General features: G+C 71.8%; 57 protein-coding genes (1 of these 57 running past the window's edge). 34 read left to right on the top strand and 23 right to left on the bottom strand.

From position 1 onward, the window contains the following. Nucleotides 1-78: 78 nt before the first annotated feature. Nucleotides 79-450, bottom strand: a complete 372-nt coding sequence (locus EAD89_RS14280; protein ID WP_121676030.1) for a DUF4267 domain-containing protein — start codon at nt 448-450, stop codon at nt 79-81. Between the two features lie 88 nt (nt 451-538). On the opposite strand from EAD89_RS14280, the gene EAD89_RS14285 reads away from it, so the two are divergent. Beyond that, the gene (locus EAD89_RS14285; protein WP_121676031.1) at nt 539-1,111 is read left to right on the top strand and encodes a TetR/AcrR family transcriptional regulator; all 573 of its coding nucleotides are present in this window, start codon (nt 539-541) and stop codon (nt 1,109-1,111) included. 4 nt (nt 1,112-1,115) lie between these two features. Here the strand turns inward: EAD89_RS14285 and EAD89_RS14290 are convergent, their stop codons facing one another. Beyond that, nucleotides 1,116-1,382 (bottom strand): hypothetical protein, encoded by a 267-nt coding sequence (locus EAD89_RS14290; RefSeq protein ID WP_121676032.1) that lies wholly within the window; start codon nt 1,380-1,382, stop codon nt 1,116-1,118. Between the two features lie 404 nt (nt 1,383-1,786). On the opposite strand from EAD89_RS14290, the gene EAD89_RS14295 reads away from it, so the two are divergent. From EAD89_RS14295 to EAD89_RS14300, 3 genes are all read left to right on the top strand, one after another. Next, nucleotides 1,787-2,011, top strand: a complete 225-nt coding sequence (locus EAD89_RS14295; RefSeq protein ID WP_199733506.1) for a winged helix-turn-helix domain-containing protein — start codon at nt 1,787-1,789, stop codon at nt 2,009-2,011. Between the two features lie 332 nt (nt 2,012-2,343). Beyond that, a complete protein-coding gene (locus EAD89_RS30255) occupies nt 2,344-2,760 on the top strand; it encodes a hypothetical protein (RefSeq protein ID WP_147458801.1) in 417 nt (138 codons plus the stop codon). A 20-nt stretch (nt 2,761-2,780) separates the two neighbouring features. After that, on the top strand, nt 2,781-5,333 hold the full coding sequence (locus EAD89_RS14300) for a tetratricopeptide repeat protein (RefSeq protein ID WP_121676033.1): 2,553 nt from the start codon (nt 2,781-2,783) through the stop codon (nt 5,331-5,333). 181 nt (nt 5,334-5,514) lie between these two features. Here EAD89_RS14300 and EAD89_RS14305 read toward each other — a convergent pair whose 3' ends face one another. Further along, nucleotides 5,515-7,194 (bottom strand): DNA repair helicase XPB, encoded by a 1,680-nt coding sequence (locus tag EAD89_RS14305; protein ID WP_121676034.1) that lies wholly within the window; start codon nt 7,192-7,194, stop codon nt 5,515-5,517. Nucleotides 7,195-7,366: 172 nt separating this feature from the next. Here EAD89_RS14305 and EAD89_RS14310 point away from each other — a divergent pair, with 172 nt between their 5' ends. Both EAD89_RS14310 and EAD89_RS14315 read left to right on the top strand, forming a co-directional pair. Continuing rightward, on the top strand, nt 7,367-8,257 hold the full coding sequence (locus EAD89_RS14310; RefSeq protein WP_121676035.1) for a L,D-transpeptidase family protein: 891 nt from the start codon (nt 7,367-7,369) through the stop codon (nt 8,255-8,257). A gap of 95 nt (nt 8,258-8,352) precedes the next feature. Further along, complete coding sequence (locus tag EAD89_RS14315; protein ID WP_121655791.1) at nt 8,353-8,589, top strand: hypothetical protein; 237 nt, start codon at nt 8,353-8,355, stop codon at nt 8,587-8,589. Nucleotides 8,590-8,626: 37 nt separating this feature from the next. Here EAD89_RS14315 and EAD89_RS14320 read toward each other — a convergent pair whose 3' ends face one another. Continuing rightward, nucleotides 8,627-11,113, bottom strand: a complete 2,487-nt coding sequence (locus EAD89_RS14320; RefSeq protein WP_121676036.1) for a helicase-associated domain-containing protein — start codon at nt 11,111-11,113, stop codon at nt 8,627-8,629. A gap of 83 nt (nt 11,114-11,196) precedes the next feature. Here EAD89_RS14320 and EAD89_RS14325 point away from each other — a divergent pair, with 83 nt between their 5' ends. Continuing rightward, nucleotides 11,197-11,820, top strand: a complete 624-nt coding sequence (locus EAD89_RS14325; protein ID WP_121676037.1) for an HAD family hydrolase — start codon at nt 11,197-11,199, stop codon at nt 11,818-11,820. Nucleotides 11,821-11,847: 27 nt separating this feature from the next. Then, on the top strand, nt 11,848-12,234 hold the full coding sequence (locus tag EAD89_RS14330; RefSeq protein ID WP_088986676.1) for a cold-shock protein: 387 nt from the start codon (nt 11,848-11,850) through the stop codon (nt 12,232-12,234). On the opposite strand, the gene EAD89_RS14335 is transcribed toward EAD89_RS14330, so the two are convergent. From EAD89_RS14335 to EAD89_RS14345, 3 genes are all read right to left on the bottom strand, one after another. After that, a complete protein-coding gene (locus EAD89_RS14335; protein WP_121676038.1) occupies nt 12,195-13,025 on the bottom strand; it encodes a 1,4-dihydroxy-6-naphthoate synthase in 831 nt (276 codons plus the stop codon). The two genes, EAD89_RS14330 and EAD89_RS14335, sit on opposite strands and share 40 nt — an antisense overlap. Before the next feature lie 121 nt (nt 13,026-13,146). Continuing rightward, the gene (locus EAD89_RS14340) at nt 13,147-13,797 is read right to left on the bottom strand and encodes a futalosine hydrolase (RefSeq protein ID WP_121657266.1); all 651 of its coding nucleotides are present in this window, start codon (nt 13,795-13,797) and stop codon (nt 13,147-13,149) included. Further along, nucleotides 13,794-15,398, bottom strand: coding sequence for an MFS transporter (locus EAD89_RS14345; RefSeq protein WP_121676039.1), 1,605 nt, complete (start codon nt 15,396-15,398; stop codon nt 13,794-13,796). Before EAD89_RS14345 ends, EAD89_RS14340 begins: the two co-directional genes overlap by 4 nt. Between EAD89_RS14345 and EAD89_RS14350 the strand changes: the two genes are divergently transcribed. Continuing rightward, the gene (locus EAD89_RS14350; protein ID WP_199733509.1) at nt 15,397-16,326 is read left to right on the top strand and encodes a DUF3027 domain-containing protein; all 930 of its coding nucleotides are present in this window, start codon (nt 15,397-15,399) and stop codon (nt 16,324-16,326) included. The genes EAD89_RS14345 and EAD89_RS14350 overlap by 2 nt on opposite strands. A 36-nt stretch (nt 16,327-16,362) precedes the next feature. Here EAD89_RS14350 and EAD89_RS14355 read toward each other — a convergent pair whose 3' ends face one another. Then, the gene (locus EAD89_RS14355) at nt 16,363-16,608 is read right to left on the bottom strand and encodes a DUF2530 domain-containing protein (protein WP_121676040.1); all 246 of its coding nucleotides are present in this window, start codon (nt 16,606-16,608) and stop codon (nt 16,363-16,365) included. Between the two features lie 88 nt (nt 16,609-16,696). On the opposite strand from EAD89_RS14355, the gene EAD89_RS14360 reads away from it, so the two are divergent. The 5 genes from EAD89_RS14360 to thpR all read left to right on the top strand — a co-directional run bounded on the left by EAD89_RS14360 (nt 16,697) and on the right by thpR (nt 21,354). Continuing rightward, entirely contained in the window at nt 16,697-18,175 is a 1,479-nt protein-coding gene (locus EAD89_RS14360; RefSeq protein WP_121657268.1) for an NCS2 family permease, read from the top strand. A 117-nt stretch (nt 18,176-18,292) separates the two neighbouring features. Continuing rightward, nucleotides 18,293-18,742 (top strand): MarR family winged helix-turn-helix transcriptional regulator, encoded by a 450-nt coding sequence (locus tag EAD89_RS14365; RefSeq protein ID WP_199723616.1) that lies wholly within the window; start codon nt 18,293-18,295, stop codon nt 18,740-18,742. Between the two features lie 72 nt (nt 18,743-18,814). Beyond that, nucleotides 18,815-20,098, top strand: a complete 1,284-nt coding sequence (locus EAD89_RS14370; protein WP_121657263.1) for an MFS transporter — start codon at nt 18,815-18,817, stop codon at nt 20,096-20,098. A gap of 155 nt (nt 20,099-20,253) precedes the next feature. Continuing rightward, nucleotides 20,254-20,763 (top strand): hypothetical protein, encoded by a 510-nt coding sequence (locus EAD89_RS14375; protein ID WP_121657262.1) that lies wholly within the window; start codon nt 20,254-20,256, stop codon nt 20,761-20,763. A 12-nt stretch (nt 20,764-20,775) separates the two neighbouring features. Further along, on the top strand, nt 20,776-21,354 hold the full coding sequence (gene thpR / locus EAD89_RS14380) for an RNA 2',3'-cyclic phosphodiesterase (protein ID WP_121657261.1): 579 nt from the start codon (nt 20,776-20,778) through the stop codon (nt 21,352-21,354). An 82-nt stretch (nt 21,355-21,436) separates the two neighbouring features. Here the strand turns inward: thpR and sepH are convergent, their stop codons facing one another. The 3 genes from sepH to EAD89_RS14395 form a co-directional block, all read right to left on the bottom strand. Next, entirely contained in the window at nt 21,437-22,516 is a 1,080-nt protein-coding gene (gene sepH, locus EAD89_RS14385; RefSeq protein ID WP_121676041.1) for a septation protein SepH, read from the bottom strand. Between the two features lie 185 nt (nt 22,517-22,701). Beyond that, nucleotides 22,702-23,829 carry a phosphoserine transaminase gene (gene serC, locus EAD89_RS14390; RefSeq protein WP_121676042.1) on the bottom strand — a complete coding sequence of 376 codons (1,128 nt, stop codon included), beginning with the start codon at nt 23,827-23,829 and terminating at the stop codon, nt 22,702-22,704. Nucleotides 23,830-24,097: 268 nt separating this feature from the next. Then, a complete protein-coding gene (locus tag EAD89_RS14395) occupies nt 24,098-25,204 on the bottom strand; it encodes a citrate synthase 2 (protein ID WP_121654583.1) in 1,107 nt (368 codons plus the stop codon). Between the two features lie 280 nt (nt 25,205-25,484). Between EAD89_RS14395 and pdxH the strand changes: the two genes are divergently transcribed. The 7 genes from pdxH (at nt 25,485) to EAD89_RS14430 (ending at nt 31,573) form a co-directional block, all read left to right on the top strand. Then, nucleotides 25,485-26,114 (top strand): pyridoxamine 5'-phosphate oxidase, encoded by a 630-nt coding sequence (pdxH, locus tag EAD89_RS14400; RefSeq protein WP_121654587.1) that lies wholly within the window; start codon nt 25,485-25,487, stop codon nt 26,112-26,114. Then, nucleotides 26,111-27,409 carry an MFS transporter gene (locus EAD89_RS14405; protein WP_121654582.1) on the top strand — a complete coding sequence of 433 codons (1,299 nt, stop codon included), beginning with the start codon at nt 26,111-26,113 and terminating at the stop codon, nt 27,407-27,409. Before pdxH ends, EAD89_RS14405 begins: the two co-directional genes overlap by 4 nt. Before the next feature lie 18 nt (nt 27,410-27,427). Continuing rightward, nucleotides 27,428-28,357 carry an aldose 1-epimerase family protein gene (locus tag EAD89_RS14410; RefSeq protein WP_121676043.1) on the top strand — a complete coding sequence of 310 codons (930 nt, stop codon included), beginning with the start codon at nt 27,428-27,430 and terminating at the stop codon, nt 28,355-28,357. Between the two features lie 23 nt (nt 28,358-28,380). Further along, complete coding sequence (locus EAD89_RS14415; protein ID WP_121676044.1) at nt 28,381-28,983, top strand: nitroreductase family protein; 603 nt, start codon at nt 28,381-28,383, stop codon at nt 28,981-28,983. 188 nt (nt 28,984-29,171) lie between these two features. Further along, nucleotides 29,172-29,477 carry a type II toxin-antitoxin system VapB family antitoxin gene (locus tag EAD89_RS14420; protein WP_007454850.1) on the top strand — a complete coding sequence of 102 codons (306 nt, stop codon included), beginning with the start codon at nt 29,172-29,174 and terminating at the stop codon, nt 29,475-29,477. Nucleotides 29,478-29,521: 44 nt separating this feature from the next. After that, a complete protein-coding gene (locus tag EAD89_RS14425; protein ID WP_121654579.1) occupies nt 29,522-30,685 on the top strand; it encodes an acyl-CoA dehydrogenase family protein in 1,164 nt (387 codons plus the stop codon). A gap of 99 nt (nt 30,686-30,784) precedes the next feature. Continuing rightward, complete coding sequence (locus EAD89_RS14430) at nt 30,785-31,573, top strand: DUF4230 domain-containing protein (RefSeq protein WP_121654586.1); 789 nt, start codon at nt 30,785-30,787, stop codon at nt 31,571-31,573. A 203-nt stretch (nt 31,574-31,776) separates the two neighbouring features. Here the strand turns inward: EAD89_RS14430 and EAD89_RS14435 are convergent, their stop codons facing one another. Further along, complete coding sequence (locus EAD89_RS14435; RefSeq protein ID WP_121654578.1) at nt 31,777-31,986, bottom strand: PspC domain-containing protein; 210 nt, start codon at nt 31,984-31,986, stop codon at nt 31,777-31,779. 394 nt (nt 31,987-32,380) lie between these two features. Between EAD89_RS14435 and EAD89_RS14440 the strand changes: the two genes are divergently transcribed. From EAD89_RS14440 to EAD89_RS14485, 10 genes are all read left to right on the top strand, one after another. Next, entirely contained in the window at nt 32,381-33,751 is a 1,371-nt protein-coding gene (locus tag EAD89_RS14440) for an L-serine ammonia-lyase (protein ID WP_121676045.1), read from the top strand. Between the two features lie 71 nt (nt 33,752-33,822). Continuing rightward, nucleotides 33,823-34,650, top strand: a complete 828-nt coding sequence (locus EAD89_RS14445; protein ID WP_121676046.1) for an ABC transporter permease — start codon at nt 33,823-33,825, stop codon at nt 34,648-34,650. A 1-nt stretch (nt 34,651) separates the two neighbouring features. Beyond that, on the top strand, nt 34,652-35,398 hold the full coding sequence (locus tag EAD89_RS14450; RefSeq protein WP_121654575.1) for an ABC transporter ATP-binding protein: 747 nt from the start codon (nt 34,652-34,654) through the stop codon (nt 35,396-35,398). Nucleotides 35,399-35,439: 41 nt separating this feature from the next. Next, nucleotides 35,440-37,455 carry a DUF5941 domain-containing protein gene (locus tag EAD89_RS14455; RefSeq protein ID WP_233578681.1) on the top strand — a complete coding sequence of 672 codons (2,016 nt, stop codon included), beginning with the start codon at nt 35,440-35,442 and terminating at the stop codon, nt 37,453-37,455. Nucleotides 37,456-37,470: 15 nt separating this feature from the next. Beyond that, complete coding sequence (locus EAD89_RS14460; RefSeq protein ID WP_121676048.1) at nt 37,471-39,681, top strand: bifunctional glycosyltransferase family 2 protein/CDP-glycerol:glycerophosphate glycerophosphotransferase; 2,211 nt, start codon at nt 37,471-37,473, stop codon at nt 39,679-39,681. A gap of 135 nt (nt 39,682-39,816) precedes the next feature. After that, on the top strand, nt 39,817-41,112 hold the full coding sequence (locus EAD89_RS14465) for an ABC transporter ATP-binding protein (protein ID WP_121676105.1): 1,296 nt from the start codon (nt 39,817-39,819) through the stop codon (nt 41,110-41,112). A 95-nt stretch (nt 41,113-41,207) separates the two neighbouring features. Then, nucleotides 41,208-42,254, top strand: coding sequence for a hypothetical protein (locus tag EAD89_RS30755; protein WP_199733507.1), 1,047 nt, complete (start codon nt 41,208-41,210; stop codon nt 42,252-42,254). A 62-nt stretch (nt 42,255-42,316) separates the two neighbouring features. Then, nucleotides 42,317-42,781 carry a DUF4442 domain-containing protein gene (locus EAD89_RS14475; RefSeq protein WP_121676049.1) on the top strand — a complete coding sequence of 155 codons (465 nt, stop codon included), beginning with the start codon at nt 42,317-42,319 and terminating at the stop codon, nt 42,779-42,781. Between the two features lie 60 nt (nt 42,782-42,841). Continuing rightward, nucleotides 42,842-43,645 carry an HAD family phosphatase gene (locus EAD89_RS14480; RefSeq protein WP_121676050.1) on the top strand — a complete coding sequence of 268 codons (804 nt, stop codon included), beginning with the start codon at nt 42,842-42,844 and terminating at the stop codon, nt 43,643-43,645. Next, a complete protein-coding gene (locus EAD89_RS14485; protein WP_121676051.1) occupies nt 43,642-46,014 on the top strand; it encodes a glycoside hydrolase family 65 protein in 2,373 nt (790 codons plus the stop codon). Before EAD89_RS14480 ends, EAD89_RS14485 begins: the two co-directional genes overlap by 4 nt. Nucleotides 46,015-46,120: 106 nt before the next feature. On the opposite strand, the gene EAD89_RS14490 is transcribed toward EAD89_RS14485, so the two are convergent. Next, nucleotides 46,121-46,300, bottom strand: coding sequence for a hypothetical protein (locus tag EAD89_RS14490; protein WP_074319115.1), 180 nt, complete (start codon nt 46,298-46,300; stop codon nt 46,121-46,123). A gap of 170 nt (nt 46,301-46,470) precedes the next feature. Between EAD89_RS14490 and EAD89_RS14495 the strand changes: the two genes are divergently transcribed. Beyond that, nucleotides 46,471-47,148: a dienelactone hydrolase family protein gene (locus tag EAD89_RS14495; RefSeq protein ID WP_121676052.1), complete on the top strand. Its 678-nt coding sequence runs from the start codon at nt 46,471-46,473 to the stop codon at nt 47,146-47,148. On the opposite strand, the gene EAD89_RS14500 is transcribed toward EAD89_RS14495, so the two are convergent. Further along, the gene (locus EAD89_RS14500; protein WP_121676053.1) at nt 47,143-48,276 is read right to left on the bottom strand and encodes an AI-2E family transporter; all 1,134 of its coding nucleotides are present in this window, start codon (nt 48,274-48,276) and stop codon (nt 47,143-47,145) included. The two genes, EAD89_RS14495 and EAD89_RS14500, sit on opposite strands and share 6 nt — an antisense overlap. A 201-nt stretch (nt 48,277-48,477) precedes the next feature. Here EAD89_RS14500 and EAD89_RS14505 point away from each other — a divergent pair, with 201 nt between their 5' ends. Further along, nucleotides 48,478-48,660, top strand: coding sequence for an antitoxin (locus EAD89_RS14505; RefSeq protein WP_074316295.1), 183 nt, complete (start codon nt 48,478-48,480; stop codon nt 48,658-48,660). 70 nt (nt 48,661-48,730) lie between these two features. On the opposite strand, the gene EAD89_RS14510 is transcribed toward EAD89_RS14505, so the two are convergent. Further along, nucleotides 48,731-49,336, bottom strand: coding sequence for a hemerythrin domain-containing protein (locus tag EAD89_RS14510; protein ID WP_121652595.1), 606 nt, complete (start codon nt 49,334-49,336; stop codon nt 48,731-48,733). 169 nt (nt 49,337-49,505) lie between these two features. Here EAD89_RS14510 and EAD89_RS14515 point away from each other — a divergent pair, with 169 nt between their 5' ends. Further along, on the top strand, nt 49,506-50,831 hold the full coding sequence (locus EAD89_RS14515; protein WP_121676054.1) for an aromatic acid exporter family protein: 1,326 nt from the start codon (nt 49,506-49,508) through the stop codon (nt 50,829-50,831). A gap of 10 nt (nt 50,832-50,841) precedes the next feature. Here the strand turns inward: EAD89_RS14515 and EAD89_RS14520 are convergent, their stop codons facing one another. The 8 genes from EAD89_RS14520 to eccB all read right to left on the bottom strand — a co-directional run. Beyond that, complete coding sequence (locus EAD89_RS14520; protein ID WP_121676055.1) at nt 50,842-51,504, bottom strand: C39 family peptidase; 663 nt, start codon at nt 51,502-51,504, stop codon at nt 50,842-50,844. Nucleotides 51,505-51,858: 354 nt separating this feature from the next. Then, entirely contained in the window at nt 51,859-52,266 is a 408-nt protein-coding gene (locus tag EAD89_RS14525; protein WP_121676056.1) for a pyridoxamine 5'-phosphate oxidase family protein, read from the bottom strand. Between the two features lie 31 nt (nt 52,267-52,297). Beyond that, nucleotides 52,298-52,639, bottom strand: a complete 342-nt coding sequence (locus EAD89_RS14530; RefSeq protein WP_121652599.1) for a YkvA family protein — start codon at nt 52,637-52,639, stop codon at nt 52,298-52,300. A 125-nt stretch (nt 52,640-52,764) separates the two neighbouring features. Next, on the bottom strand, nt 52,765-53,625 hold the full coding sequence (locus EAD89_RS14535; RefSeq protein ID WP_233578664.1) for a hypothetical protein: 861 nt from the start codon (nt 53,623-53,625) through the stop codon (nt 52,765-52,767). 163 nt (nt 53,626-53,788) lie between these two features. Next, the gene (locus tag EAD89_RS14540) at nt 53,789-54,148 is read right to left on the bottom strand and encodes a hypothetical protein (RefSeq protein WP_121676057.1); all 360 of its coding nucleotides are present in this window, start codon (nt 54,146-54,148) and stop codon (nt 53,789-53,791) included. Between the two features lie 202 nt (nt 54,149-54,350). Beyond that, the gene (locus EAD89_RS14545) at nt 54,351-55,658 is read right to left on the bottom strand and encodes a WXG100 family type VII secretion target (RefSeq protein WP_121676058.1); all 1,308 of its coding nucleotides are present in this window, start codon (nt 55,656-55,658) and stop codon (nt 54,351-54,353) included. Beyond that, nucleotides 55,651-56,019 carry a hypothetical protein gene (locus tag EAD89_RS14550; RefSeq protein ID WP_121656678.1) on the bottom strand — a complete coding sequence of 123 codons (369 nt, stop codon included), beginning with the start codon at nt 56,017-56,019 and terminating at the stop codon, nt 55,651-55,653. Before EAD89_RS14550 ends, EAD89_RS14545 begins: the two co-directional genes overlap by 8 nt. 120 nt (nt 56,020-56,139) lie before the next feature. Then, nucleotides 56,140-56,189: the final stretch of a type VII secretion protein EccB gene (gene eccB, locus EAD89_RS14555; protein ID WP_121676059.1), read on the bottom strand. The gene runs 1,444 nt beyond the window's last position; the window shows 50 of its 1,494 coding nt (coding positions 1,445-1,494); the start codon falls outside the window, past its right edge — the gene reads right to left on this strand; its stop codon occupies nt 56,140-56,142.

Below are 56,189 nucleotides of genomic sequence, written 5' to 3' on the forward strand. Positions count from 1 at the left end.
ACCAAGAGGTTTGCGTCATCGATCGGCCTGTCGGTGACGCAACCCTCTTGGTCAACAACGGTGGGGCGGGAGGGGGTGTTAGAGGACGAACAGCAGGGCGGCGTTCAGGAGGACCACCACGGCGGTGGCGAAGTGGATGCCGAAGGCGACGGCCTTCGTGCCGCCGTTGCGCAGCACAATGAAGGTGTCGCCCAGCGGGACAAGCGCGACGATCAGCATGTACCACGCGACCGCCTCGGCGGTGGTGAAGGCGATCAGGGCGAGGCCGAGCAACCCGAAGGTCACGTCCTTCAGGCCCTTGACCGTCAGGTAGGCGGTGTCGCCGTCCGGCCGGGCCGGAACCCCGTACCCGGCGGCTGCTGCCCGGGGCGCCAGCAGGAACCGCGCCCCGATCAGGACAACGAAGAGGCTGAGCACGACGGCGAGCCCGTAGGCGAGGGTGGTCAACATGTTCCACTCCCTTTGCTAGCGCTGCTAGATGTGAGAGCGACGCTAGCAGAGCCTTGGCAGGAACGCTAGCGGTGCTAGGATTGCTGTCATGTCGACGCAGGCACGCCGAGAGCGCGAGCGGGCGGAACGGGAACGCGCCATCATCGCCGCCGCCCGGGACCTCGCCCTGGCGGAGGGCTGGGACGCGGTGACCACCCGGCGGCTCGCCGCCGAGATCGAATACAGCCAGCCCGTCCTCTACAGCCACTTCAAGGGCAAGGACGCCATCATGGCGGCGGTCGCCGTCGAGGGCTTCGCCGAACTGGCGACCGTGCTGGTTTCGGCCCGGGCCTCCGCTCCCGACCCCCGCCAGGCGGTCGCCGACGTGGCAGCCGCGTACGTCGCGTTCGCCCAGCAGCGGCCCGCGATCTACGACGCGATGTTCACACTCGCCGTGGACCTGCCGTTCGCCAGCCAGGACGTACCGACCGACCTGGCCCGGGGCTTCGCCGAACTGTCCGATACGGTGCGCCCGGTCGCCGGGGACGACGACCTGGAGACGCTGACCGAGACCTTCTGGGCCGGCCTGCACGGCCTGGCCACACTGATGCGCAGCGGCCGGCTCCGCCGGGCCGACCACGGTCGGCGGCTGGCGGTGCTTGTGGATCGCTTTTCCCGCTGAGCCGTCACCGGCGGCTCGGCCTAGGCGTGCGCCGGGCGCAGGGCGCGAGGTGGTCGACCGGCAGGGCGCACCGCGCGCCGCCGGGCAGCGGCCGGTCGCAGAAGACCCAATGTCGTACGCCCTGCTGGTCCTCCGCCGACACGGTCACCCCGCCCGGCTCGACCCGTGCGCTGAGCCGGACCAGCGCCCGGGCGGCGGTACGCGCGAAGATCCGGGCGCGCAGCAGGTCCGGCGCGGTGATCGGCAAGTGGATCACCCACCGCTCGCTCATCGGTGGCTTCCGTGGAATCGGCTCGCCAGCCGACAGATGAGACTGCGCACGGTGACTGCCCTTCGTCGGATGGCATCGACGTGAAGGGGCGGTCTCCGTCGGTTGCGGTCGACGGAGACCGCCCGCCTCTGCGGCCGTTCCGGAGGTACGGCAGCAGGCCGCGCCGGGGGAGCGCGGCGGGTGGGGTCTCGGCGGCGATGCGAGACCGGTACGAGAGGCGCCAACCGACCGCAGCAGCACCGCATCACCGAGAGCGACGCTACCGATACCTGTCACCTCCGTCAACGCTCTCCTACCTGGCAAACCTGCCCGCTCTGGTCGCTGCCGCTTCCCTTCCAGTTATTGCCGCTCTCTCATCTGGTGCTCGATACTGGGCGGGCCAACCGACTGCAAGGGGCCTCTACGTGCCGATTCCGCCGACGATGCGCGAGTTGATCGATGATCTGCTGAGGCGGATCAAGGTGGGTGAGTTCCCGCCCGGGTCGCAGATACCGTCCACCCAGGAGCTGTCCGACCACTACGACGTGTCGGTGTCGACCATCCACCGTGCGGTGGCGACGCTGCGAGGCGAGGGCGTGCTCGTTGGTCGTCCGGGTCGGGGTGTCTTCGTCGCGGAATCCACCCGCTGACGCGGTCGGCTCCAACTTCAGTCGTCACCATTGGTGCCGAATCCGTCAGGGCAGCATATCCCCAGACGGTTGCGCGTGCTGCTACCTGATTCCTGACTTGTATCCTGCGGACCCTCGGTCAAGACATGTCCGGCACGACTCGCCTCGCGACGTTCCCTCCGCTGCGGGTGGCGGTCCGACCGACCGCGGGGCGCGGATGGTTGTGAGCGCCTTTAACGGCCGCAGTGCCTGAGCGCAAGAGTAAATACTTGTCGCAAACTCGTCAGTGCCGACGAGACTGCCGTCCGATTTGGGCTGCCCCCTGACCTTGGTCGGGAGTAACCTCTAGACGTATGGATCCTGCTATTGCGGCGCTGGCGGCTTCAGGGGCTCAAGCGATCGTTGGTCTTATGGCCACCGATGCGTGGGAGCGAGCCAAGGGGCTCGCCGCACGAGTCTTCGCTGGACGGCATCGAGACGCGACAGATCTGATGGTTAGTGACTTGGATGAGTCGCGAAACGAGGTCGCTGGCGCCATTGGGGAAGATAGGTATTCTGTTTGTCGGCATCAGCAAGACCTCTGGGATGCCAGGCTCCGCATTGCTTTGCTGGGGGATCCCCAAATTGCTCATTCAATTTACGAACTGCTTGATTTGGCGGAGCGTAAAGGTTTGCTCGCACAGAATTCACAGAATATTTCGATGCATGCGAATGCCGCAGATCAAAGCCGGGTATACCAACAAGGTCAAGGCATTCAATACAATGGCTAGCGACCGACCGGAGCGGCCTTATGTCATTTGAGCTTGAAGGTCATGCCCGCGGACATGCAAGAGTTTTTCAGCAAGGACGTGGACGTCAGTTCAACGTCGAGACCGCCTACTTTGGTAGCGGTCAAGAGTTGCCAGCGGAAATCTTCCGATTGCCACTCGGTCCATTGGTTAGAGAGTCAGATCCACTTGAGCTAGGTGTGCACAGAGCGGCAATGTCAAGTGGAAACGCAGTGCCACCCTATGTTCCTCGTGACATCGACGCGGAGATTGCCGGCAAAGTCGCTGCAGCTGCACGGCATGGCGGATTGGTGCTTATCGTGGGTGATTCGACGGCGGGGAAGTCGCGATCAGGATATGAAGCCATGCTTCAAGAAATACCCAATCATCGTCTTGTCATCCCTGACGATCGAGCTGATTTGCCTACCGCGTTGGCGCATATGGTCGCGATGGTCGAGCCGTCAGTCCTGTGGCTTGATGACATTGAGCGATTCCTTGGCGGTGACGGGCTGACCCCGAAGATGACCTCGTTTCTAAGGCGTGCAGGTATTATCTCTCTGGGTACGATTAGAACCGAGCAGTATCGTCAGTTGGGAGGCTTGTCGGGAATTTCCAATGAAGGGGACTCCGGCACTCACGGCAGACTTGTGTCAGCGGAGTATGTGTTGAAGCAGGCTGACCTGGTCTATATGCAAAGACGTTGGAGTGCGGTCGAGACGGAGCGGGCGAAGTCCGTAGAGGATCCGCGAGTCTTAGATGCCGTTGGGCATAGTGATACATACGGTGTGGCGGAGTACTTGGCGGCTGGCCCGATGCTTTATAGCGAATGGCAGCTTGCGAGGGAGGTAGGACAGAACCCCAGGGGCGCGGCCCTTGTTGCCGCTGCAATCGACTGCCATAGGGCTGGTTTGGATGATTCCGTCCCGTGGGATCTAATACGCGAGACGCATGAGCATTACCTTAATGCGTTGGGTGGTCGATTATTGCGCCCAGAGTCGCTCGACGTCGCGATCGCTTGGGCAGCGCGGCGTCGTTATGGGATTACCAGCATCCTTCTGCCGGGTAAGCACAAAGAAACATATCGAGCCTTCGACTATCTCACCGACAAAATGATGCGTTCCGAAAATCGTGAAGCGGTTCCTGATCGTGTCTGGCAAGCGGTCCGGAATTCGACATCCGGGGATTTTTACCAACTCTCCAAAGTTGCTCTTGCCGCCTTCAACCAGGGGAACCTCGATTTGGCGGAGCAGATCTGGCAGGAGCTCGCCGCGGAAGGCCGCGGAGTGGCCGCCTTTAACCTGGGGTTGTTGGCGCGGGACGCCAACCGCGTCGAAGAGCGCGATCGGTGGCTCAAGCAGGCGGTCGATTTGGGTTACTTGCGAGCGGCCACAGAACTGGGACACATATTCGAGCGCGAAGGGGCGCTTGACCAAGCTGCGACGTGGTTCGAGCGGGCTGCGGCTGGCGACGACGCCCATGGCATGTATCACGTGGCTCTAACGCTCAGGAACAAGGGGAAGTACGAAGAGGCTGAGAATTGGTTTCGGCGGGCAGTAGAGAAGAATGATGCCTGGGCCTCCGGCGGACTTGGCTCCCTTTTGGCTAGTTCGGGGCGGTTCGAGGAAGCAGAGTCCTTGCTCCGTACTGCCAGCGAGAAGGGCAATGCAGGGGCGGCAGTATATCTGGGTGTCGTATTAGCTGAAGTGGGTCGCGACGCAGAAGCCGAAGTGGTATGGCTGAGGGCTGCTGAGTCCGGGTCGGCAGATGCAATGGGTAACCTTGCCACTTTTTACAGAAAACTCCAGCGCGATTCCGACGCCGAAAATTGGTATCGAAAGGCTATTGCCGGAGGGGGCAGGGAGTCGTTATCCAACTATGGAACATTTCTCGCTTCGAAGCGTCGATGGGTTCCGGCTGAAGAGATGCTACGTCAAGCGGCAGATTTAGATGATGTTAATGCATTCTACCATCTTGGTAGATTGCTAAATGAGTTGAATCGTCCGGAAGAAGCGATTGAGTGGCTGCGGCGTGCAGTTGATGGTGGAATTGAGCGAGCTGTTTCGATATTGGCGCAGGCGCTCGAAGATCTGGGTAGGAACCTAGAGGCAATCCCCTATTGGCAACGCCTGGTAGATGCCGGCGATACGGATGCCACATTCGCCTTGGCTAAGATCCGCCTTGACCAGGGCGATATTGAGGACGCGAGATCGCTGTTCCGGATCTCGGCAGATAGTGGCGATGCTGTGGCCGCTTGCGAGCTTGCCAGATTGTACTGGCACCGGCGTGAGATCGCGGAAGATTGGCTGCAGATTAGCCTCGGCGGCGGTCACGCCCATGCAGCGTGCTTGTTGGGGCATATGCGATTCGAAGCCGATAATTTGAGCGAAGCCGAGAAGTATTGGCGACAGGCCTATGATGGCGATCATGTCCACGTCGCCTCCGAGCTGGCGTCGCTTATGGCGGCCCAAGGGCGAGGGAGTGAAGCAGCGCTCTGGCTAAGGCGATCCCGCGAGGACCCGCGTGGACGGCGCCCTCGACGGGCCGTGAGGGCTGGCAAGTCTCGGAGGCGAAAGTAGCAGCAGCACGAGGTACCGTCGGGTCCTAGCGATCGAGGACGCGTAGATCGACGGGTGAGAGATTCGACCTGGTTGGCGGTTCATGTCGCCATCGGCGCAGACGGAGGGGTGCCTGTCTAGCGGCAGGGATTCGTGCCGCTAAGGGGTCAGTCCCTGCCCCCACGGGGAGTTGCAGATCTTCTCACTCGACTGTCGGAAGCTTCGGGCCGAGGACGTCGTCGGCGTCCACGATGGTGTACGCGTACCCCTGCTCGGCCAGGAAGCGCTGCCGGTGTGCGGCGTACTCGGTGTCGATCGTGTCCCGCGAGACCACCGTGTAGAAGTGCGCCTGCCGGCCGTCGGCCTTCGGTCGCAGCACCCGGCCGAGCCGCTGCGCCTCCTCCTGTCGGGAGCCGAACGTCCCCGACACCTGGATCGCCACCGCCGCCTCGGGCAGGTCGATCGAGAAGTTGCCGACCTTGGAGATCACCAGCGTGCGGATCTCCCCGGACCGGAACGCGTCGAACAGCCGCTCACGTTCGCGATTCGTGGTCGAGCCCTGGATGATCGGCGCGTCCAGGTATTCGCCGAGCTGGTGCAACTGGTCGATGTAGGCGCCGATCACCAGCACCTGGTCGTCCGGGTGCCGGTCGACCAGGGCCCGGACCACCGGCAGCTTGGTGCGCGCGGTCGCCGCCATCCGGTAGCGCTCCTCGGCCTCCGCGGTCGCGTACGACATCCGCTCCGCGTCGGTCAGCGTCACCCGGACCTCGGTGCACTCGGCCGGGGCGATCCAGCCCTGCGACTCGATGTCCTTCCACGGCGCGTCGTACCGCTTCGGGCCGATCAGGCTGAACACGTCACCCTCGCGGCCGTCCTCGCGGACCAGGGTCGCGGTGAGGCCGAGCCGGCGGCGGGCCTGAAGGTCGGCGGTGAACCGGAAGATCGGCGCGGGCAGCAGGTGCACCTCGTCGTAGACGACCAGGCCCCAGTCGCGGGCCCCGAACAGGTCCAGGTGGGTGAACGCGCCGCCGCGCCGCGAGGTGAGCACCTGGTACGTGGCGATCGTGACCGGGCGGATCTCCTTGCGCTCGCCCGAGTACTCCCCGATCTCCTCCTCGGTCAGGGAGGTGCGGGCGATCAGCTCCCGCTTCCACTGCCGGCCGGCGACGGTGTTGGTGACCAGGATCAGCGTGGTCGCCTTCGCCTCGGCCATCGCCGCCGCGCCCACCAGCGTCTTGCCGGCGCCGCAGGGCAGCACCACCACGCCCGACCCGCCGGCCCAGAACGCCTCCACGGCCTCGCGCTGGTACGACCGCAGCGTCCACGGCTTGCTGCCGTCCTTGCCGGCCTCGGCCAGCTCGATCGGGTGCGCCTCGCCGTCGACGTAGCCGGCCAGGTCCTCCGCCGGCCAGCCGAGCTTGAGCAGCGCCTGCTTGAGCCGGCCACGCTCGGACGGGTGCACCTGGATCGTGTCGTCGTCGATCTTGTTGCCGAGCATGCCGGCGAGCTTCTTGCTCTTGGCCACCTCGATCAGCACCAGTCGGTCCAGTGCCCGCAGCACCAGGCCGTACGCCGGGTCGTTGGCGAGCTGGAGCCGGCCGTACCGGTCCATCGTCTCGGCCACGTCCACCAGCAGCGCGTGCGGCACCGGGTAGCGCGAATACTTGATCAGCGAGTCCACCACGCCCTCGGCGTCGTGCCCCGCCGCGCGCGCGTTCCACAGCCCGAGCGGGGTCAGCCGGTAGGTGTGCACGTGTTCGGGAGAGCGCTCCAACTCGGCGAAGGGCGCGATGGCCATCCGGCAGGCCTGCGCGTCCGGGTGGTCGATCTCCAGCAGCAGGGTCTTGTCCGACTGCACGATCAGTGGTCCACCGCTCACGCCAGGGTCCTCTCCTCCGGTTGGCCGCCGGTCGTTGCGCCTGCTTACCCGCCGCTGGCCGACCATCCAGTGTTGCACGGTGCGGACTGTCGGAAGAAAGATGCTCACCGGACGCAACCGAGAAGGCACTTGTGAACGTCTAGCAAAGGGACGACGGTCCAGGGGAGGTTCCATGAAGCATGTCCGGATCACTTCCCGACTTGTTGCCCTGATGGTGGTCGCGCTGGTCGGTGCCGGTGCGTGCGCGTTCGATCCGCAGGCCGGCGGGGGTGGCGGCGGGGGAGCCGCCCCAGCAGGCGCGGCGGAACAGTCAACGGGGGCGAGCGGCACGCCCGGGCCGGACCAGCGCGGCCGGCCCGCGACGATCGCGCCGACACGGGCGCCGACGCCGAAGCCCACCCGGAACGCCACGCCGAAACCGACCCGCAGCAAGCCGCCGGCGCCGGCCACCAGCACCGCCGCGCCCGCTGCGGGCTGCCCGCAGGGCGAGCACCAGCGCGCGGTGGAGACGTACCTGGCCCGGTTGGGCGGGTTCGGGTCGGTGAACGTGGACGGCCGGCAGTCCGCCGCCGACTGCGCGGCGATCAAGAAGTTCCAGCGGCGGTACGGCATCCGCCCCGTCCAGGGTCGCGCCGGCCCGACCACGTACGACGTGGCCCAGCGGCTCGCCACCACCGACCCGGCCCGCTGCAAGGCCGGCACGGGCACCACGTTCTGCGTGGACCTGACCCGGCAGACCGTCTGGGCCGTCCGGGGCGGCAAGGTGATCATGGCGCCGACGGTGACCCGGACCGGAATGTCCGGCTACCGCACCCCGGCCGGCACGTACAAGGTCAACTACCGCAACCCGAGGGAATGGTCCGACCCGTACGAGGTGTGGCTGCCGTACTGGCAGCACTTCACCCAGGGGATGGGCTTCCACGAGACCACCACCTACCTGCACGAGAAGTCGATCGGCTCGCACGGGTGCGTCAACCTGCTGCACGCCGACGCCGTCCGGATGTGGGAGTTGGGGAAGGTGGGCACCCGGGTCGTGCTGATCGGCCGCCGGCCGGGCACCTGAGCGGCCCGCCCGAATCGGGGTTTTAACCCCTGTCACACCGGTCCCGCGAGTGACACCCTGGGAGTCCAGGGCCGGACCGGGCGGGGAGGCTGGGCATGACGGTCGACCGTGACGTGATCGAAGCGCACGACCAGGTTCAACCCGACGAGGTGTCCCGCGCAACCGTGGTCGCGTACGCCGTCGCGGCGGCGCTCCTCGTCGGGTGGTTCCTCTTCGGTTGGCTGGTGCTGCGGCAGGGCTTCGTCGACTCGGTCGGAGAGTCCGCCGGCGCCGGCTTCGCGCTGCTGCTGATCATCTCGGTCGTCGGCACCGTACGCCGCAGCCGACGCTGACCGGCGCGCACACCGGCCGGCGCCGGCTGGGCTCCGGTCAGTCCGCCACCACCGCCGCGGTGATCCGGTGCAGCGCGAACGTGTGCAGCATCTCGGTCCGTTCGTCCTCGGCGCGCAGGTAGCCGGCACCGATCGAGACCGGCTTGACCAGCCGGGACGCGGTCGCCCCGTGCGCGTCCACGTAACCCACCCAGACCAGCGCCCGATCCCGCACGGCCTGCTGGAGCACGGCCAGCGCCTCGCTGTGCGTGTGTGCCGGCACCGGACCGCCGCCGAGCCCGGCCGCACCGCCACGCACCACCGCCGGCGCCCGTCGGGCGGCCCGCGCCGCCGCCTCACCCCGCCGGATGTGCTCCACCACGCCCAGCAGTCGGGGCATGGGCAGCTTCGGCGCGGCCAGCGGATCCAACGTCCGGGTGGCCACGGGCACCCGGGCCGGGGCCCGCCGGATCCGTGGCCGGGACAGCACGGTGCCGCCGCTGCCGTCCTCCTGCGCCGGGGCGTACCCGGCGTCGCGCAACGCGCTCAGCAACCGGCCGACCTGGTACGGCGTGGTCAGCACCGTCGGGGCCAGCCGGCGCAGCGTCAGCGACTCCAGCCGCCGGTCGGCCAGCACCTCGCTGAGCAGCGTCTCGTCGTCGCTGCGCAGGTACGCCCCGGCCAGGCCGACCCGCAACCCGCCGTGCTTGCGGGCCACGTCGTCCACCAGGTAGGTGAGCCCTTGCGGCACCGGGGTGCGGGACCGCCGCCGGAACACGTCGTGCAGGTCGTCGGCCGAGTAGCCGGCGTCCAACGCCCGCCGCACGCTCGCCGTCGTGACCCGGTGCACGCTGGCCCCGCCGGCCGACTCGGGTTCGGTCATCGCCTCCAGCTCGGCGGCGAGCGCCGGCTCGGGTGGCCCGGGCACCACCACCGTCAGGTCGGCCTGCACCAGGAAGTGGTCGACCGGGGCGGGCAACAGCGCGTCCAGCGCCCGCGCCGCGCTGGACGGGTCGCCGCTCTCGGCGTCCGCGTGCAGCCCCAGGGGGTCCTCGCCGCCCGGCTCGTCGGCCGAGGTCAGGTCGGCCAGTAGCAGCCGGCCGTACGAGGTGAGCGCCCCGAGGCCGGTGACGCCGAGCTGCGCCGCCTCGGCCAGCACCTCCCGGTGGGCGGCCTCGCGGCCCCGGCTGCGCCGCGGAGCCCGCCAGTCCAGCAGGTCCTGCACCTCCTCCGGGGTGGGTGAGGTCGCCGGTTCGAGGCCGGCGAGCACGGCGAGCACCGCCCGCCGGGTGCCCGGGGCGCTGGCCCGCTCGGCCTCGGCGGAGAGGGCGGTGATCGGGCGGTCCCGGTCATCGCGCCGGCCCACCAGCCCGACCTGTCGGGTCATGGTCAGCCACGCGCGGGCCAGCTGCTCCCAGCGCTGGGCCAGCGAGGCGGCCCGCCACACCTCGTACCCGCCGGTCGGCAGCACCTGCTGATCCGCCCCGTACCGGGTGGTGGTCGCGCCGGGCAGCTCCAGCTCGCCGGCGAGCCCCGCCGCGTACGCCACCTCCAGCAGCAGCGCGGTGGTCGGCTCGTCCAGCCCGGCGGTACGGGCCAGCCGGCGCAGGTCCCGTACGCCGATGCCGCCCGAGCGCAGCACCGGCGCGGGTTCGGCGGCGAGTTGCTCCAGCAGCCCTTCGGTGTGCCGGACCACCTCCATGGTCTGCCCGGCCCCGGCGGAGTCGACCGCCTTCGCCTCGCGGGGCGCGGCGGCCACCGGCGGCGGGCTGGTGCGCAGCGGTCCGAGCGGGCCGCTGTCGCGGCGCAGCAGCAGGCCGACCTCGCGGGGCAGCTCGACCGTGCCGGTGGTGGTCGACGAGCCGGCCGAGACGGGGACCAGCAGCCGGTTGTCGACCAGCCAACGCACCGGGGAACCGGTCGGCGCGCCACCGTTGGTGGGGTCCGAGAGCAGGGCATCCTCCGCGCCGAGCGGCGGCGCCTGCAACGCACCCGGTGGCACGCTGCCCACCGGTGGTCCGGCCGCCAGCCGGTCCAGGATCGCCCGGGCCGAGGGAGGCGCGGCGAGCAGCGTCCGCCGGAGCTTCGCCGGGTCCGCGCAGAGCGCGGCCGTGCGCGGGTCCAGCTCCGCGGCCGGCCGGCCCAGCCCCGCGGGGTACGGGGCCACCTCGTCCACGGCAGGCACCACCTGGAGTGCGTGCTCCGGGCCGTACAGCAGGAAGAGCGCGCGCAGCCGGCCGACGGCGCCCCGGACGGCCGTCGGCGCCGGCGGGCGGGGCCCGGCGGTGGCCATGGCGAGCACGGCCTCGGTGGCCGTGGTGCCCTCGTCCGGGTCCCGGGTCAGCCGGGCGGCGTCGAGGATCTGGAGGGTGAACTGGTCCAGCCCGTCCAGCGCGCGGGCCACTGAGACCCGGGACTGGGCCCGGATGGCCAGGGCGGAGATGTCGGCCGGCACGGGCACGACGAGGTCCGGCCGCAGCTGAAGGAGTGCGGCCAGCGACTCGTCGGGAAGCGACCGCAGGTGGTCGGCGAGTGAGGTGGTCATCGTCTTACCACGCTAGCCCGGCACCGGGCCGTCGCGCCCCTCGGACGTCCGCCCGGCCGGGAGTCGCCTGTACGTTTCTCGGCATGCCCGCACTGACCGTCGGATTCGACCTCGACATGACGCTGGTGGACTCCCGCCCTGGCATCGCCGCCGCCTACCGGGCGCTGACCGCCAGGACCGGCGTGCCGGTGGACGCCGACCTGGCGGTGTCCCGGCTCGGTCCGCCGTTGCGCACCGAGATCGCGCACTGGTTCCCGCCGGAGCAGGTCGAGTCGGCCGTGCAGATGTACCGCGAGCTGTACCCGGCGTACGCGATCACCCCGACGGTGCCGCTGCCAGGCGCGCGGGCGGCGATCGACGCGATCCGTGCGCGGGGCGGCCGGGTGCTGGTCGTCACGTCCAAGATCGGCCGGCTGGCCCGGCTGCACCTGGACCACCTCGGCCTCACGGTCGACGAGTTGGCCGGCGACCTGTTCGCCGAGGAGAAGGCGACCGCCCTGCGCGAGCACGGGGCGACCCACTACGTCGGGGATCACGTGGCGGACATGGTGGCGGCGAGGGCGGCCGGGGTGCCCGGAATCGGCGTCGCGACCGGGCCGTGCTCCGCGGACGAGCTGCGCGCCGCCGGGGCGGAAGTGGTGCTGGACGACCTCACCGGATTCCCAGCGGCGCTCGACGGCATGATCCAGCTAGCCTTGGAGCAGTAGCGGCTCAAGTGAAGCAGGGGTTTTCAGGTGCCTACGGGTCGAGTGAAGTGGTACGACACGGCCAAGGGATACGGCTTCGTCACCAGTGACGAGGGCGGCGACGTGTTTCTGCCCAAGGGTGCGCTGCCGGCGGGCGTCACCGACCTCAAGGGCGGTCAGCGGGTCGACTTCAGCGTGGTCGACAGCCGCCGGGGCGCGCAGGCCATGGGAGTCAAGCTGCTGGACGCGCCGCCGTCGATGGCGGAGCTACGGCGCCGGCCGGCCGAGGAACTGCACGGCCTCGTCGAGGACATGATCAAGGTGCTGGAGGCGAAGGTCCAGCCGGATCTGCGCCGGGGCCGGTACCCGGACAAGAAGACCGCGCAGAAGATCGCTCAGCTGGTCCACGCGGTCGCGCGCGAGCTGGAGGTCTGAGGCACCAGCCCGGCGTCGGCGGCCCGGTCGAGCAGCGCCGTGATCGCGGCGAAACCGGCCTCGCCCAGGTCGGCGGTGAACTCGTTGACGTAGAGGCCGATGTGCCGGTCCACCACGTCGAGTTCCATCTCCTGGGCGTGCGCGAGCACGTACTCCCGGCTGGCCGCCGGGTCCGCCCAGGCCTGCCGGACCGACTCGCGGACCCAGCCCGCCGCGACCTCCGGATCCACCGCGCCGCGCCGGGCCAGGATCGCGCCGAGGGGGATGGGCAGGCCGGTGTCGGCCTCCCACCACTCGCCGAGGTCGACCAGGGCGGTCAGGCCGTGCCGGTGGTAGGTGAACCGGGCCTCGTGGATGACCAGCCCGGCGTCGTAGCGGCCGGCCGCGACGCCCGGCATGATCTCGTGGAACGGAACCACCTCGATCCGGGCCGGCGGGTTTCCGGCCGCCCAGAGCCGGAACAGCAGGTACGCGGTGGTCCGGTCGCCCGGCACCGCCACCGTGGCGCCGGTCAGGTCGGTGCGGTCGCCCTTGGTGAGCACCAGCGGCCCGCACCCGCGACCGAGGGCGCCGCCGCAGGGCAGCAGGTGGTAGTCGTCGAGCAGCCAGGGCAGCGCCGCGAAGCTCACCTTCACCAGGTCGAACGCGCCCCGCTCGGCCGCCGTGTTAGTGACGTCCACGTCGGCGTACGTCACCTCGACCGGCGGCGCGCCCGGCACCCGGCCGTGCACCAGAGCGTGGAAGACGAACGTGTCGTTGGGGCAGGGCGAGATCGCCAGGGAGAGCGCCACGCCTCCACGTTAGCCCTGCCCCCGAGCGGCCACCCGCGCCCACCCCCGCGCACTGTGACCTGTGCACCTCGGCTGGGTCGAATGGTTGTTCTGCGGCCCTGGTCCTGACCTGCGGCCGGGGTCAGCGCAGCGCCGGGGCCGCCTTGGTCAGGGCGTCGAGGGCTTCGCGTAGCCGCCAGGCATCCCGGTCGCGGGGGCCGACCGGATTGGAAATGGTGCGCAATTCGGCGAAGGGCACCCCGGCCTGCGCCGCGGCGACCGCCACCCCGTACCCCTCCATGGCCTCGGCGACCGCCCCCGGATGCCGGCGGCGCAGCTCCTCGGTGCTGGCGGCGGTGCCGGTGACCGTGCTGACGGTGAGCACCGTGCCGGTCGTGGCGGACGGCAGGGCGTCTCGCAGCGCCGCCAGCAGCCGCGGATCGGCCGGCAGCACGCTGCCGTTGCCGAGCAGCGCGGGCGGCATGCCGAGCTCGTCGACGGGGATGAAGCCGTCCGGTGACTCGGCACCCAGATCGGCGGCGATGCTGGCCGTGCCGAGCACGGTGTCGCCGACCGCGACGCGTCCGACGAAGCCGCCGGCCACGCCGGCGCTGACCACCGCCCGGTACGGGCGTCCGGCAGCCTCGGCCAGCGCCAACAGTCGGGCGGTGGCGGCGCCGGCCACGGCCGGGCCCACCCCGACCGGGGCCACGGTGACGGTGGCGTCGGTCAGCCCCGCGCAGACCGCGTCCGCCTCGGCGGGCACCGCGGTCACCACCAGCAGGCCGGTCACGACAGCGGTCCGGGGGACTCCCGGCGGGTCTCGTCGTCCGCGCCGCCACCCGGCCCGCCGACCGCTGAGGAGGGGCGGTAGATGTGGTAGCCCGGTGGGGCGAGCCCCGGGTCGTCGTACTGCGACGAGCCGGCCTGGCTCGGCGCCGGTGAGGTGGGCGCGGAGTCCCCGGATTCGTCCAGCGACTCGTCGTCGTCAACCAGCTCGTCGTCACCCAGCGGCCGGCCGGCCAGCTTCTCGCCGCGCAGTCGTGCGGCGACCACCACACCCCGGACGGCGGCCAGGACGCCCACCCCGGCGGCGACCGCGATGCCGGTGCGACCGCCGAACGGGACCAGCCCGAGCCCACCCCCGGCCACGAAGGCGAGCATCAGCACGGTCTCCGAGTGCGCGAAGGAGCTGGCCCGCAGCCGCTCCGGGATGCGCTCCTGGATCGAGGCGTCCACGGCGAGCTTGGCCACCCCACTGACCAGCGCGGTGACCAGGCAGAGCAGGGCCACCATCGGCAGCGAGAAGCGGATGACGGTGAGCACGGCCACCCCGGCCACGATGATCATGCTGCTGGACTGGATGGCGGTCGGCCGGTGGATGCGCAGACGGGTGCCGACGGCGGTGGCCAGGAAGCTGCCGACCGCCAGCGCGCCGCCGACCAGCCCCAGCGCCCACTCGGCACCCAGGTCCCGGCCGAACACCACCGTCGTCAGGTCGCCCTTCTTGATGGCGAAGGCGAGGAACAGCAGCAGGAAGCCGTAGACCGCGCGCAGCGTCGCCGAGCCGATCAGGGTGGCGATCACCAGCCGACCGGCGGGTCGGCCCCGCCCCAGTGGGCGGTCACCCCGGCGACGGCCCAGCGCGCGCAGCGGCCGTGGCACCCGTTCCGGTGGCTCCGAATCCGCCTTCGGTGGCAGGCGCAGGGAGATCACCATGCCGATCAGGAAGATCACCGATGCGACCCGCAGCGGCCACTGCGGCCCGAACCAGAACGCCGCCAGCCCGATCGGAGCCACCAGCGCGCCCGCGACCGTGCCGTAGACGCTCGCCCGCGCGCCCACCTGAGACAGGCCGAGCCCTTCGGGCAGGAGCCGGGGCACCGCCGCCGACCGGGCCACGCCGTACGCCCGGGACAGCGCGAGCACCCCGAACGCGGCCGGATACAGCCCGAAGCCATGGATGTAGTCGGAGATCAACCAGGCCAGGAACGCGCGGCCGAGCATGGTGGCGGCCAGGGCGTACCGCCGGCCGTGCCGGAAGTGGTCCAGCAGCGGGCCCACCACGGGGGCGAGCATCGCGAACGGCACCATGGTCACCAGCAGGTAGAGCGCGACCTTGCTGCGGGCCTCGCCCAGCGGGACGTTGAAGAAGATCGTCCCGGCCAGGCCGATGGCGATCAACGTGTCTCCGGCGCAGGACACCGCGTGCAGGTCGAACAGACGGACCATGCCGACCTCGCCGCCGGCGCCCCGGGCCCGGGCCCGGCCGGCCCGGCGGGTCACCCAGCGTCCGCTGCCCACCGAACCACGCAACAGCAGCCGAATGCTGCGGATGCCGGTGCCGACGGTGCGACCGAGGACGGATCGCCCGGAGCGGGAGTACGACGGCATGTGCACCATCCTCGCCCATCTGCTCCAGGTACGCCGCAGCACTGCGGCGAAAGGTTCCCCGGGAGTCCCTGTCACCCCTGTCGGGCGCATGGGGAACAATGGTGAGGTGACCAGGCCCGCATCCACCCGCGCAGCCCGTCTCGACCAGGTCTGCGCCGCTGCCGTCGAGGTGGCCCGCGCCGGCATCACCGAGGTGGACGCCGATGACGTCGGCGACCACCTGCAGGTCGTTGCCGAGGGCGACCGGCTGGTCACCCACTACTTTGAATGCCGGCTCGCCGGCTACAACGGCTGGCGTTGGGCGGTCACCGTCACCCGGGTGCCGCGCAGCCGCACGGTGACCATCTGCGAGACGGTGCTGCTGCCCGGCCCCGACGCGCTGCTCGCGCCGGGCTGGCTGCCCTGGCAGGAGCGGCTCAAGCCCGGTGACCTGGGTCCCGGTGACCTGCTGCCGACCGCGCCGGACGATGAGCGGCTGGCCCCGGCCTACCTGCTCTCCGACGACCCGGCGGTCGAGGAGACGGCCTGGGAGCTGGGCCTCGGTCGGGCCCGGGTGCTCTCCCGGGAGGGTCGCGCCGACGCGGCGCAGCGGTGGTACGACGGCGACCACGGCCCGGCCGCGGCGATCTCCGCCGCCGCCCCGGCCGCCGCTCGTTGCGGCACCTGCGGCTTCTACCTGCCGCTGGCCGGCGCGATGCGGCTGGCCTTCGGCGCGTGCGGCAACTTCTACGCTCCCGACGACGGCCGGGTGGTGAGCGCCGACCACGGCTGCGGCGCCCATTCCGAGACGCTCATCGAGGCGGCCGAGACCGCGGTGGAGGAGCTGCCCACCGTCTACGACGACAGCGCGGTGGAGGCCATGTCGGTCAGCCGCGCCCCGGGTTCGGTGGAGGCCGCCGAGCCGGCGGAGCCGTACGGGCACCCCTGACGGTCCGCGCCGGCTGGGCCGGCGCGCCTGGCAGGGTCAGCTCGCGCGGCGGCGGCGTCGGTTGGCGTCATGCCGCATCATCACGGCGAGCCCGGGGAAGCCCCACAGGAATCCGGCCAGGCAGGTCCAGAGCCAGTTCTCGTGATCGTGCTCGGTCAGCCAGCCCCGGAAGAAGACCAACAGGACCAGCCCGGCCACTGCCCACCCGATCAGCCCGGCGACGGCGAACGGCACCATCGGCGGGTCCAGCGGCGCGGGCCGCGGAGGCTGCTCGTTCGGCATCGGGCAAGCGTACGCGATCGACTTCCCCTGCCCGCCGGTGATCTGGGACGATGCGCGCGTCAACCGGAAGATCACCTGCGAGGACCTGATGGCAGTAACGCCGCCCGAGAACGGCACACCACCCGACCCCGCTCATCCACGTAACGGCTTCGACCGGTTCTTCGAGATTTCCGCCCGTGGCTCGACGCTGAGCCGCGAGGTACGTGGTGGCCTGGCGACCTTCTTCACGATGGCGTACATCGTGGTGCTCAACCCGCTGATCCTGGGCGGCGCCGTCGACGGCGACGGCAAGACCCTTCCGATCCCCGCGCTGGCCGCCGCGACCGCGTTGGTCGCCGGCCTGATGACGATCCTGATGGGTGTGGTGGGCCGGTTCCCGCTGGCGCTCGCCGCCGGTCTCGGCGTGAACGCGCTGGTGGCGTACGAGATCGCGCCGGAGATGACCTGGGCCGACGCGATGGGCCTGGTGGTGATCGAAGGTGTGATCATCGCGGTGCTGGTGCTGACCGGCCTGCGGACCGCGGTGTTCCGCTCGGTGCCCACCCAGATGAAGACCGCGATCGGGGTGGGCATCGGCCTCTTCCTGACCATCATCGGTCTGGTGGACGCCGGTTTCGTCCGGCGGATCCCGGACGCCGCCAACACGACGGTCCCGGTCGGCCTGGGCATCGGCGGCAAGCTGGTGAGCTGGCCGATGCTGGTCTTCGTGGTGGGTCTGCTGCTCACCCTGGTGCTGGTGGTCCGCAGGGTGAAGGGCGCGATCCTGATCGGCATCCTCGCCTCGACCGTGCTGGCGGTGATCGTGGAGGCGATCGGCAACATCGGCCCCTCGTTCGTCGACGGCAAGCCCAACCCCAAGGGCTGGTCGCTGAACGTGCCGGAGCTGCCGAAGACGGTGGTGGACCTGCCGGACCTGTCGCTGCTCGGCAAGTTCAACGTGCTCGACTCGTGGGGCCGGGCCGGCTGGGTGGTCGTGCTGATGTTCGTCTTCACCCTGCTGATCACGGACTTCTTCGACACCATGGGGACGATGGTGGCCGTGGGCCAGGAGGGCGGCCTGCTCGACGAGAAGGGCACCCCGCCGAAGGCCAAGGAGATCCTGCTCGTCGACTCGATCGCCGCCGCGGCCGGCGGCGCGGCCAGCACCTCGAGCAACACGTCGTACATCGAGAGCGCCGCCGGTGTCGCGGAGGGCGCCCGGACCGGGGCGGCCAACCTGGTCACCGGCGTGCTCTTCCTGCTGGCGATGTTCCTGGCGCCGCTGGTGGTGGTCGTGCCGTTCGAGGCGGCCTCGACGGCCCTGGTGGTGGTCGGCTTCCTGATGATGACCGCTGTACGGACGATCGACTGGTCCGACTACGAGATCGCCATTCCGGCGTTCCTCACGATCGTGCTGATGCCGTTCACCTACTCGATCTCCAACGGGATCGGCGCCGGCCTGATCACCTTCGTGGTGGTCAAGCTGGCCAGGGGTAAGGCCCGGGAGGTCCACCCGCTGCTGTACGGGGTGGCCGCGCTGTTCGTGCTGTACTTCCTGCGCGGGCCGATCGAGTCCCTGGTGCTCTGAGGCACGTCCCGGCGGGGAGTCCGAATCGGATTCCCCCGCCGGGAACAGCACGAAAGTCCTCGTGAGCCTGGTCATATCAGATGTCGTTAGCCAGGCTCATTAGTTAAGCTAACTATCGTGACGGAGCGGACGGTGACGGCGAAACGCGTGCCACCGGCGCAGCTGGCTCCCCAGTTGCGTGATGCGATCACCCGACTCAACCGGCGGGTCCGCCAGGCCCGACCGGTCGGCGACCTCACGGTCACCCAGGTCTCCGCGCTCACCAGCCTGCGGCTGGCGGGCGCGCTGACGCCCCGGGAGCTGGCCGACATCGAGCGGGTGCAGCCACCGACGATGACCAAGATCGTCGCGAAGTTGGAGGACCGCGGCCTCGTGCAGCGGACCCCCCATCCGACCGACGGCCGGCAGGTCATCCTCGCGGCGACCGAAGGAGGGCAGGCCGTGCTCGACCAGTTCGAGCGGGCCCGCGATGAGTGGCTGGCCCACCGGCTGGCCGCGCTCGACGAAGACGAACGGGAGACCCTGCAGAGGGCCGCCCGGATTCTTCAGCAGCTCGCTCGCGCCTGAGCCGCGCCCGCGCCACCGGGCCGTGCCGTCACCTGTCGATGACGCGTACGTCCCGGAGGAGGCGCACCAAGAGTGCAGGCCAAGTTGAGCACGATGTTCCAGTCCCTGCAGGTTCGCAACTACCGGCTCTTCGCATCCGGCCAGCTGATCAAGCTGATCGGCGTCTGGATGATGTTCATCGCCCAGGACTGGCTCGTCCTTGAGCTCTCCGACAACTCGGCCACCGCGCTCGGCGTGGTCACCGCGCTCCAGTTCACCCCGGTGCTGCTGCTGACGCTGCTCTCCGGCCGGCTCGCCGACCGGTACGACAAGCGGGTGCTGCTCTTCGCCGCGAACGCCTTCTGGACCGTGCTGGCGCTCGGCATGTCCCTGCTGGTCCTCACCGACCTCGTGCAGCTCTGGCACGTCTTCGCCTTCGCCGCGCTGCTCGGCACGGCCAACGCCGTGGAGACCCCGGTCCGCCAGGCGTTCGTCTCCGAGCTGGTCGGCACGTCACTGCTGCCCAACGCGCTGTCGCTGAACGCCGCCGTGTTCAACTCCGCCCGGATCGTCGGCCCGGCCGTCGCCGGCCTGGCCATCGCCGCCTTCGACGTGGGGCCGGTCTTCCTCTTCACGGCGCTCAGCTCGATCGCGCCGCTGGTCAACGTGGTGCGGATGCGGACGGCCGAGCTGCACCGTGACGCCCTGCTGCCGCGCGACGAGCGGGCCTCCGCCCGGGTGGTCGACGGGCTGCGGTACGTGTGGCGCCGCCCCGACCTGCTGCTGCCGATGGCGGTGATGTCCGTGATCGGCATGTCGCTGTTCAACTTCCAGCTCACCCTGGCCGCGCTGGCCAAGACGGTCTTCCACACCGGTGCCGCCTCCTTCGGCCTGTTCAGCACCGCACTGGCGGTCGGCGCGCTGGGTGGCGCGCTCAGCGGCACCGGCCGGCGCAGCCGCCCGTCGGTGTGGCTGGTGCTCGGTGCCGCGATCGCCTGCGCCAGCTTCGGCACCCTGGTCGGCTTCGCGTCGACGTACTGGCTGGTCGTGACGCTGCTGGTGCCGACCGGCTTCTTCATGGTCTTCTTCGCCCAGGCCGCCAACCAGCGGGTCCAGCTGGGTGTGGACGCGGCCTTCCGGGGCCGGGTGATGGCCCTGTGGGTCCTGGTGTTCCTGGGCACCAACCCGGTCGGGGCACCGCTGATCGGCTGGGTCGCCGAACACTTCGGCGCCGGTGCCAGCATCTGGATGGGCGGGCTGATCTCGCTGGCCGCGGCGTTGATCGCGCTCACCTGGCAGCTGCGCCGCTCCGGCGCCCGGGTGCGCTTCCGGGTGCTGCCGATGCCCCGCTTCTACGTGACCTCCACCGACTGCTGAGCTGCCAGGAAGGGCCCCTTGTCATCGGATCTCATGACAAGGGGCCCTTCCTCACGTCTGTCGCGGAAGCCCGGCCCGGCTCGTCGTGTTGAGCGGATGGCGCGGATGCGGCCAATCCGGTGGCGGGCGGGCACGACGGGGCTTAGCGTCGATACGTGGGAGTCGGACGCGCGCTGATGCTGGCCCTGGCGTTCCTCGCCGTGGCCAGCCTGCCGGCGGCGTTCGCCCTGCTCTTCTGCGCCGACGAGATCCTGGATCGCGTGGTCTGCGGCTGGTCCGAGTGGCGTGAACGCCGACGGGAACGACGGACCATCGCCCGCCTCGACCGGGCCATCGAGGCCGACGCGCTGACCCGGGACATCGACCTCAGCGAGTTCGACCGGACCGACCGGCGGCCCCTGGAACAGCTCGCCGCCGACCTGCGGCGCCTCGGCGGGCAGCGGCTCGGCGGCACCGGCCGGTCGATGGTCTGGCACGGGGCGGTGGTCCAGGCCTACGACGATCGGCTCCGACTGGCCTGCCGCGCCCTCGGCGTCACCGAACACCTCGCCGAGTTGAGTGGCGTGGACCAGGAGATCGAGCGGGTCCGGGTGGAAGGCGTGCTGCACGCCGCCGGGCTGACTCTGCCGGCGGCCCGAGCCGGGCACCGCCAGCGGCACCGCTGAAACGGTCGACGGTTGCGGCTCTTCGTGGCGGTCTACCCGCCCGTCGAAGCGGTCACCCACCTCGGCGCGCACGTCGCTCGGCTGCGGATCGGAGCGGCGGCGGCCGCCGGCACCAACGTCCGGCTCGCCGACCCGGCCCACCTGCACCTCACCATGGCCTTCCTCGGTGACGTCGAGGCGGCCCGGCTGGTCGAGGTGGAGAGCGCGCTCGGGCTGGCCGCCGAGTGGTTCCGCGACGGACGGGACGCCTCGCCCCGGCTGAGTCTCGGCGGGGGCGGCCGGTTCGGGCAGGGCCGGTTCACCGTGCTCTGGGTGGATCTCCGGGGCGACGTCGAGGCGTTACACGTGCTGGCGCGACTGATCCGCTCGCGGCTGCGGCACGCCCGGCTGCCGCACGACGACAAGCCGTTCCGCCCGCACCTGACCGTGGCTCGACCCGGCGATCGGGTGGCCCCGGCCGACATCGACGCCGACCGGGCCGCCCTGGACGACTACCAGGGGCCACCGTGGGCGGCGACCGAACTGCTCCTGGTGCGCAGCCACGTCGGCCCCCGGCCGCGCTACGACCGTCTGGCCGCCTGGCCGCTCTGACCAGGCTGGCAGCCGGCCAGGCCCAGGGGGAGCGGTGCCTCGCGCTGACGGGTGGCGAACCGCCACCCGCCAACGCGAAGCGTCAGGAGGACTCGCGCGCGGCGGGACCGCTGCCGAAGAGCACGTCGTCCCAGCTCGGCAGCCGCTTGCGCGGCTTGCCGTTGGCATCGGTGGACTCGCCGCCGGCAGCAGCCGCGGCGCCCGTCCGGCGGGGCCGCAGCACCGCCAGCGACGGCACGGCCGGCACCTCCTTGGGCGCGTCCGAGTCGTCGTCGAAGGCCGACCCCTGGCCGCCGCCGAGCAGCGCCGCGGCGCCACCGCCGACCGGCCGCTGCCGGGGCGCGTCCGACCCGGCCAAGGCAGCCGGGGTACGGGGCTCCAGGCCGCGGCCCGACGAGGCGCCGAGCGGGCGGTCCAGCGAGGCGAGCAGGGCGTCCCGCCCGGCCCGGATCGGGTCGCGCCCGGGACGCGGGTGCTCCGACGCCGCCGGCAACCCGTGCCCACCGCGACTCGGCTCGCCGCGCGACGGACCGGGCAGGGCGTGCCCGCCCCGCTCCGGCGCCGGCTCCTGACCGAGGATGGGCGTGGGCCGCTCGGCGCACAGGTACTGCGCCATGTCGTCGTGCGGGGTGACCGCCTGCCGGGTCTTGTCGAGGTCCCAGATCGCCTGCGCGGTGGCCTTGCCGGACGGCCAGGTGGCGATGATCCGCCAGGTGCCGTCGTCGCGGCGGTACGCGTCCCAGGAGATCTTCTCGGTGTCGATGCCGTGCTGGCTCAGCCGGCCGTTGACCACCTCGGCCAGCGGGGTGGGCTTCTCGGCGCCCTTGAGCCGGGTGCGGCGGGCGTGCTGGGCGAGCATCGCCCGCTCCTGGAGCACCGGGCCGGCGTAGCGCAGGACCCGGTCGACCGGCACCCCGGCGATCCGGGCGACGTCCTCGGCGGACTCACCGGAACGGATGCGGGCCTGGATGTCCCGGGGGGACAGTGAGGGGACCGGGTCGGCGGCGGTCGGCGCCACCGCGAGCGGCGGAGCGCCCGGCTCGGCGTGCAGCGCGCCGGCGATCCGCTCGTCGATCGGCAGGGCGAGCAGCCGCCCGACCTCGTCGGCGAGAACCAGAGCATGGCCGTCCTCGGAGAGGGCGACGAAGCGTACTGGGCGCATAGCGTTGCCTCCGTCCCGCTTCGCTGGCCGCACGCCACGAGTCGGCCACCCAGGCGTCTCGGACCACCGTACGCGCATCTGCCTCGGGGTGGGGGAAGCGACACCCCGCATGTCGCGACTGAGCTGCAACGATGATCACGGTCGGTGTCCGCCGGGGCCCCGACGGACACCGACCGTGACGATTCTCAGAGGCGCTCGACCACGTAGTCGATGGACGTGGTCAACGCCTCGACGTCGGCCGGCTCGATGGCCGGGAACAGCGCCACCCGCAGTTGGTTGCGCCCGAGCTTGCGGTACGGCTCGGTGTCCACGATGCCGTTGGCGCGCAGCGCCTTGGCGACGGCGGTGGCGTCCACCTCGTCGACGAGGTCGATGGTGGCGACCACGTTGGACCGCAGCACGGGGTCGCTGACGAACGGGGTGGCCACGGTGGACCGTTCCGCCCACCCGTACACCGTCGCGGCGCTCTCCGCGGTGCGCTTCGCGGCCCAGGCCAGCCCACCCTGCGCGTTCATCCAGTCGGTCTGCTCGGCGGCCAGGAAGATGGTGGCCAGCGCCGGGGTGTTGTAGGTCTGCTGCAACCGCGAGTTGTCGATCGCCGTAACCAGGTCGAGGAAGGCCGGGATGTACCGCCCGGAGGCCTTGATCTCGGCGGCCCGGTCCAGCGCGGCCGGCGACATCAGGGCCAGCCAGAGCCCGCCGTCGGAGCCGAAGCACTTCTGCGGCGCGAAGTAGTAGACGTCGGTCTCGCCGACGTTGACCTCCAGGCCGCCGGCGCCGGACGTGGCGTCGACAAGCAGGAGCGCGCCCTCGTCCGCCCCGGCGACCCGGCTGATCGGCACGGCCACGCCGGTCGAGGTCTCGTTCTGCGGCGTCGCGTAGACGTCCACGCCGCCCTCGGCGACCAGCGTCGGCGCGCTGCCCGCGTCGGCCTTGCGGATGGTCGGCTCGCCCAGGAACGGGGCGTCCTTGACCGACTTGGCGAACTTGGCGCCGAACTCACCGAAACTGGCGAACTGCGCCCGGTCCCGGATGAGGCCGAAGGTGGCGACCTCCCAGAACGCGGTGGTGCCGCCGTTGCCGATCACCACCTCGTAGCCCTCGGGCAGGGAGAAGAACTCGGCGATACCGGTACGCAGCCGGGCCACCTGGTCGCGGACCGTCTTCTGCCGGTGCGAGGTGCCCAGGTAGCTGGTGGCCACCTCGGCAAGTGCGGACACGGCCGCCGGACGGACCTTGGACGGGCCGCAGCCGAAGCGTCCGTCGGCGGGCTTGATCTCGTCGGGAATCCGGATGAGCGGTGCGTCAGCCACGGTGTTGAAGGTCCTTCCGCATGGGCGAGGGCGGGGCCCGGTGCGGACCGGCGGCGGGCGCGTACGCGGGCGCACGGCGGGCCGGGATCCGTACCGGCGATCCGGCGACACTGCCGACCCCCATCCTCGCACCCGGGCCGGGCGGTGGAAGTCGGGGTCCCGAGGGCCGACCTGAGTCCTTCGCCACACCCGGCCTCGCCGGTCGGGGCGTAGTCAAAAGGGCCCCTTCCAACGCGGGAGGCGTTGGGAAGGGGCCCTTTCGTACAGCTCAGACGCCGTGCGGGATGGCGCCCCAGCCCTCGACGTCGCTGGGCTTGCGGCTGGCCGGGCCGACGTAGCGGGCGGACGGGCGGACCAGTCGCTGCAGGCGCTTCTGCTCCAGGATGTGCGCGCTCCAGCCGCCCATCCGGGCGCAGGTGAACATCGAGGTGAACATGTGCGCCGGCACCTCGGCGAAGTCCAGCACGACGGCCGACCAGAACTCGACGTTGGTCGCCAGCACCCGGTCCGGGCGGCGGGCCTGCAACTCGGCCAGCGCCGCCTTCTCCAGCGCCTCGGCGATCTCGAAGCGCGGGGCGCCCAGCTCCTTGGCGGTACGCCGGAGCACACGGGCGCGCGGGTCCTCCGCCCGGTAGACCCGGTGGCCGAAGCCCATCAGCCGCTCGCCGCGGTCCAGCACGCCCTTGACGTAGCCCTCGGCGTCCCCGCTGCGCTCCACCGCCTCCAGCATGCTGAGCACCCGGGACGGCGCGCCGCCGTGCAGCGGGCCGGAGAGGGCGCCGATGCCGGAGGAGATGCAGGCCGCCGCGTCCGCCCCGGTGGAGGCGACGATGCGGGCGGTGAAGGTGGAGGCGTTCAGGCCGTGCTCGGCGGCCGAGATGAAGTACGCGTCGACGGCCTTGACGTGCCGCGGGTCGGGCTCGCCCCGCCAGCGCTTCATGAACCGCTCGACGATGGTCTGCGCCTTGTCGATCTCCTTCTGCGGCACCGCCGGCAGGCCGAGGCCCCGGGCGGACTGGGCGACGAAGGAGAGCGCGGTCACCGAGACCCGGGCGAGGTCCTCGCGGGCCTGCTCGTCCGAGATGTCCAGCAGCTGGTTCAGCCCCCAGTACGGGGCCAGCATGGCGACCGCGGACTGCACGTCCACCCGGATGTCGCCGGAGTGCACCGGCACCGGGAACGGCTCCGCCGGCGGCAGGCCCGGCCCGAACCGGCCGTCGACCAGCAGGGCCCACACATTGCCGAACGAGACCTGGCCGATCAGATCCTCGATGTCGACCCCGCGATAGCGCAGCGCGCCACCCTCACGGTCAGGTTCGGCGATCTCGGTCTCGAAGGCGACAACGCCCTCCAGTCCGGGTTTGAAATCGGCCATGTCGCTCTCCTGGATCTGCTCGGTGCGCCCGATCAGCTCATCCGGCCCGGTCGGCCGAGCGCCTTAGGCGACCCTCAGGGATGTGTTCGGAACATCTTGCCTGCTGAGTAACCGGATACGCGACCCGCTGCGACTGTGCTGCACACGACATCCCCGGACGCGCATTCTCCGCGCCGCTCGGCAAGACTGGGCGCTGCGGTCTGGCCAGCGCGGGAGGGCGCCGTCGGGGCCGCCGAGAAGGAGTGCGAACGTGACGGGCGACACACCGGCCCCGGCCGCGATGCGTAACGAGTACGCCGCGGACCTGGGCCTGACCGAGGCTGACCTGGCCGCTGACTGGCACAGCCAGTTCGACCGCTGGTTCGGCGACGCGGTGGCCTTCGGGCTACCCGAACCCAACGCGATGGTGGTGGGCACCGCCGACGCCGCCGGCCGGCCGAGCGGGCGGACGGTGCTGCTGAAGGGGTACGACCCGGACGGCTTCGTCTTCTTCACCAACCACCTCTCGCGCAAGGGCGTCGAGGCGTCCGCGAACCCGTACGCCAGCCTGGTCTTCCCGTGGTTCCCGATGCAGCGTCAGGTGGTGGTCGCCGGGCGGATCGCCCCGGTCGACCGGGCGGTGGCCGAGGCGTACTTCGCCAGCCGCCCGCGCGGCTCCCAGCTGGGCGCCTGGGCCAGCCCGCAGTCGCAGGTCGTGCCGGACCGGGCGGCGCTGGAGGAGAGCTACCGGGCGGCGGCCGAGCGGTTCGACGGCGAGTCCGTGATCCCGGTTCCGCCGCACTGGGGCGGGCTGCGGGTCCGGCCCGACACGGTGGAGTTCTGGCAGGGCCGGGCCGGGCGGTTGCACGACCGGCTGCGCTTCCGTCTGCTCGACGAGGGCGGCTGGACCGTCGAGCGGCTGGCGCCGTGACGGGTGTGCAGGAGGCCCGGCCGCGTGGAGCGCGCCGCTGGGCGATCGATCTGCGTCCGCTTCGCGTGCCGGCGTACCGGAGGGTGTGGTTCGGCAACAGCGTGGCGATGTTCGGCTTCCAGTTCACCGCGGTGGCCGTTCCGGTGGAGATGTTCGGGCTGACCAAGGGATCGTTCTGGGTCGGCCTGCTCGGTGTGGCGGGCTTCCTGCCGCTGCTGGTGTTCGGCCTGTGGGGCGGTGCGGTCGCCGATGCCCGGGACCGGCGTCGGGTGCTGCTCGGCGGCGGGGTGCTGCTCTGGGCGTCGACGGTGGCGCTGCTGGCGCACGCCCTGCTCGGGCTCGGTAGCCCGCTGCTCCTGCTGCTGCTCGTGGCGTTGCAGTCGACCGCCTTCGCGATCACCTCGCCGACCCGCAGCGCGATCCTGCCCCGGTTGGTCCCGGACGAGCTGGTGCCGGCCGCGAGCACGTTGAACTTCACCACCTTCACCGCCACCTCGGTCTTCGGACCGCTCGCCGCCGGGCTGATCTTCGCGATCTGGCGCACCGACGTGGGACTGCCGATCGCGTACGCGGTGGACGCGGTGCTGTTCGGCGCCTCGTTCTGGGCGACCTGGCGGTTGCCGGCGATGCCGCCCGAACCGGACCCGGAGACCGAGAACGGCCCGCGTCGGGCCGGCCTGAGCAGCGTCATCGACGGGTTCCGCTACCTGGCCACCACGCCGGTGCTGCTGCTCTCGTTCGGGGTGGACCTGATCGCGATGATCCTGGCCATGCCCCGGGCGCTCTTCCCGGAGATCGCCACCGAGCGGTTCGGCAATCCCGCCGCGGTCGGCTGGCTCTACAGCGCCATCGCGATCGGCTCGATGATCGGCGGGCTCACCTCCGGCTGGATCGGCCGACTTCGCCGGCAGGGGCTCGGGCTGGTGCTGGCGGTGGTCGGCTGGGGGGTGGCGATCGCGGCGGCCGGCCTGGCCCGTCAGCTCTGGCTGATGATCGCCCTGCTGGCCGTGGCCGGTGCCGCCGACCTGGTCAGCTCGGTGCTGCGCCAGTCGATGCTGCTGATCTACGCGCCGGATCGGATGCGCGGCCGGTTGCAGGGGGTGAACACCGTCGTGGTGGCCGGCGGCCCGCGGTTGGGCGACCTGCGGGCCGGCACCATGGCCGCCGGATTCGGTGGCGGGGTGGCGTGGGTGGCCGGCGGAATCGCCTCGGCGGTCCTCGTCGTGGTGCTCGCGGCCGCCTTCCCGGCGCTGCTGCGCTACCGGGCGGCGGCGTCGAGCGGTGACCGGAGCTGACCGGTTAGGGTCGCCGACATGGACAGCCCCGACCAGCGCCCCTTCTCCGGCGCCCAGTGGACCATCTCCGCCGCCGGCCACGAGGCCGTCATCGTGGAGGTGGGCGGCGGGCTGCGGACGTACCGGCACGACGGTGTCGACCTGCTCGACGGGTACCGGGCCGACGAGGTGTGCCCCGGCTGCGCCGGACAGGTGCTGGCGCCGTGGCCGAACCGGATCCGCGACGGCCGCTACGCGTTCGGGGACCGGACGCACCAGCTCCCGCTGACCGAGCCGGAGCGGCACGTGGCCATCCACGGGCTGGTCAACTGGGTGCCGTGGCAGCTGCTGGAGCAGTCGGCGGACGCGGTGACGGTCGGCTACGACCTGCCGCCGCAGCCCGGCTACCCGTGGCCGCTGCGGCTGCGCAGCCGGTGGAGCGTCGGCCCGGGCGGACTGCGCGCCGAGCACGAGGTGACCAACACCGGCGGTGCGGTGGCGCCGTTCGGCTTCTCCGTGCACCCGTACCTGCAACTGCCGGGTGTCGCGGTGGACGACCTGGTCATGCGGCTGCCGACGCGTACCCGGCTGCTGGTGGACGGGCGGCTGCTGCCGGTCGGCGCGACCCCGGTGGCGGGCACCGAGTACGACTGGACCAGCCCGCGCCGCATCGGCCGCGCCAAGCTGGACCTCTGCTTCGGCCAGGTGATCGCCGACGCCGACGGCGGCTCATCGGTGAGCCTGGCCGCGCCGGACGGCACGTCCGGTGTGCGCATCTGGGCGGATCAGGAGTTCGGTTGGTGGCAGGTGTTCACCGGGGACGCGCTCACCGGCGAACGGCATCGCCGCTCGGTGGCCATCGAGCCGATGACCTGCCCGCCGGACGCGTTCCGCTCGGGCAAGGACGTGCTCACGCTCAAGCCGGGCACGACCTGGCGGGGCGCCTGGGGCATCCGCCTCGGGGCCTGAGCCGGGCCGGCGGGGAGAGCGGGATGGAGTTCGCCGAGGTCGTCCGGCGTCGACGGATGGTGCGCAACTACGACCCGGACCGCCCGGTCCCGCCCGACGTGGTGGACCGGCTGCTCGACCACGCGGTACGCGCCCCGTCGGCCGGGTTCGCGCAGGGCTGGGGCTTCCTCGTGCTGGAGGAGGCGGCCGACCGCGAGCGGTTCTGGGCCGCCACCACGCCTGACGGCGGCGGGCGGGAGCGGTGGCTGGCCGGGATGCGCCGGGCACCGCTGATCGTGGTGCCGCACGCCAACGAGTCGGCCTACCTCCAGCGGTACGCGGAGCCGGACAAGGGCTGGACGGACCGGTCCACCGATCGCTGGCCGGTGCCCTACTGGTACGTGGACACCGGGTTCGCCGCGCTGCTGATGTTGCTCACCGCGGTGGACGAGGGGCTGGGGGCGTGTTTCTTCGGCATCCCGCCCCAGCGGCTGGCCGCTTACCGGGACGCGTTCGGCGTGCCGACCGACCACCGACCCGTCGGTGCCATCACAATCGGTTACCGCGCACCCGACCATAGGTCACTGTCGCTGCGCCGAGGTCGTCGTCCGGTGGACGAGGTGGTGCGGCGCGGCCGGTGGAGTTGAGTGCGCCGTCCCGTTCGTCCGGTTGGGGATCGGACGAGCGGTAGCGAAACTGACATCAGGGAGCAGAACGTGGTGTGCGCTGGGCGGCTAGGCTGGCACGCGTCATCGGTACCGCGCCGCGCGGTGCCCGCCGCGACCCGGCTCGGCGCCGCCGGTCGGCTCGGCCACGGGGAGGGGAGCGTGCCGTCGTGATCTTCAGAGCGGTCCGGGACGGGCGTCCCTATCCGGAGCACAATCTGACGCTCAAGCAGTGGGCGGAGATCCCGCCGCGACCCCTGCGCCTGGACCAGTTGATCACCACCAAGCGTGAGCTGGCGCTCGACAAGCTGCTCGCCGAGGATTCCACCTTCTACGGCGACCTCTTCCCGCACGTGGTGCAGTGGAACGGCGGTCTCTACCTGGAGGACGGCCTGCACCGGGCCCTGCGCGCCGCCCTGCAGCAGCGCAACCAGATCCACGCCCGGGTGCTGGTGCTCTCCGAACCGATCGAGTGACGAGCCCTTCTTTCGCGCGCTGAGCCTTCGTTAGGGTGGCGTGCATGACCGCTCCGCTGGACCTGCTCGACCTGGACCCGTCGCTCACCGAGGAGGAGCGGCAGATTCGCGACGTCGTACGCCAGCTCATCGACGACCGGGTACGCCCGCACGTCGCCGACTGGTACGAGGAGGGCCGGGTGCCGGCCCGCGAGCTGGCCCGGGAGTTCGGCAAGCTCGGGCTGCTCGGCATGCACCTGACCGGGTACGGCTGCGCCGGCGCCTCCGCGGTCGCGTACGGGCTGGCCTGCCAGGAGCTGGAGGCCGGCGACTCCGGCGTCCGCTCACTGGTCTCCGTGCAGGGCTCCCTGGCCATGTACGCCATCTGGCGCTACGGCAGCGAGGAGCAGAAGCAGCGCTGGTTGCCGTCGATGGCGACCGGTGAGGCGATCGGCTGCTTCGGCCTGACCGAGCCGGACCACGGCTCCGACCCGGCGTCGATGGCCACCCGGGCCCGCCGTAGCGGCGACGACTGGGTCCTCACCGGCGGCAAGATGTGGATCACCAACGCGCCGATCGCCGATGTGGCGGTGATCTGGGCGCGCACCGACGAGGGCGTGCGGGGTTTCGTCGTACCCATGGACACGCCCGGTGTCACGGCCCGCGAGATCCGCCGCAAGATGTCGCTGCGCGCGTCGGTGACCGGCGAGATCGTGCTGGACGACGTCCGGCTTCCGGCGGACGCCCAACTGCCCGAGGCGGTCGGGCTCAAGGCCCCGCTGAGCTGCCTCACCGAAGCGCGGTACGGCATCGTCTGGGGCTCGGTCGGCGCCGCCCGGGACTGCCTGGAGACCGCGTTGACGTACGCCACCACCCGCACCCAGTTCGGTCGCCCGCTGGCCGGTTTCCAGCTCACCCAGGCGAAGCTCGCCGACATGGCCGTCGAGCTGGTGAAGGGCCAACTGCTCGCGCTGCACCTGGGCCGCCTCGCCGACGCCGGCCGGCTGCGACCCGAGCAGGTCAGCGTGGGCAAGTTGAACAACGTGCGGGAGGCCCTGGCCATCGCCCGGCAGTGCCGCACCATCCTCGGCGCCAACGGCGTCTCCGGGGAGTACCCGGTGATGCGGCACGCGAACAACCTGGAGAGCGTGCTGACGTACGAGGGCACCTCGGAGATCCACCAGCTCGTCGTCGGACAGCGGCTCACCGGGCTCTCCGCCTTCGCCTGACCTGCCCGTTTATGCTTTCCGGCCGCTCGACGCGCGGCTGTCGTACGGGGGCCGTACCGTCAATGACAGACGACGTGTCTGACGAGGACGGTGAGCGTGATGGTCCGCGACGCTGGCATCAACGAGCCCACGAGGGAGTTCCCCGGTTATCCGACCGGCGACGATCTCAAGGAGCGGTCGGCAGCCACACCGGAGCCCACGGCCGACACGCCGGGCGGCTCGGGCGGCCCCACGACCGGTGGCGCCGGTGGGCCGGCCCGTGGCCTGCTCGTGCTGCTCGGCGCCGCCGCGCTGGCCGTGGTGGTGCTGCTCGGCGTGCAGGCGACCGGCATCCTGCCGGACTTCCGCAACCCCTTCGCCAAGGAGCAGACCGACCGCAGCCAGCCGCCGCTGCTGAAGTCGATTCAGGACCTCAGCCGCTACGTGGCCGCCGAGGGCAACTTCCAGGTCGTGGTCGACACCCAGAACGACCGGCGCAACGTTCCGGACTTCCTGCTCAACGAACGCACCCTGTTCGTCGGGGCGGGCAGCGTCGAGGCGTACGTCGACTTCGGCAAGATCGGTGAGGGCGCCGTCGTCGAGTCCGCCGACGGCACCTCGGTCGAGATCAAGCTGCCCGCGCCGCAGCTCGGCCAGACCAACCTCGACCTGGAGAAGAGCTACGTCTTCGCCGAGCAGCGCGGTCTGCTCAACCGGCTCGGTGACCTGGTCGGCAACGACCCCAACCGGCAGCAGCAGGTCTACCAGCTCGCCGAGGAACGGATCACCGCCGCCGCCCGGGACAGCGGGCTCTCCGCCCGGGCCGAGGAGAACACCCGCAAGATGCTGGAGGGGCTGCTGCGCTCCCTCGGCTACACGCAGGTCACCGTCACCTACACGGCTCCCTGACCCGCGTACCCCCGCACGCCGAAGCGCCCGCCCCGACAACCGTCGGGGCGGGCGCTTCCGTCCGAAACCCGCCGCACCGCCTTGCGCTCCGTTCCCACGCAAGATCCGTGGACCTTCAGGGACGTTGGTGCCTCCGCGGGCGTGCGGCAGCAGAATCCCTGACGTTGCTGCCGCACGCCGCGCGGTTTCCCGCAGGGGAAGGGTCAGTGTGCGGTGGAGGCGAGGTAGCGGTCCTCGTTCGGCATGAGGAGCCAGAGGACCAGGTAGACGATCACCTGGGTGCCGGGCAGCAGCAGCGACAGCAGGAACAGCAGCCGGACCATCCCGGCGGACATGCCGAACCGCTGACCGAGGCCGGCGCAGACACCGGCGATCATGCGCCCCTGGCGGGGCCGAACCAGTTTGCGACTCATCGTCGTACTCCCACTCTGCGGCGGTACGCCGCGTCTGCAATCCACGGTAGAAAGGGACGGCCACCTCTCCCTCGGTCCAGAGGAGGATCGACAACCCGTGGACCCGTAGGTACTTACCCGTGCGGCCCCACTCCGACGCCTCCTGGAAAGCACGCCGACGCGGACGCCAGCGTGGGAGCGCGGCGGGGCAGGTGGCGCGGAGGTGGCGGGTAGGTGTCCACGTCCCGGTGGCCGGGTAGGGCCTGAACTGGACGGGTAGGCTGGCTGGTCGGGCACCCACACCCCGGGTGACCGGCGGCCACCCGACCGGGCGGCCACGAGCGGGGCCGCCGGATCAGGTGGCCACGACCGGGCCGGATCCCGCACCACGGGACGACGGCGAGGAAGCGCAGCCATGATCAGTGTTTTCGACCTCTTCAGTGTCGGCATCGGGCCGTCCAGCTCGCACACGGTGGGCCCGATGCGGGCCGCGCGTACCTTCGTGGCCGGGCTCAAGGCCGACGGGCTGCTCGCCGACACCGCGCGGGTGCAGGCCGAACTGTTCGGCTCGCTCGGCGCCACCGGGCACGGCCACGGCAGCGACCGGGCGGTGCTGCTCGGGCTGGCCGGCGAGGCGCCGGAGACGGTCGACACGGACACCGTCGGCCCCCGGGTCGAGCGGATCCGGGCGGAGCGGCGGATCAGCCTGCTGGACGCGCACGAGATCGACTTCGACCCGGACCGGGACCTGACGCTGCACCGCCGTCGGTCGCTGCCGTACCACCCGAACGGGATGACCTTCGCGGCGTACGACCGGACCGGGGCTGAGGTGCGCACCCGCACCTACTACTCGGTCGGTGGCGGCTTCGTGGTGGACGAGGCGGCGGCCGGCGCGGACCGGATCAAGCCGGACGGCACGCGGGTCCGGTACCCCTTCCTGACCGGGGCGCAGCTGCTGGAGGTGACCACCGCCACCGGCCTCTCGATCAGCGAGGTGATGCTGGCCAACGAGCTCTCCTGGCGCAGCGAGGCGGAGATCCGGGCCGGCCTGCTGGAGATCTGGCGCGTGATGCGGGAGTGCGTGGAGCGCGGCTGTGAGCGGGACGGCGTACTCCCGGGTGGGTTGAAGGTCCGGCGGCGCGCGGCGGAGCTGCGGCGCAGCCTGGAGGCGGACACGGCGACCACCGATCCGCTGCGCGCGATGGACTGGGTGACGCTGTTCGCCCTGGCGGTGAACGAGGAGAACGCGGCCGGCGGCCGGGTGGTCACCGCGCCGACGAACGGCGCGGCGGGGATCATCCCGGCGGTGCTGCACTACTACACCCGGTTCATCGAGAACGCCGATGACGACGGCGTGGTGCGGTTCCTGCTGGCGGCCGGCGCGATCGGCGTGCTGTTCAAGGAGAACGCCTCGATCTCCGGCGCGGAGGTGGGCTGCCAGGGTGAGGTGGGTTCGGCCTGTTCGATGGCCGCGGCGGGGCTCGCCGAGGCGCTCGGCGGCACCCCGGAGCAGGTGGAGAACGCCGCCGAGATCGGAATGGAGCACAACCTCGGGTTGACCTGCGACCCGGTGGGTGGCCTGGTGCAGATCCCCTGCATCGAGCGGAACGCGGTGGCTAGCATCAAGGCGATCACGGCCTCCCGGCTGGCGCTGCGCGGCGACGGTGTGCACAAGGTGTCGCTGGACAAGGTCATCAAGACGATGCGGGAGACGGGCGCCGACATGAAGGTCAAGTACAAGGAGACGGCGCGGGGCGGTCTGGCCGTCAACGTGATCGAGTGCTGAGTCCGGCCGATTCGGGGCATTCGTTCACCGACTGCTAACCTGTCGTCCGTTTCAGGAGGCGGGAGGCAGCGGTGACCTCTGGCGTCGCGGCGTTGTGGTCGCACCGCAACTCGCTGCGCATCCTGGTCAGACGGGACCTGGCGGTCAAGTACCAGCAGTCGGTGCTGGGTTACCTGTGGTCGTTGATCGAGCCGCTCGGCATGGGCGCCATCTACTGGTTCGTCTTCGGCGTGCTCTACTCGCGGGACACCGGGCGGCACCTCGGCGAGGCGGCCGGGTCGTATCCGCTGTTCCTGATCACGGGGATCTTCGCCTGGATGTGGACCAGTTCGGCGTTGAGTGAGGCGACCAACGCGCTGACCGGCCAGTCCCGGCTGATCACCACGATGAACGTGCCGCGTCAGGTCTTCCCGATCGGCCGGGTCACCGGCCGGTTCGCCGAGTACGCGGCCGGCCTGCCGATCCTGATCGCCATCGCGGTGATCTACGCGGCGCACGGCCGGATCCATCCCGGCTGGTCGCTGCTCTCCCTGCCGCTCGCGGTCGCCGTCCAGGCGGTGCTGCTGACCGGCCTGGCCCTGCTGCTGTCCGCGTGGAACGTGCTGATGCGTGACGTGGAGCGGTTCATGCGGCTGATCATCCGGGTGCTCTTCTACGCCACTCCGATCATCTACCCGCTCAGCCTGGTCCAGGAATCCGGGCTGCCGGGCTGGCTGAAGGTGGCGTACGAGCTGAACCCGCTGGTCGGGATCTTCCAACTGCACCACGCGATCTGGTACCCGGACGAGTTTCCGGGCATCCGGCTCCTCGTGACCACGGTCGTGGGCAGCGTGCTGGTGCTGGCCGCCGGCTGGTGGTCGTTCCGCCGGTTGGAACCCGCCGTGCTCAAGGAACTCTGACATGGCCGCGCCGATCATCGAGGCGGACGGCCTGGGCATCCGGTTCGTCCGCAACCGCCGCCGGCAACTGCGGCTGCGGGAGTTGTTCATCCACCGGGGCGGGCGGGGTGCCCTGCCCGGCCAGTTCTGGCCGTTGCGCGACGTGTCGTTCACCGTCGAGCCGGGCGAGACGGTCGGGGTGATCGGCCGGAACGGCACCGGCAAGAGCACCCTGCTGCGGTTGATCGCCGGAGTGCTCATTCCGGACGAGGGCAGCATCCGGGTGCACGGGGCGGTGGCCCCGCTGCTGGAGCTCTCCGCCGGTTTCTCCAACGACCTGACCGGGCGGGAGAACCTGCACCTGGTCGGTGGGCTGCACGGGCTGTCGACGGGCTATCTGAAGCGGCACTTCGACGAGATCGTCGAGTTCGCCGGTGAGCAGGTGGAACGGGCCATCGACACGTCGGTGCGGCACTACTCGTCGGGGATGAAGGTGCGGCTCGGCTTCGCGATCATCTCGCACCTGCCGCACCCGATCCTGCTGATGGACGAGGTGACCGCGGTCGGGGACGCGGAGTTCCGCAAGAAGTGTTACGCGACGATTGATCGTCTGCTCGGGGAGGGGCGCACCTTGGTGCTGGTGTCACACAACGAAAAGGACCTGACCCGGTTCTGCCGTCGGGGGATGTACCTCGACGCGGGCCGGTTGATGCTCGACGGCACCATCGCCGAGGCGCTCGACGCGTACCACGCCGCGGTCCCGCGGTGACGCTCGCGATCGTGCTCGCCGCCGGGACGCCCGCGGCGGGCCTGACCACCGCGACCGGCGAGCCGCTGGCCGACCGGCTCGCCGCCCAGCTGCGGAAGGCCGGGGCGGACGAGGTGCGGTTCGTCGCCGGCCTGGACGAGCTGGCCGCGCTGGCGGACACCGCCACCGGCCCGCTGCTGGTCACCGGCACCGACCTGGTCGCGCACACCGCCGTGCTGCGACACCTGGCCACCAGCCCGGTGGGACCGACGGTGGCGCTGGTGCTCACCGACCCGCCGGTGCCCGGGCGGACCGCCGTGCGGGAGGAACGCGGCCAGGTGGTCGACGCCGGTGCGGTGGACGCCCTGGACGGCGACGCCACCGGCGTGTTCGGCGGCGCGCTGCGGGTCGGCGTGAGTGACCTGCCGACGCTGGCCGCCGCCGCCCGGGCCGCCGCGGTCGGCGTACTGCCGATCGCCACCCCCCTCGGCCCGGCCGGGGAGGTCGCCCCGTTCGGGCCCACCGAGGCCGGGCCGGCCGGGCGTCTCGCGCCGGCCGCGGCCGGCGGCCCCGGGTCCGCCGTGGACCGGCTCGTCGCGGGTCTCGCCGCGCTCGGCACGCTGATCTTCGCCCAGCGGGTACGTCTGCTCGTCGCGCACCGGGTCGACGACGCGGCCGGGCTGGCCGCCGCCGAGGCCGCGGTCACCGCGGTCGACGAGGACCGGGCCGAGCTGCGGCTGGCGGTGAAGGAGAAGGACGACTTCTTCTCCACCTACTTCGTCAGCACCTGGTCGCCGTACGTGGTGCGGTTGGCGGCCCGGCTCCGGCTCACCCCGACCGGGGTCACGGTGATCTCGGTGCTCTTCGCGCTGGCCGCCGCGGTGCTGTTCGGGGTCGGGGGTCGGCTCGCGCTGGTCAGCGGCGCGGTGCTGCTCTACCTCGGGTTCGTGCTGGACTGCGTGGACGGCCAGTTGGCCCGCTACACCCGGCACTTCAGCGCCTGGGGTGGCTGGCTGGACACGATGGCGGACCGGGCCAAGGAATACCTGGTCTACGCCGGGCTGGGCTTCGGCGTGAGCCACGCCGGCCTGGGCAACGGCTGGGCGCTGGCGATCGCCGCGATGACCTTGCAGACCGTCCGGCACATGACCGACACCTGGTACGGGGTGCTGCACGATGAGGCGGCTCGCCGGCCCCGGTCGGCGACGGGTGCCACCGGCGGGATCGGCGACCGGCTCAACGCGGCGTCGACGCGGGTGCAGGCGGACACCGGCTCGCTGTCGTACTGGCTGAAGCGGACCGTGGTCTTTCCGATCGGCGAGCGGTGGGCGCTGATCGCGCTGACCGTGGCGCTGTTCAACCCGCTGGTCAGTCTGATCGCGGTGCTGGTGTGGGGCGTGCTGGCGTTCGCGTACACCGGGGCGCTGCGTACGCTGCGGGCCCGCTGGATGTGGGTGCCGGTGCTGGACACGGTCGATGCCACGCTGCACCGCGACGACGGCCCGCTGGCCCGCCGGCTGCCGGTGGTACGCCGGATGGGGCCGCTCACCCTGGCGGTGATCGCCGCGCTCGGTGCGGCGGTACTGCTGGTCGCGGCGTTGCTGGGCGACGCGCCCGACGGGCTGCGCTGGACGGTGCCGGTGGCGTTGCTGGTGCTGCTGGTCGGTGGCCTGGGCGCCGGGGCCGCGCACAACGGCCCGCTGGACTGGCTGGTGCCCGCGGCGCTGCGGGCCGCCGAGTACCTGTTCGCGATCGCGGTCGGGGTCGTCGGCGGCGCGCCGGGGTGGCTGATCTTCGGGTACGTCTTCGTGCTCACCGTGCACCACTACGACCTGACCGCACGGCTGGAGAAGCGGCAGGCGGCGCCTCCGTTGCACTCGGCCACGCTGGGCTGGGAGGGACGTTCGGTGCTGCTGGCCCTCGCCGCGATTGCCGGAATCGTGAGTATCGGCATGGCTACACTCGGTACGTACCTTCTCGTGGTTTTTGTGGTGAGCGTCGTCCTGGCCTGGTTCGTGCGTCCGGCTCGCAGCGCGCGGGCGTCGGCCGCGCCGGTGGGAGGTGTCGCGCCGCACTGACGGAGGGACGGCCGGATGGCCCTGATCAGTTTCGTGGTGCCGGCCTTCCGGGTGCAGGGATACCTGCGCGAGTGCCTGGACTCGATCCTCGGCCAGCCGGAGACCGACCTCGAGGTGATCGCGGTCGACGACTGCTCGCCGGACTCCAGCGGGGAGATCATCGACGAGTACGCGGCCCGCGACCAGCGGGTCCGGTCGGTCCGGCTGCCGGAGAACGTCGGTCTCGGTCCGGCCCGCAACATCGGGCTGGACCAGGCCGTCGGGGAGTACGTCTGGTTCCTCGACGGCGACGACTGGCTGGCGCCGGAGTGCCTGCCGGAGGTCGCCGAACGGTTGCGCGTCACCCGGCCGGACGTGCTGCTGGTCGACCACGTCCGTACGCACTGGAACGACAGCGCCACCCGCAGCGCGATGGCGGAGGTCTTCCCGGAGTCGCCCGGTGCGGCAACCTTCCGGCTGCGGGACCGGCCGGAGGCGATGCGGCTGCTGCACACCGCGTGGAACCGGCTGGTACGCCGGGAGTTCCTCGTCGACCTGGGGCTGCGCTTCCAGCCCGGCTGGTACGAGGATGTCTCGTTCAGCTACCCGGTGCTGATGGCGGCGCAGCGGATCGGCGTACTCGATCGGGTCTGCGTCAACTACCGGCAGCGCCGGGCCGGCGCGATCACCCGAACCAGGGGTGACCGGCACTTCGAGGTGTTCCCGCAGTGGCACCGGGTCTTCCACCTCATGGACGCGTGGGGGCCGGCGGTGGACGCCCTGCGGCCGGCGGTCTTCGAGCGGATGATCTGGCACTACCTGACCGTGCTCGGCAACGGCCAGCGGATCGCCCCGGAACTGCGGCCCGCCTTCTTCACACAGATCACCGCCGACTACGCGCGCTGGCTGCCCAGCGGCGGATACCCGGCACCGGGCGGGGTCGAAGGGATCAAACACCGGCTGGCCGCCACCGGCCGCTGGCGGACGTTCAGCGCGTTGCGGGCAGCGAGCCGGGCCCGCGACACCACTCGCCGAAAGACCCGTACCGCCCGCCGCCGGGTCGGGCCGGCCGCACGGCGCGGCGCCCGGCTGGCCCGCGACGGACTGCTGCGCGAGTACTACCGGGCGGAGCTGCGCCGGCCGGTGGATCCGACGCTCGCGGTGTACGCGGCCTACTGGTACCGGGGGTACGCCTGCAACCCGGCGGCGATCTACGAGGTGGCCCGCCGGCTGGCTCCCGGGGTGCGTGGGGTGTGGATCGTGCGCCGGGACCGGGTGGACACCGTGCCGGACGGGGCGGAGTACGTGGTCGCCGGCACCCCGGCCTACTACCGGGCGCTGGCCCGGGCCCGGTGGCTGGTCAACAACGTCAACTTCCCGGACTTCGTCCGCAAGCGGCCGGAGCAGGTGCACGTGCAGACCCACCACGGCACGCCCGTCAAGGTGATGGGGCTGGACCAGCAGCGCTACCCGATCGGCGCCGGCGCGATGGACTTCGCCGGTCTGCTGCGCCGGGTGGACCGCTGGGACTACAGCGTCAGCGCGAACAGCTTCTCCACCCAGATGTGGGACCGGGCGTACCCGGCCTCGTACACCACCCTGGAGGTCGGCTACCCGCGCAACGACCGACTGGTCAACGCCGGCCCCGACGAGGTGCGCCGGCTGCGCGCCGAGTTCGGCCTCGACCCCGACGAGCAGGTGGTGCTGTACGCCCCGACGCACCGCGAGCATCTGCCCGGCTATCGGCCACCGTTCGACCCGGACCGGTTCGTCGAGGCGCTGGGTGACTACGGTCGGCTGCTGATGCGCAGCCACTACTTCCACGACCGGGACCGCGGCCCCCGCCGCGCCGTGGACCGGGACCGGGTCCGCGACGTCAGCGGCCACCAGCGGGTCGAGGACCTCTACCTGGTGGCCGACGTGCTGGTCAGCGACTACTCCTCGGCGATGTTCGACTATGCGGTGCTGGACCGGCCGATCGTGCTCTACACCCCGGACTGGGAGGCGTACCGACTGGCCCGGGGCGTCTACTTCGACGTGACGGCGGAGCCGCCGGGCGCCGTGGCCACCACGTTCACCGACCTGCTCGACCTGTTCCGCACCGACGCGGTGCGCTCGGACGCGGCGACCAAGGCCCGTGCGCATTTCCGGGGCCGGTTCTGCACGCTGGACGACGGGCGCGCGGCGGAGCGGGTGGTACGCCGGGTGTTCCTCGGTGAGCCGGACGAGAGGCCTCCGCGCTGCTGATCACGCCCGGCGCCGACCTTGTGTCGCTTAATAGCAGCGACATCGATCGAACATGAGACGTTCACCCGATGTGCGAATTCAATGATCCTGGTCACAGTCTTCTGGAGTTCGGTCAACGAGCTGGGGGAGGAGACGGTGACCACCGTCGCGCTCAAGGATGTCTCCAAGATCTTCAAGGACGGCACGCTGGCCGTCGACAGCATCAACCTGGATGTGAACGACGGCGAGTTCATGGTGTTGCTCGGCCCGTCCGGCTGCGGCAAGTCCACCGTGCTGCGGATGATCGCCGGGTTGGAGGACCCGACCCAGGGCGCGGTGCTGCTCGACGGCGAGCTCGCGAACGACCTGCCACCCCGGGACCGGAAGATCGCGATGGTCTTCCAGGACTTCGCCCTCTATCCGCACATGACGGTGGGTGACAACATCGCGTTCCCGCTGCGCCTGGCCGGGATGGAGCCGACGCCGCGGGGTGAGCGGGTCACCGACGTGGCCAGCGCGCTGGGCATCGGCGACGTGCTCGCCCGCAAGCCGGGTCAGCTCTCCGGCGGTCAGCGGCAGCGCGTCGCCATGGGTCGGGCCATCGTCCGCCGGCCGGGTCTGTTCCTGATGGACGAGCCGTTGTCCAACCTGGACAGCGGGCTGCGCGCGGAGCTGCGTGCGGAGATCTCGGGTCTCACCCGGGAGCTGGGCGTCACCACCGTCTACGTCACCCACGACCAGGCGGAGGCCCTCACCATGGCCGACCGGGTGGCGATCATGCGCCGCGGCGTGCTCCAGGACGTGGGCACCCCCACCCAGGTGTACGGCCGGCCGGCGACGCTCTACGTGGCCGCCTTCCTGGGCAGCCCGCGGATGAACCTTCTCGAGGCGTCGGTCTACGTGCACCTGGACCGGTACGTCACGCTCAACCTTGGCGAGCAGTCGCTCTACCTGCCCTGGGACGACATCCGCAGCCGGGCGGTGGCGCACTACCACGGCGAGCGGATCGTGGTCGGCATGCGGGCCGAGGCGCTCACCCCGGTCTCCCCGGACAGCCCCGGCGACGTGCTGCGCGGCCGGATCCGTTACCTGGAGCACCACGGGCACGAGTCGCTGGCGTTCCTCGACATCGGGGCGACCGCGATCGTGGTCGACGAGATGGGCGCGCGGCTGGACGATCCGCCGGTGGGCCAGCGCGGTCTGCGCCGGTTCAGCTCGGTGATGCAGCGACTGGCCGGCAAGACTCCGGAGGCGGACGACGCCGCCGGTGGGACCCGGACGAGCGTCCTTCCTGACCCGGGTCGGCACCACCGCCGCCCGGCGGAGCTGGCGGTGCGGTTGGCGCCCTACCCGGCGGTCGCCGCAGGTCACCCGCTCGCCGTGGCGGTCCGGATGGACGCGCTGCACTTCTTCGACGAGCGCGGTGGCCGCATCGACGTGGGGTGGCGCTGACACCACGCCGGAGCGGGGTGGCGGCGGCACCCGCCGGTGTCCTACGGTCTGCGCACCCAGTCCACTGTGCAAGACCCACCGAGAGGGGTGCACCCGTGTCGGGTGACCGTCCCAGCCCGCTCGTCATCGAGCGCATCCTCCGCGACCGGCAGGGCATCTGGCAGCAGATCGTCGCCGAGCGTGACCTGAACGCGTTGACCGGGCGCATGCTGGCCAGCTCCGCCATCGCGCTCGCCTGCTACGGGGCGGTGCTGGGCGCCTTTCACAGCCCACTGATGGCGCTGACCTCCGCGCTGAAGCTGCCGCTGCTGTTCCTGGTCACGCTGGCCATCTGCCTGCCCACGCTCTACCTGTTCAATCTGGTGTTCGGTGCCCGCCTCTCGGTGCGCCAGTCACTGGCGCTGGTGATGGTGGCCATCACGGTCACCTCGATGCTCGCCGTGGCGTTCGCGCCGATCAGCCTCTTCTTCCTGATCACCGCGCCCGACTACGGCTTCTTCAAGCTGCTCAACGTGGCGATCCTGACCCTGTCCGCGCTCGTCGGGCTGCGTTTCCTGACCGGCGGGATGCAGGTGCTCAACGATCACGGCCTGCTCGCCCCGCAGGCGGCCCAGGCTCAGGCCCCGGCGCAGGCCGCCCCGGCCGCCGTGCCCACCGCTGCCGCCCCGGCCGCCGTGCCCACCGCTGCCGCGCCGGCCGCCGTGCCCGCCGCCGCGGTGCCGGCCGGCGTGGTCGCCGAGCCGGTCACCGTGTCGGCGAGAGCCGGGTCGGCCGGGTCCGCCGGTACGCTCCCGAACGGCGCCGCCCCCGACGCCGGGTCGCCGGCCGTTCCGGCACAGGTTCCCGCTCAGTGGGGCGGACAGCCGGCCGTCCCCGCGTTCCCGCCCGGCATGCTGCCCCCCGGCTACGGGCAGCCGCACCGTCCGTGGGCCAGCCCCCCGGTGCGGCGTGGCGAGCCGACGCAGCGGCCGGCCAGCATGACCCTGCTCTACATCTGGATCCTGCTCTTCGGCTTCGTCGGCACCCAGTTGGCCTGGACGCTGCGTCCGTTCTTCGGCGACCCGGGGCAGGACTTCGCCCTCTTCCGCAGCATCGACGGCAACTTCTACGCCGAGATCCTGCGGACCATCGCGAACCTCTGAGCACCGTCCGGGCCGGGAAATCCCTGGTTGCCGCCATGGTTACCGGCTAGTAACGTCAGGTCATGACCATCGACTCTCGCCAGGTGGCGGCCGGCATGCTGGAAGCGGTCCCGTTCGCCCGTACGCTCGGGTTCGAGTTCGTCGAGGTGGCGCCCGAGGCGGCGGGCGGGGTGCGGGCGGTCGTCCGGCTCCCCGACTCGCCCGCCACCCACAACCACGTCGGCGGGCCGCACGCCGGGGCCATGTTCACCCTCGGTGAGACGGCCTCCGGCGCGGTGGTGCTGGCAGCATTCGGGCAGCTGCTGGACCGGGCCGTGCCGCTCGCCGTCCGCGCCGAGATCGCCTATCGCAAGCTGGCACGAGGGCCGGTGCTGGCCACCGCGCGGCTGGGCCGGCCGGCTCTTGAGGTGGTCGATGAGCTGGAGTCCGGCAGACGGCCCGAGTTCCCGGTCGAGGTGGAGATCACCACCGAGGACGGCACGCCCACCTCGGCGATGACCGTGATCTGGACCCTGCGGCCGAACTGAGCCGCGCCGGTGGCGGCGGAAACGGGTTTGCCAACCCGGACGGATGGTTAGATTCGTAGCGTGCTGGGCCTACCTGCTCACGTGACCGCCTGTCTCTTCGACCTCGACGGTGTGCTGACGCAGACCGCAAAGGTGCACAACGCCGCCTGGACGGAGACGTTCGACGAGTTCCTGCGGCAGCGCGCCACAGCCACCGGTGAGCCGTTCCAGCCGTTCGACCCCGGCCCGGACTACAACCGCTACGTCGACGGTCGACCCCGCGCCGACGGCGTCCGGTCGTTCCTGGCCTCCCGCGGGATCGTGCTGCCCGAAGGCAGCCCGGACGACCCGCCGGACGCCGACACGGTCAACGGAGTCGGCAACCGCAAGAACGTCCTGCTGCTCCAGCGCCTCCGTAGCGCCGGCGTCGACGTCTATCCGGGATCGGTGCGCTACCTGGAGGCGGCGACCGCCGCCGGGCTGCGCCGAGCCGTGGTGACCGCGAGCGCCAACGGGCGGGAGGTCGTCGCAGCCGCCGGGCTGGACCGGCTGCTGGAGGCGCGCGTCGACGGGCTGGTGGCCCGGGCTCAGGGCCTGCGCGGCAAGCCGTACCCCGACACGTTCCTGGCCGGGGCCCGGCTGCTCGGCGTCGACCCGGCGCAGGCCGCCGTCTTCGAGGACGCGCTCTCCGGGGTGGCCGCCGGTCGGGCCGGCGGCTTCGGTTACGTGATCGGCGTCGACCGGGTCGGGCAGGCCGACGAGCTGCGCACGCACGGCGCCGACATCGTGGTCACCGACCTCGCCGACCTGCTCGACGCGGGCGACGTCGACCCACCGCCACCGCCCGCCGTCACGAACCCCACCGGAGAGCGGGGCCTGGCGTGATCCGGGAACGGGCCTATCCGGTCGAGCCCTGGCACGTCCGGGAGACCCGGCTGGACATGGACGTGCTGGCCCAGTCGGAGTCCGTCTTCGCGCTTTCCAACGGGCATGTCGGACTGCGCGGCAACCTCGACGAGGGCGAGCCGCACGGCCTGCCCGGCACGTACCTCAACTCGTTCTACGAGCTGCGTCCGCTGCCGTACGCGGAGGCCGGATACGGCTTTCCCGAGTCCGGGCAGACCATCGTCAACGTCACGAACGGCAAGCTGATGCGGCTGCTGGTCGACGACGAACCGCTCGACGTGCGCTACGGCGAGCTGCTCTCCCACGAGCGGATCCTCGACATGCGTGCCGGCACCCTGCACCGGGAGCTGCAATGGCGCTCGCCGGCCGGCCGGGAGGTCAAGGTTCGCAGCACCCGGCTCGTGTCGTTCACCCAGCGATCGGTCGCCGCCATCAACTACGAGGTGGAGGCCGTCGACGGTCCGCTCCGGCTGATCGTGCAGTCCGAGCTGGTCGCCAACGAGACGCTGCCCGCGCAGAGCAAGGACCCCCGGGTCGCCGCGGTGCTGGAGTCGCCGTTGCAGGCCGAGGAGGAGCTGACCACGCCGGACGGCGGGCAGCTGATCCACCGCACCAAGGTGTCCGGCCTGCGGGTGGCCGCCGCGATGGAACACGAGGTGCACGGCCCGGACCGCACCACCATCGAGTCCGAGGGGTACGAGGACTGGGTCCGCACCACGATCGCCTGTGTACTCAAGCCCGGTGAGAAACTGCGGATCGTCAAGTACCTGACGTACGGGTGGTCGAGCAGGCGCTCGCTTCCCGCGCTGCGCGACCAGGTCGGGGCGGCGCTGGCCGGGGCCCGACTGGACGGCTGGGACGGCCTCTGCCGCGAGCAGCGCAGCTACCTCGACGAGTTCTGGGACGCGGCCGACGTGCGGGTCGAGGGTGACCCGGAGGTGCAGCAGGCCGTCCGTTTCGGCCTCTTCCACGTGCTCCAGGCCGGCGCCCGGGCCGAGCGTCGGCCGATCTCGGCGAAGGGGCTGACCGGCCCCGGCTACGACGGGCACGCGTTCTGGGACACCGAGATGTTCGTCCTGCCGGTGCTCACCTACACCCAGCCGAGCGCCGTGCGCAACGCGCTGCACTGGCGATACAGCACTCTGGAGCAGGCCCGGGAGCGGGCCGAGACACTCAACTTCAAGGGCGCGGCCTTCCCCTGGCGGACCATCGAAGGTCCGGAATCCTCCGGGTACTGGCCGGCCGGCACCGCGGCCTTCCACATCGCCGCCGACATCGCCGACGCGCTGCGCCGCTACGTGCTGGTCACCGGGGACACCGACCTGGAACGGGAGATCGGGCTGGAGCTGCTGGTGGAGACGGCCCGACTGTGGCGCTCGATCGGCCACCACGACCGGCACGGGCGGTTCCACCTCGACGGAGTCACCGGCCCCGACGAGTACACCGCGATCAAGAACGACAACATCTACACGAACCTGATGGCGCAGCGGAACCTCTACGCCGCCGCCGACGTGGTGATGCGCTACCGGGATGAGGCGTTGAACCTCGGGGTCACCGACGAGGAGGCGGCGAGCTGGCGGGACGCCGCCAGCTCGATGCACGTCCCGTACGACGAGGAGCTTCAGGTCCACCAGCAGACGGAAGGGTTCACCCGGCTCCAGGAGTGGGACTTCGCGCACACGCCGGCGGAGAAGTACCCCCTGCTGCTGCACTACCCCTACTTCGACCTGTACCGCAAGCAGGTGGTCAAGCAGGCCGACCTCGTTCTGGCCATGCACTGGCGGGGGGACGCGTTCACCCCCGACCAGAAGGTGCGCAACTTCCACTACTACGAGCGCCGCACCGTACGCGACTCGTCACTGTCGGCCTGCACCCAGGCGGTGCTCGCCGCCGAGGTGGGCCATCCCGAGCTGGCGCACATCTACCTGCGCGAGGCCGCGCTGATGGACCTGCACAACCTCAACGAGAACACTCGGGACGGCGTGCACATGGCCTCGCTGGCCGGGGCGTGGCTCGCCCTGGTCGGTGGGCTCGGCGGACTGCGGGACCACGATGGTCGTCTGTCGTTCGCGCCCCGGCTCTCCAGCCGACTCAGCCGGCTGGAGTTCTCGCTCCAGTGGCGCGGGTTGGCGTTGCGGGTGGACGTGCGGCCGCACCAGACGACGTACTCGCTGCGCCACGGTGGCCCGGATGACGTGGTGGAGCTGCGCCACCACGACCAGGTGCTGCGGGTCACCTGCGACGAGCCGGTGACCGTGCCGGTGCCGCCGGCCGATCCGTCCGGGCCGCCGCCGGAGCAGCCGCCGGGCAGGTCGCCGCTGCTGCGGCTGCCCGAGCACGAGCAGTGACGGCTGGGGCGGGATCACTCCCGCCCCAGCCGTCGAAATCTCAGGTGGGCCCTCGCCGGTCGAGCGCCGGGGCGGCCCCGGACCGTCGGTGGACCCGGCCGGTGCGTCAGACGGGCTCGCCGGTGGACGGGCGTCCCAACGCGTCCCTGGGCGCCATCGCCCGGGGATCCTCGGGAGTCCGCGCCTGCGCGGCCTCGTCCCCCCAGTCCCGGCTTCGCTCGGCGTCCTGTTCCCGCCGGTTCCGCTCATCCATCTGCTGCTGCCGCGACGTCTGCTGCTGGGCCATGGCGATCCTCGCGATCCGTCGGGGCGCGGTTGCGCCGACACGGTCTGCGGTCGCCCCTCGCCTACCCGACGGCCCACCCGGCAAACACCACCCACGGTCGACGCGGCTGGGTGCGTGCGGCGCGACGGGTTGGGTACCCCCAGCACAGGCGAGCACGGGAAGGGTGGGGCATGGACGAGCAGCGCAGCACGGTGACCATCCCGGTCGGGGACGCTCAACTCCCCGCGGACCTGATGCTGCCCGCGCAGCCGGTGGGCGTGGTGCTCTTCGCGCACGGCAGCGGCAGCTCGCGGCACAGCCCGCGCAACGTGGCGGTGGCACAGACGCTGAACGATCGCGGACTCGGCACGGTACTGGTGGACCTGCTCACCCAGGCCGAGGACGAGGTGGACGCGCGCACCGCCGAACTGCGGTTCGACATCGGGCTGTTGGCCAGCCGGCTGGCCGGGATCGTCGACTGGTTGGCGGCCGAGCGCCCCGCCGGTGACGTGCCGATCGGCCTCTTCGGAGCGAGCACGGGTGCCGCGGCAGCCCTGGTCGCGGCGGCGTCCCGCGCGGACCGGGTGGCCGCGGTGGTGTCCCGGGGCGGTCGACCCGACCTGGCCGGCGGCGCTCTGGCCCAGGTACGGACCCCGACGTTGCTGCTCGTGGGCGGCTTGGACGAGGAGGTCATCGCGCTCAACGAGCAGGCGCTGGCCGAGCTGGGGGACGTCGGCGAGCTGCGGGTGGTGCCCGGTGCCACCCACCTCTTCGGGGAGCCCGGCACCCTGGAGCAGGTCGCCGACCAAGCCGGCACCTGGTTCACCACGCACCTCAGCCGCACGACCGCCCCCTCGCGTCGATCATGAGGTTGACGGCGTGCCCGACACCTCCACCGCGGGAGGGGCGGTGCGGTGGCGTTGGACGGTGTCGACGATGCGCCAGAGGACGGCGGTGATCGGGACACTGACGAAGGCGCCGGCGATGCCCGCGATCAGGGTGCCGGCGGTGACCGCCACCAGGATCACCGCCGGGTGCAGGCGGACCTGCCGCTTCATGACCAACGGCTCCAACAGGTTGCCCTCGATCTGCTGCACGGCGATCACCGCGGCCAGGGTGAGCAGCGCCGTGGTGGGCCCGTTGGCGGCCAGCGCCACCAGCACCGCCACCGCCCCGGCCACGGTCGCGCCGATGATCGGCACGAACCCGCCGAGGAAGGTGATCAGCGCCAGCGGCAGGGCGAGCGGCACTCGCAACACCACCAGGGCCAGGCCGATGCCGATCGCGTCGATCGCGGCGATCAGCATCGTGCCCCGGCTGTACGCGCCCAGCGTCCGCCAGCCGGCGCTGCCGGCCTCGGCCACCACGGGCCGGTTCGGGCCGGTCATCCGGGACAGCACCCAGTGCCACATCGAGCGGCCGTCCTTGAGCAGGAAGAAGAGCAGCACCAGGGCGAGCAGCGCGGAGCCCAGCACCTCGGTCACGGTCCGGGCGCCGGCCACCGGGTCCGGGGAGCTGCCGCTCAGCCCCTGCCGGGCCTGGTCGACCAGTCGGTCCAGCTGCGCGTCAGTGACGGGCAGGGTGGACGTGACGAAGTCCCGGCTGCGGTCCAGTCCCTGGGTCAGCTCCTGGCTGAGTTGGTCGAACTGGCTCGCGGTCAGGTTCCACACCAGCGCGCCGACCCCCACGAGGATGCCGAGCAGCAGCAGGACGGTGAGCAGCGCGGCCAGGGACGCGGGCAGCCGCAACCGGCGCAGCCGGAGCAGCACCGGGTCGAGCAGCGCGGTGAGGAAGATGGTGGCCGCCAGCGCGATGGCCAACGGCGCCAGCAGCACGGCGATCCGGCCCAGCAGGTAGAGCCCGACGACGACCACCACCAGGCAGGCGCTCCACAACACCGCGGTCCGGACCAGCCAGGGAAGCCCCGCCCATGCCTGGCGCGGCCCAGGGCCGCCCGTTGTCGCCCCGGTGCCCGCCCCGGGCTCGTCTGCCACCATGTCGGTCCTCCTCGATCTCGCGAGGTCGGTACCCGGCCGGCCGTGCGCCGACACCCGTACCGCTCCAACGGCGGGTGACCGGTCGGCGTGGCGGGTGTGGCCCGGACGGCCCGCGGCAGGCTCCGCCGTCCGGACTGACCGGTTTGCGCTACCCGACCCAGGGAACGCTGACAGGAGTGACCGGAGTGGAGGAGGAGCGCCATGGGTGACTTCATGGACAAGGCCAAGGATTTCGCGGACAAGCACGACAAGCAGGTGGACCAGGGGCTGGACAAGGCCGGCGACATGGCCGACAAGCGCACCGGCGGGAAGTACGACGACCAGATCGACAAGGGTGTGGACCAGGCTCAGGCGCGTACCGGCGAGGGCGACCAGGTCCGCTGACGCGCCGGACCGCCTCCCGGGCCGTCGTGCACGCGGCGGCCCGGGTTGTCCTGGCCGGATCGGCGGCGGGTCAGTGCTGGTTCTTCTCGCGCAGCTCGCGCATCGAGGTCGGTCGGCCGCTCAGCGCGTCGCGCACCCGGTCCACCAGGCCGGTGCCCGGGGCGATCAGCTTGTTCGCCGGCGGGTGGTCCGGGGCGCTCGGGTGGGGTCGGGTCGGTGCGATCTCCTTGACCGCCGTCACCTTGTCGGCCAGCTCGACCAGCTCCTCCCGGGCGGTCGCCGCGCGCAGCCGGGGGAAGAGCTCGTTCTCCTCGTCCCGTACGTGGTGTCGGATGGTGCTGGTCAGGCGGGCGAGCACGTCGTCGAAGCGGGGGTCGGACGGGTCGACGGACTCCAGCTCCTTCATCGTCCGCTCGGCGTCGGCGTGTTCGGTGATCTCGTGTTCGGCGATCTGGTCGCCGTCGGGGAGCGCCTTGCGCGCGGTCGGGTAGACGTACATCTCCTCGGCCACCGAGTGGCGGACGAGCTCGGCGATCACCACGTCGACGAGCTGGCGACGGTACTCGGGGGTGCCCTGCCGGGTCTCCAGCTCGACGAAGAGTGTCTCGACCGCACGGTGGTCGGCGACCAGGAGGTCGACGACATCCTGGTCCTCGGTGCTCTGCGGGTTGGTCATCTCACGGCCCCTTACCGGTTGCGGATCGGTGGGTGTGTGCGGCCTGGTACCCCGCAACCATTCGACAAACCCACACCCACCGATGGATTTCACGGGCAGACCGTGGTCTGCTGGTGCCGGCGGGGCAGATGGGGACGACTGTCCCCGTGACGTCCGGGTAACCCCCGCCATGGCCGATGATCGCCCACCAGCCGAGAGCGACCGGTCGCGCCTCGACGAGGCTGCCGAGCGGGGCGGCCAGGCTGTCGAGCGGGTGCGGCACCGCGGCGGGCAGGCCGGCCGGGTCCGAGCCCGGCAGTGGGAGCTCACGCTGGTGATCGCCATCCAGGCTGGGCTGGCCGCGGGGCTCGCCGCCCTGATCGCGCAGCAGCTGCTCGGTCCCGGAGCGCACGTCTTCGCCCCCGCAGCCGCCGTCGGTACGATCGCCACCGCCATCGGGCAGCGGGCCCGGCGCACCTTCGAGTTGCTGGCCGGCGTGGGCCTGGGCATCGTCATCGGCGACACGCTGCGCTTCTTCCTCGGCTCAGGGCCGTGGCAGACCGGCGCGGTGGTCGCCCTGGCCATCGCCAGCGCGCTGCTGGTGGCCGGAAAGGGTGGCCAACTGGTCGGTCAGGCCGGCGGTACCGCCGTGCTGATCTCCACGCTGGCCCCGATGGAGCGCGGTCTGGAGTTGCCCCGGATCTTCGACGCGCTGGTGGGGGGCGTGGTCGGCCTGGCGGTGGTCGCGTTGCTCCTGCCGGTCAACCCACTGCGGGTGCTCGACCGGGCCGCGTCGCCGATCTTCGAGATCCTCTGCGGGCAGCTCGACGAGCTGTCGCAGGCATTGCGGAAGCGCGACGCCGACCGGGCGATGCGGGTCCTGGAGCGGTTCCGCGGCACCGAGGGTGATCTCAGCCGGCTGCACGAGGCGCTGAGCGGGGCGGAGGAGGTGGTGACGATCGCTCCGGCCCGTTGGCACCGCCGCCAGCAGTACCACGAGTACGCCCGCACCGCCGGGCAACTGGAGCGGCTGTTGCTGGACAGCCGCGGGATGGCCCGCTGGTCGGCCACCGCACTCCAGTACAACGAGACCATCCCACCGGAGCTGCCGGACGCGATAGCCCGACTGGGCCGGGCGACGGCGGAGATGCGCAGGGAGTGCCGGGTTGGTAGTTACCCCGAGCGCACCCGACAGTTGGTCGAGCAGTGCGCCGAACTGGCTGGGCGGGCCGCCGCAACCGGGGTCGGCTCGTTCGGTGAGGCCCTCGTCACCGGCCTGCGAACCGCGGCCAGCGATCTGCTCCGTGCCGCCGGCTGCGACCCGGACGACGCGAACACGGCCGTGCGCCGGGCGGCCGGCGTTGGGGAGGCGGCCATCCATCCGCCGGCCCGGCGACACCTGCACCGCTCCCGGCCGACCCGGGCGACCCGGGCCCGACGGCGGTCGCACCTCGCCGCCCGTAGGCGCAACGACGATCGGGCCGGCCTCCCCGACAGGGGGAGACCGGCCCGGTGAAACGGCAGGGTCAGGAGGAGTAGCCGCGCTCGGCGATCCAGTTGGCGACCTTCGGCAGGCTCATCCAGTACTCGCCCAGCGCCGGGTCGGCCGGGTCGGCGATCCGGATCATGTCGCCACCGTCGCGGTAACCGACCAGGGTCAGGTAGTGGCCGCCCTCGTAGGAGTGCGGGTTGCCGTCGATGTCCACGGTCGTGCCCTTGATGTTGGCCACCACGGGTCGGCCCGCGTCCACCGCGGCCAGCACGTCCCGGCGCAGCTGCTCGACCTGCTCGGGGCGGGCCACCGAGTCACGAATCTCCGTGGTCCGGTACTTGCCGCCGGTCAGCTCGTTGAGCACCCGCGTGGTGTCCAGGGCCGAGGGGGTGCCCGCCTCGGTGGTGCCGAGCAGTTTGGCCACCTCGTCCTGGGATAGCGCCTTGCCCTGCGCGGACAGCGCGATGCGGGTGGCGGCGGGCCCGCAGTAGTAGAAGTTCGGCTGGGCCTGGTAGTCGATGCCGAGGATCCGCTCGGCGGAACGGCCGGTCTGACCGCTCCGGTCGCCCTGGCTCGCCGTGGTCGGTGCTCCCTGCACCGGGACGGCCTGCGCGGACACGGCCGGGCCGAGGGCACAGCCGCCGGCGACCAGGATGCCGGCGACGGACAGACCGCTCTTCTGGATGATCGGATTCATGGTCGAGTCTCCGTTCGGGGGGTCGGCGCCTCCGAGTTGCGGAGGGCGGCAGCACCGGGAATGGCGCTCGGCTCATCAGGGGCGACGACCCGCGGCCGTCTAGGCCGGGGCCTACCGGGGGTGTAACGGCCCTGCTCCGGCGGGCATTCCGCCGTCCGCTCCCCCGGCACGCACGTCGCGCACGGGGTGCAACGGCCGCCGGTCGGGCGGGATTCCGGGGGATTTGTGCCGACGCTCACGATGGCCGTCGGCGGCGGTGACGCCGAACAGTATCCGCTCATACCAGGATGAAACGGTCACCGTTGGGGAGCCGTGGCTTGCGGGGACCGACGGGGCCGATCAGGCGCGCCGGTTTCAGAGGCTGCCCAGCAGGCCGGTCACGGTGATCTCGATGACCACCCGCTCCGGATTGGGACGCGGAGTCCGGTACCGCTCGGCGTAGCGGCGCTCCGCCTCTGCGACGGCGGCCCGGTCCGAGCGGAGCACCGCCCGCCCTTCGATGGTCAACCAGCGCCGGCCGTCCACGTGACAGACCGCCACCGGGATGCCCGCGGCGCCCGCGGCCGCCACGTGTCGTGCCTTTCGGGAGGTGCCGGAGGTGATCACGCGGGCCAGCCCGGCTGCCGGGTCGAGGGTGACCCCGACCGGCACCACGTGCGGGGTGCCGTCGGCGCGCACGGTGGTCAGCGTCGCGAGGTGCCGTTCCGCGCAGAACGCGGCGACACGCTCGTCGCGTACGTCCAACCGGTGATCGCCCGCCATGACCGTCCCCCGTCCGCCGATCCGACCACGATCATGGCACGGAGCGGCGCGTCCGGTCCGGGTCCGGCGGCGCGTCCGGCTGCCCGGGCAGCCGGCGGCCGGCCGCCCGGCGCTGGTGCACCAGCCGGGTCAGGTAGATCAGAGCCCCCGCCAGAACGCCCATGTCGTCCAGGTAGATCGGATCCGGGAGCAGGTCGACCGGGAAGATGGTGTAGATCAGCGCCCCGTAGAAGGCGACCTTGCCGCCTGCGCCGAGCCCGGTCAGCAGCCGTCGGGTCCGCACCACCCGCACCGCCAGCACCACCGCGCCGACCAGTGTGGCGATGGCCAGAATGCCGGCGATCACCACGAGGACCCACGCCTGTCGGGACATTCCGTCACGCTAACCCACCGAAGCCCGCATGGCCCGGTGACGGCTGCCGGCACGCGGTCGCCATCGCCGGTCCGGTCTTCCGCCCGAACGCGCCGCCGGTCGGCCGGTCACGTCGTGCCGAGCGGTCAGAACGCGGGGACCGCCGCGCGGCCGCGGGCGACCACCTGGTTCTCCCGGGTCTGCTCGACCGACGGGACGACCTCGCTCAGCGGCAGCACCGAGGCCGACTCCGCAACCCGCGGTCGGGTCGCCGCGTGGGCCTCCTCCCGCAGGCTGCGAGCCGCGGCCACGGCCAGTTCGGCGGCGCGCCACGCGGCCTGCTCCCGCTCCCCGGCGGCGGCGTGCCGCGCGGCCAGATTGTCCCGGATCGCCCGCTGCAACACCAGTTCCTGCTCTACCGGGTGCAACCGCGGGTCCCAGCCGTCGCGGTGCGCGAACACGTCACTGAGCTGCTCCACCGACAGCTCCCGCCGCCAGTACGCGTCCAGCGCGGCCCGGTGCAGGTAGCGCTCGCGGTCGACGTACTCCGCCGGGGTCCGGGCGGTGTGCGGCAGCGGCATCGCGGCCGCGGCGCCGAGTCGCCGGACCGCCGCCTCGGCCGCCTCGTACGCCTGCCAGGCCGCCTCGACCTCCTCCTGCGCGGCGACCCACTCCGCCCGGCGGCGCTGGGCGGTGGTGGTGGCCCGCTCGGCCGCCACCGCGACCTCCTGCGCGTAGCGACTCTGCTCCCGTTCCTCCTGCGCCTGCTCAAGCTGACTGGGCATGGCGGCGCGGCGGATCCGGGCGCCCGGATCGAGACGGAGTCGGCCGGGGCGCACCAGCAGGGCGGCGACGGTGACCGCGACCACCCCGAGAAGGCTCAGCCAGATGGCGGCGGCCCGGGGCACGTCGGGCAGGACGGTGGAGAGGACGGTCTGCATGATCAGCACCTCACGGTCGAACGACGGGTGTCGACGGGTGGCGGCGGACGGGTGTTGCGTCGGCATCGGCGCAGGTGGATGGCCCGCTGGCGGTCCCGCTCCGGCTGGTCACCAGATGGGGAACTCCGGCCGGCGTGACGGCCTGGCAACGGCCGACGGCGGTGACGGGAGCTCCGGACGGGTGAGCCCGACGGGGCCGCGCGCATCGCGGGCCGGTGACCGGCCGGGGTCAGCGAGTGGGCGGGCCGCGCCGGGGCGGGATGCCACGCCCCGGCTCATCGGCCGGCGCGTGCTCCGGGCCCTCGGTGACCGGGCCGGTCGCCGCGGCGGTGTCGACAGCGCTGGCGGGTCGGGACGCGGCCGGCCGGCTGGCCCGCTGGACGGCGGGGACGGCATCGGGCCGGAGGGTCTCCACCCGGCTGCTCACGACGCTGGGCCGCAGCTGCGTCGGCGCCGGAGGCGGGGTCGCGGCCAGGGCGCCGCCGAGGCCGACCGCGAGCACCAGCGCGGTGACCGCCAGCCGGGTCAGCTCCCGCAGTGACCGCAGCACCGCCCAGCGGGCTGGGCGGACGGGCGCTGCGGAGGACACCCGACCAACCTAACGTCCGCCCCGTCACAACGCAGCTCGGCAACCGCCCGTTCGGGCGTGACCGTCGCCACGACGCGCACAGTGGACGAAGCTGCCGGCACCCGAAACGGCGGCGACCCCCACCGGATCGAATCCGGCAGGGGCCACCACGACACGTTCGCGCGGCACCGCCGACAGGCAGGGCGCCGCCGGCGGACGGGAATCAGTCGCCGGTGCCGAGCACCGACGGCGGAGCCTCTCCGCCGTCCCGCCACACCATCTCGTCCTCCGTCAGCCAGGTCATCCGCTCGTCGGACTCGTCGGCCTCCGACCGGCCGTGCCCGCCGAGCACCCCCGGACGGTTCGCCCCGCTGCCGCCCGACGCGCCCTGCCGTCCGGCCGCAGCCGACCGGCCGGTGGTGGACTCGCCGCGCCGGCCGTCCATGCTGCGCCCGACCCCGGTGGCGGCGCGGGTCTCGGCCGCGGCCGCGCCACCGGTCGCTCGGACCGGGGTGGTGGGCGTGCTGCTTGAACCGGCGAGGGCCGTGGTCCGCAGCACGCCGCCGGCCGGCGCCCCACCCTGCGCTCCGAAGTGCAGACCCGGCCCGGCGCCGGCGCTGGCGGCCGCGGTGGTGGGCCCGGACAGACCGGCCAGCCCGGCGGCGCCGCCGGCGAGCAGCGCGCCGCCGACCACTGGATCCGCACCGGCGAGGGACGTGGTGAAGCCACCCCCGACGCTCCCCGGGCCGGTGGCCACGGCCGGCGTGCCGCCGGTGCCCGCGCCGTCCGGACCGGTGCCGTCCTGGCCGGTGCCGGACCCGTCGCCGGTGACCGGAGGCGGGGCGACGCCGTCGGGCGTCGCGATGGTCGCGCCGCCGGTGTGTGCGGTGCTGTGGGTGGCGTTGGGCGCGGCGGACGGCGTGGTGGTGGCCGGGACGCTGCGGGGCGTCGGTGTGTCGTCGTTGGTGGTCTTCGGCGTGTCCGGGTCGGGCGGCGGCGGGTTGACCACCCGGTCGTAGGCGGAGAGGTCGTAACCGGCGGCCAGCTCGGCCACCACGTTCACCATCCGCTGGTGGGCCTTCTCCTGCTCCTGCTTGTCCTGCTGGTGGCCCATGATGCCCCCGACGACCGCGCCGGGCAGCCCGAAGGCGGCGCCCTTGAGCGCCCCGGAGACCGCCTTGTCGTTGTCGTCGGTCTCGTCCGGGCTCTCCGCCTGCTTGTGGGCGGTGCGCAACTGGCCGGCCATCATGGTCAGCGCCTGCTTGACCCCGGCCATCCCCTCGCCCAGCGCCTCGGAATGGGCGACGATCAGCGCCAGCCGCCGCTGGAACTCCCGACCTGCCGAGCCCGTCCACGTGTTGCCGAGCTTCTCGAGGTCACCGCTCAGCTCCCGGCCGAGACCGTCCAGGATGCCCTTGAGCGAGGCCCACTGGGCGGCCACGCCGTCGATCTGCTCGGGCTTGCCGGCCATCACGGCGTCGTACAGCTGCTGGTGGCTGCTGCCCTGGTAGCGCTGGGTGTACTCAGACACGCCCGTCCCCCTTCGGCTGCAACGCCCGGTCGACCCCGGTCAGCGCGGCGGTGATGTCGGTGGCGTTGGCCGCGTTACGCGCCTCGGCGGTGCGGTAGTTGGTCAGGATCATGCTGGTCGCCTGCTGCGCGGCCTGCACCGCCTGCCGGAGCCGCTCGGCCTGCTCGACATAGGACTGGTGGACCTCGCTGTAGCGGCGCGCGTTGTGCGTGGCGTCGGTGAACGAGCCCAACGCCGGGGGACTGCACTGCATCTCGGTGTTGAGCTTGCGCAGCACCGACTCGGCCTGACTCAGCCGCGCGGCCAGGTGCTTGTGGAAGTCCTCAAGGGACAGCAGGTCGACTTCCGTACGCCCGGTCATGGCAACATCCCCGTCGTTCTGGTTGACAACCGTCAGCGACCTCAGGTTAGTCCACCAGTGCGATCCGGGGCGACCCGTGCGGCCCGCTCAGTCGTCGGCACCGATCGATGCGGTGGACACTCAACCGCCCGTGCCGTCGCCCGCGGGAGCGTCGCTGGTCGAGGTGGACG

Source organism: Micromonospora sp. BL4 (genome assembly GCF_003667505.1).
Lineage (GTDB): Bacteria > Actinomycetota > Actinomycetes > Mycobacteriales > Micromonosporaceae > Micromonospora.

Bases quoted from the DNA above. Each gene is read 5' to 3' on its own strand.
- EAD89_RS30255 (WP_147458801.1), top strand. From the start codon at position 2,344: ATGGATCCTGCTATTGCGGCGCTGGCGGCTTCAGGGGCTCAAGCGATC.
- EAD89_RS14520 (WP_121676055.1), bottom strand. From the start codon at position 51,504: ATGAATCCGATCATCCAGAAGAGCGGTCTGTCCGTCGCCGGCATCCTG.
- EAD89_RS14495 (WP_121676052.1), top strand. From the start codon at position 46,471: ATGGACGAGCAGCGCAGCACGGTGACCATCCCGGTCGGGGACGCTCAA.
- EAD89_RS14300 (WP_121676033.1), top strand. From the start codon at position 2,781: ATGTCATTTGAGCTTGAAGGTCATGCCCGCGGACATGCAAGAGTTTTT.
- EAD89_RS14430 (WP_121654586.1), top strand. From the start codon at position 30,785: ATGGTCCGCGACGCTGGCATCAACGAGCCCACGAGGGAGTTCCCCGGT.
- EAD89_RS14395 (WP_121654583.1), bottom strand. From the start codon at position 25,204: ATGGCCGATTTCAAACCCGGACTGGAGGGCGTTGTCGCCTTCGAGACC.
- EAD89_RS14345 (WP_121676039.1), bottom strand. From the start codon at position 15,398: ATGCCGTCGTACTCCCGCTCCGGGCGATCCGTCCTCGGTCGCACCGTC.
- EAD89_RS14550 (WP_121656678.1), bottom strand. From the start codon at position 56,019: ATGACCGGGCGTACGGAAGTCGACCTGCTGTCCCTTGAGGACTTCCAC.
- EAD89_RS14535 (WP_233578664.1), bottom strand. From the start codon at position 53,625: ATGCCGACGCAACACCCGTCCGCCGCCACCCGTCGACACCCGTCGTTC.
- EAD89_RS14450 (WP_121654575.1), top strand. From the start codon at position 34,652: ATGGCCGCGCCGATCATCGAGGCGGACGGCCTGGGCATCCGGTTCGTC.
- EAD89_RS14350 (WP_199733509.1), top strand. From the start codon at position 15,397: ATGTGCACCATCCTCGCCCATCTGCTCCAGGTACGCCGCAGCACTGCG.
- EAD89_RS14410 (WP_121676043.1), top strand. From the start codon at position 27,428: ATGGACAGCCCCGACCAGCGCCCCTTCTCCGGCGCCCAGTGGACCATC.
- EAD89_RS14460 (WP_121676048.1), top strand. From the start codon at position 37,471: ATGGCCCTGATCAGTTTCGTGGTGCCGGCCTTCCGGGTGCAGGGATAC.
- EAD89_RS14525 (WP_121676056.1), bottom strand. From the start codon at position 52,266: ATGGCGGGCGATCACCGGTTGGACGTACGCGACGAGCGTGTCGCCGCG.
- EAD89_RS14490 (WP_074319115.1), bottom strand. From the start codon at position 46,300: ATGGCCCAGCAGCAGACGTCGCGGCAGCAGCAGATGGATGAGCGGAAC.
- EAD89_RS14280 (WP_121676030.1), bottom strand. From the start codon at position 450: ATGTTGACCACCCTCGCCTACGGGCTCGCCGTCGTGCTCAGCCTCTTC.
- EAD89_RS14505 (WP_074316295.1), top strand. From the start codon at position 48,478: ATGGGTGACTTCATGGACAAGGCCAAGGATTTCGCGGACAAGCACGAC.
- pdxH (WP_121654587.1), top strand. From the start codon at position 25,485: ATGCGTAACGAGTACGCCGCGGACCTGGGCCTGACCGAGGCTGACCTG.
- EAD89_RS14425 (WP_121654579.1), top strand. From the start codon at position 29,522: ATGACCGCTCCGCTGGACCTGCTCGACCTGGACCCGTCGCTCACCGAG.
- EAD89_RS14310 (WP_121676035.1), top strand. From the start codon at position 7,367: ATGAAGCATGTCCGGATCACTTCCCGACTTGTTGCCCTGATGGTGGTC.
- EAD89_RS14510 (WP_121652595.1), bottom strand. From the start codon at position 49,336: ATGACCAACCCGCAGAGCACCGAGGACCAGGATGTCGTCGACCTCCTG.
- EAD89_RS14435 (WP_121654578.1), bottom strand. From the start codon at position 31,986: ATGAGTCGCAAACTGGTTCGGCCCCGCCAGGGGCGCATGATCGCCGGT.
- EAD89_RS14515 (WP_121676054.1), top strand. From the start codon at position 49,506: ATGGCCGATGATCGCCCACCAGCCGAGAGCGACCGGTCGCGCCTCGAC.
- EAD89_RS14415 (WP_121676044.1), top strand. From the start codon at position 28,381: ATGGAGTTCGCCGAGGTCGTCCGGCGTCGACGGATGGTGCGCAACTAC.
- EAD89_RS14475 (WP_121676049.1), top strand. From the start codon at position 42,317: ATGACCATCGACTCTCGCCAGGTGGCGGCCGGCATGCTGGAAGCGGTC.
- EAD89_RS14500 (WP_121676053.1), bottom strand. From the start codon at position 48,276: ATGGTGGCAGACGAGCCCGGGGCGGGCACCGGGGCGACAACGGGCGGC.
- EAD89_RS14530 (WP_121652599.1), bottom strand. From the start codon at position 52,639: ATGTCCCGACAGGCGTGGGTCCTCGTGGTGATCGCCGGCATTCTGGCC.
- EAD89_RS14290 (WP_121676032.1), bottom strand. From the start codon at position 1,382: ATGAGCGAGCGGTGGGTGATCCACTTGCCGATCACCGCGCCGGACCTG.
- EAD89_RS14355 (WP_121676040.1), bottom strand. From the start codon at position 16,608: ATGCCGAACGAGCAGCCTCCGCGGCCCGCGCCGCTGGACCCGCCGATG.
- EAD89_RS14440 (WP_121676045.1), top strand. From the start codon at position 32,381: ATGATCAGTGTTTTCGACCTCTTCAGTGTCGGCATCGGGCCGTCCAGC.
- EAD89_RS14285 (WP_121676031.1), top strand. From the start codon at position 539: ATGTCGACGCAGGCACGCCGAGAGCGCGAGCGGGCGGAACGGGAACGC.
- EAD89_RS14315 (WP_121655791.1), top strand. From the start codon at position 8,353: ATGACGGTCGACCGTGACGTGATCGAAGCGCACGACCAGGTTCAACCC.
- EAD89_RS14320 (WP_121676036.1), bottom strand. From the start codon at position 11,113: ATGACCACCTCACTCGCCGACCACCTGCGGTCGCTTCCCGACGAGTCG.
- sepH (WP_121676041.1), bottom strand. From the start codon at position 22,516: ATGCGCCCAGTACGCTTCGTCGCCCTCTCCGAGGACGGCCATGCTCTG.
- EAD89_RS14360 (WP_121657268.1), top strand. From the start codon at position 16,697: ATGGCAGTAACGCCGCCCGAGAACGGCACACCACCCGACCCCGCTCAT.
- EAD89_RS14325 (WP_121676037.1), top strand. From the start codon at position 11,197: ATGCCCGCACTGACCGTCGGATTCGACCTCGACATGACGCTGGTGGAC.